59 protein-coding genes (1 of these 59 only partly in view) are annotated in these 55,320 nt (G+C 71.2%); 49 read left to right on the forward strand and 10 right to left on the reverse strand.

Annotation, left to right across the window (positions count from 1 at the left end; all coding sequences use genetic code 11):
* Together ABZ261_RS16820 and ABZ261_RS16825 are read left to right on the forward strand one after the other, a co-directional pair.
* On the forward strand, positions 1-365 hold a 365-nt coding region (locus ABZ261_RS16820; RefSeq protein ID WP_356859781.1), incomplete at its 5' end, for an FHA domain-containing protein.
* Entirely contained in the window at positions 365-3,400 is a 3,036-nt protein-coding gene (locus ABZ261_RS16825) for a protein kinase (RefSeq protein ID WP_356859783.1), read from the forward strand. The genes ABZ261_RS16820 and ABZ261_RS16825, both read left to right, overlap by 1 nt.
* A 6-nt stretch (positions 3,401-3,406) precedes the next feature.
* Here ABZ261_RS16825 and ABZ261_RS16830 read toward each other — a convergent pair whose 3' ends face one another.
* Entirely contained in the window at positions 3,407-4,726 is a 1,320-nt protein-coding gene (locus tag ABZ261_RS16830) for a serine/threonine-protein kinase (protein ID WP_356859785.1), read from the reverse strand.
* The gene (locus ABZ261_RS16835; protein WP_356859787.1) at positions 4,723-5,928 is read right to left on the reverse strand and encodes a hypothetical protein; all 1,206 of its coding nucleotides are present in this window, start codon (positions 5,926-5,928) and stop codon (positions 4,723-4,725) included. The genes ABZ261_RS16830 and ABZ261_RS16835 overlap by 4 nt, the downstream gene beginning before the upstream one ends.
* Positions 5,929-6,231: 303 nt before the next feature.
* Between ABZ261_RS16835 and rpsL the strand changes: the two genes are divergently transcribed.
* The 4 genes from rpsL (at position 6,232) to tuf (ending at position 10,606) form a co-directional block, all read left to right on the forward strand.
* On the forward strand, positions 6,232-6,603 hold the full coding sequence (gene rpsL / locus ABZ261_RS16840) for a 30S ribosomal protein S12 (protein ID WP_003948652.1): 372 nt from the start codon (positions 6,232-6,234) through the stop codon (positions 6,601-6,603).
* Positions 6,604-6,605: 2 nt separating this feature from the next.
* Positions 6,606-7,076 carry a 30S ribosomal protein S7 gene (rpsG, locus tag ABZ261_RS16845; protein WP_264924788.1) on the forward strand — a complete coding sequence of 157 codons (471 nt, stop codon included), beginning with the start codon at positions 6,606-6,608 and terminating at the stop codon, positions 7,074-7,076.
* Positions 7,077-7,115: 39 nt separating this feature from the next.
* Positions 7,116-9,242 carry an elongation factor G gene (gene fusA, locus ABZ261_RS16850; protein WP_356859789.1) on the forward strand — a complete coding sequence of 709 codons (2,127 nt, stop codon included), beginning with the start codon at positions 7,116-7,118 and terminating at the stop codon, positions 9,240-9,242.
* Between the two features lie 170 nt (positions 9,243-9,412).
* Entirely contained in the window at positions 9,413-10,606 is a 1,194-nt protein-coding gene (gene tuf / locus ABZ261_RS16855) for an elongation factor Tu (RefSeq protein ID WP_356859791.1), read from the forward strand.
* Between the two features lie 459 nt (positions 10,607-11,065).
* On the opposite strand, the gene ABZ261_RS16860 is transcribed toward tuf, so the two are convergent.
* Positions 11,066-12,358 (reverse strand): family 16 glycosylhydrolase, encoded by a 1,293-nt coding sequence (locus ABZ261_RS16860; protein WP_356859793.1) that lies wholly within the window; start codon positions 12,356-12,358, stop codon positions 11,066-11,068.
* Positions 12,359-13,340: 982 nt separating this feature from the next.
* Between ABZ261_RS16860 and rpsJ the strand changes: the two genes are divergently transcribed.
* The 31 genes from rpsJ (at position 13,341) to truA (ending at position 30,670) form a co-directional block, all read left to right on the forward strand.
* The gene (gene rpsJ, locus ABZ261_RS16865; RefSeq protein ID WP_003948644.1) at positions 13,341-13,649 is read left to right on the forward strand and encodes a 30S ribosomal protein S10; all 309 of its coding nucleotides are present in this window, start codon (positions 13,341-13,343) and stop codon (positions 13,647-13,649) included.
* An 18-nt stretch (positions 13,650-13,667) separates the two neighbouring features.
* Positions 13,668-14,312, forward strand: a complete 645-nt coding sequence (rplC, locus tag ABZ261_RS16870) for a 50S ribosomal protein L3 (protein WP_356859795.1) — start codon at positions 13,668-13,670, stop codon at positions 14,310-14,312.
* Between the two features lie 8 nt (positions 14,313-14,320).
* Positions 14,321-14,974, forward strand: coding sequence for a 50S ribosomal protein L4 (gene rplD, locus ABZ261_RS16875; protein ID WP_356859797.1), 654 nt, complete (start codon positions 14,321-14,323; stop codon positions 14,972-14,974).
* Entirely contained in the window at positions 14,974-15,393 is a 420-nt protein-coding gene (gene rplW / locus ABZ261_RS16880; RefSeq protein ID WP_356859799.1) for a 50S ribosomal protein L23, read from the forward strand. The genes rplD and rplW overlap by 1 nt, the downstream gene beginning before the upstream one ends.
* Positions 15,394-15,444: 51 nt before the next feature.
* Positions 15,445-16,281 (forward strand): 50S ribosomal protein L2, encoded by an 837-nt coding sequence (gene rplB / locus ABZ261_RS16885; RefSeq protein WP_030601203.1) that lies wholly within the window; start codon positions 15,445-15,447, stop codon positions 16,279-16,281.
* Positions 16,282-16,293: 12 nt separating this feature from the next.
* Complete coding sequence (gene rpsS, locus ABZ261_RS16890) at positions 16,294-16,575, forward strand: 30S ribosomal protein S19 (protein WP_006130777.1); 282 nt, start codon at positions 16,294-16,296, stop codon at positions 16,573-16,575.
* A 41-nt stretch (positions 16,576-16,616) separates the two neighbouring features.
* Complete coding sequence (rplV, locus tag ABZ261_RS16895) at positions 16,617-16,964, forward strand: 50S ribosomal protein L22 (RefSeq protein ID WP_028420772.1); 348 nt, start codon at positions 16,617-16,619, stop codon at positions 16,962-16,964.
* Positions 16,964-17,794, forward strand: a complete 831-nt coding sequence (gene rpsC / locus ABZ261_RS16900) for a 30S ribosomal protein S3 (protein WP_356859801.1) — start codon at positions 16,964-16,966, stop codon at positions 17,792-17,794. The genes rplV and rpsC overlap by 1 nt, the downstream gene beginning before the upstream one ends.
* Positions 17,795-17,797: 3 nt before the next feature.
* Positions 17,798-18,217 (forward strand): 50S ribosomal protein L16, encoded by a 420-nt coding sequence (gene rplP / locus ABZ261_RS16905; RefSeq protein WP_356859803.1) that lies wholly within the window; start codon positions 17,798-17,800, stop codon positions 18,215-18,217.
* Positions 18,217-18,441 (forward strand): 50S ribosomal protein L29, encoded by a 225-nt coding sequence (rpmC, locus tag ABZ261_RS16910; protein WP_007494763.1) that lies wholly within the window; start codon positions 18,217-18,219, stop codon positions 18,439-18,441. Before rplP ends, rpmC begins: the two co-directional genes overlap by 1 nt.
* Positions 18,441-18,725, forward strand: a complete 285-nt coding sequence (gene rpsQ / locus ABZ261_RS16915) for a 30S ribosomal protein S17 (RefSeq protein WP_039656223.1) — start codon at positions 18,441-18,443, stop codon at positions 18,723-18,725. The genes rpmC and rpsQ overlap by 1 nt, the downstream gene beginning before the upstream one ends.
* Positions 18,726-18,823: 98 nt before the next feature.
* A complete protein-coding gene (gene rplN, locus ABZ261_RS16920) occupies positions 18,824-19,192 on the forward strand; it encodes a 50S ribosomal protein L14 (protein WP_003998823.1) in 369 nt (122 codons plus the stop codon).
* Positions 19,193-19,194: 2 nt separating this feature from the next.
* Positions 19,195-19,518, forward strand: a complete 324-nt coding sequence (gene rplX / locus ABZ261_RS16925) for a 50S ribosomal protein L24 (protein ID WP_196460383.1) — start codon at positions 19,195-19,197, stop codon at positions 19,516-19,518.
* On the forward strand, positions 19,518-20,075 hold the full coding sequence (rplE, locus tag ABZ261_RS16930; protein ID WP_030345436.1) for a 50S ribosomal protein L5: 558 nt from the start codon (positions 19,518-19,520) through the stop codon (positions 20,073-20,075). Before rplX ends, rplE begins: the two co-directional genes overlap by 1 nt.
* A gap of 5 nt (positions 20,076-20,080) precedes the next feature.
* Positions 20,081-20,266 carry a type Z 30S ribosomal protein S14 gene (locus ABZ261_RS16935; RefSeq protein WP_003956452.1) on the forward strand — a complete coding sequence of 62 codons (186 nt, stop codon included), beginning with the start codon at positions 20,081-20,083 and terminating at the stop codon, positions 20,264-20,266.
* 213 nt (positions 20,267-20,479) lie between these two features.
* A complete protein-coding gene (gene rpsH, locus ABZ261_RS16940; protein ID WP_043503329.1) occupies positions 20,480-20,878 on the forward strand; it encodes a 30S ribosomal protein S8 in 399 nt (132 codons plus the stop codon).
* A 24-nt stretch (positions 20,879-20,902) separates the two neighbouring features.
* Positions 20,903-21,442, forward strand: a complete 540-nt coding sequence (gene rplF / locus ABZ261_RS16945) for a 50S ribosomal protein L6 (protein WP_356859805.1) — start codon at positions 20,903-20,905, stop codon at positions 21,440-21,442.
* Positions 21,443-21,445: 3 nt separating this feature from the next.
* Positions 21,446-21,829: a 50S ribosomal protein L18 gene (rplR, locus tag ABZ261_RS16950; protein WP_356859807.1), complete on the forward strand. Its 384-nt coding sequence runs from the start codon at positions 21,446-21,448 to the stop codon at positions 21,827-21,829.
* A 41-nt stretch (positions 21,830-21,870) separates the two neighbouring features.
* The gene (rpsE, locus tag ABZ261_RS16955) at positions 21,871-22,476 is read left to right on the forward strand and encodes a 30S ribosomal protein S5 (RefSeq protein ID WP_014674381.1); all 606 of its coding nucleotides are present in this window, start codon (positions 21,871-21,873) and stop codon (positions 22,474-22,476) included.
* 2 nt (positions 22,477-22,478) lie between these two features.
* A complete protein-coding gene (gene rpmD / locus ABZ261_RS16960; RefSeq protein WP_003998814.1) occupies positions 22,479-22,661 on the forward strand; it encodes a 50S ribosomal protein L30 in 183 nt (60 codons plus the stop codon).
* A 2-nt stretch (positions 22,662-22,663) separates the two neighbouring features.
* The gene (gene rplO / locus ABZ261_RS16965; protein WP_030601181.1) at positions 22,664-23,119 is read left to right on the forward strand and encodes a 50S ribosomal protein L15; all 456 of its coding nucleotides are present in this window, start codon (positions 22,664-22,666) and stop codon (positions 23,117-23,119) included.
* A 189-nt stretch (positions 23,120-23,308) separates the two neighbouring features.
* Complete coding sequence (gene secY / locus ABZ261_RS16970) at positions 23,309-24,622, forward strand: preprotein translocase subunit SecY (protein ID WP_356859809.1); 1,314 nt, start codon at positions 23,309-23,311, stop codon at positions 24,620-24,622.
* Positions 24,622-25,284 (forward strand): adenylate kinase, encoded by a 663-nt coding sequence (locus ABZ261_RS16975; protein ID WP_356859811.1) that lies wholly within the window; start codon positions 24,622-24,624, stop codon positions 25,282-25,284. The genes secY and ABZ261_RS16975 overlap by 1 nt, the downstream gene beginning before the upstream one ends.
* Before the next feature lie 130 nt (positions 25,285-25,414).
* A complete protein-coding gene (gene map, locus ABZ261_RS16980; protein ID WP_356859945.1) occupies positions 25,415-26,251 on the forward strand; it encodes a type I methionyl aminopeptidase in 837 nt (278 codons plus the stop codon).
* A 158-nt stretch (positions 26,252-26,409) separates the two neighbouring features.
* A complete protein-coding gene (gene infA / locus ABZ261_RS16985) occupies positions 26,410-26,631 on the forward strand; it encodes a translation initiation factor IF-1 (RefSeq protein WP_003948620.1) in 222 nt (73 codons plus the stop codon).
* 60 nt (positions 26,632-26,691) lie between these two features.
* A complete protein-coding gene (gene rpmJ, locus ABZ261_RS16990; protein WP_003998809.1) occupies positions 26,692-26,805 on the forward strand; it encodes a 50S ribosomal protein L36 in 114 nt (37 codons plus the stop codon).
* 196 nt (positions 26,806-27,001) lie between these two features.
* Positions 27,002-27,382: a 30S ribosomal protein S13 gene (gene rpsM / locus ABZ261_RS16995; RefSeq protein WP_030641206.1), complete on the forward strand. Its 381-nt coding sequence runs from the start codon at positions 27,002-27,004 to the stop codon at positions 27,380-27,382.
* Between the two features lie 65 nt (positions 27,383-27,447).
* A complete protein-coding gene (gene rpsK / locus ABZ261_RS17000) occupies positions 27,448-27,852 on the forward strand; it encodes a 30S ribosomal protein S11 (RefSeq protein ID WP_201832311.1) in 405 nt (134 codons plus the stop codon).
* A 149-nt stretch (positions 27,853-28,001) separates the two neighbouring features.
* Positions 28,002-29,024, forward strand: coding sequence for a DNA-directed RNA polymerase subunit alpha (locus ABZ261_RS17005; protein WP_356859813.1), 1,023 nt, complete (start codon positions 28,002-28,004; stop codon positions 29,022-29,024).
* Between the two features lie 140 nt (positions 29,025-29,164).
* Entirely contained in the window at positions 29,165-29,665 is a 501-nt protein-coding gene (rplQ, locus tag ABZ261_RS17010; RefSeq protein ID WP_356336815.1) for a 50S ribosomal protein L17, read from the forward strand.
* A 141-nt stretch (positions 29,666-29,806) separates the two neighbouring features.
* Positions 29,807-30,670 carry a tRNA pseudouridine(38-40) synthase TruA gene (truA, locus tag ABZ261_RS17015; RefSeq protein WP_356859815.1) on the forward strand — a complete coding sequence of 288 codons (864 nt, stop codon included), beginning with the start codon at positions 29,807-29,809 and terminating at the stop codon, positions 30,668-30,670.
* Between the two features lie 43 nt (positions 30,671-30,713).
* Here the strand turns inward: truA and ABZ261_RS17020 are convergent, their stop codons facing one another.
* On the reverse strand, positions 30,714-31,589 hold the full coding sequence (locus ABZ261_RS17020; RefSeq protein ID WP_356859817.1) for a hypothetical protein: 876 nt from the start codon (positions 31,587-31,589) through the stop codon (positions 30,714-30,716).
* A 320-nt stretch (positions 31,590-31,909) separates the two neighbouring features.
* Here ABZ261_RS17020 and rplM point away from each other — a divergent pair, with 320 nt between their 5' ends.
* The 3 genes from rplM to glmM all read left to right on the forward strand — a co-directional run bounded on the left by rplM (position 31,910) and on the right by glmM (position 34,484).
* The gene (gene rplM / locus ABZ261_RS17025) at positions 31,910-32,353 is read left to right on the forward strand and encodes a 50S ribosomal protein L13 (RefSeq protein ID WP_240118089.1); all 444 of its coding nucleotides are present in this window, start codon (positions 31,910-31,912) and stop codon (positions 32,351-32,353) included.
* A gap of 42 nt (positions 32,354-32,395) precedes the next feature.
* On the forward strand, positions 32,396-32,908 hold the full coding sequence (rpsI, locus tag ABZ261_RS17030) for a 30S ribosomal protein S9 (RefSeq protein WP_003998795.1): 513 nt from the start codon (positions 32,396-32,398) through the stop codon (positions 32,906-32,908).
* A gap of 217 nt (positions 32,909-33,125) precedes the next feature.
* Complete coding sequence (gene glmM, locus ABZ261_RS17035) at positions 33,126-34,484, forward strand: phosphoglucosamine mutase (RefSeq protein ID WP_356859819.1); 1,359 nt, start codon at positions 33,126-33,128, stop codon at positions 34,482-34,484.
* A 65-nt stretch (positions 34,485-34,549) separates the two neighbouring features.
* Here glmM and ABZ261_RS17040 read toward each other — a convergent pair whose 3' ends face one another.
* The 4 genes from ABZ261_RS17040 to ABZ261_RS17055 form a co-directional block, all read right to left on the reverse strand.
* A complete protein-coding gene (locus ABZ261_RS17040) occupies positions 34,550-35,485 on the reverse strand; it encodes a DUF389 domain-containing protein (RefSeq protein WP_356859821.1) in 936 nt (311 codons plus the stop codon).
* A gap of 16 nt (positions 35,486-35,501) precedes the next feature.
* Positions 35,502-36,470 carry a type I pantothenate kinase gene (gene coaA / locus ABZ261_RS17045; RefSeq protein WP_356859947.1) on the reverse strand — a complete coding sequence of 323 codons (969 nt, stop codon included), beginning with the start codon at positions 36,468-36,470 and terminating at the stop codon, positions 35,502-35,504.
* A 146-nt stretch (positions 36,471-36,616) separates the two neighbouring features.
* Positions 36,617-37,333, reverse strand: coding sequence for a hypothetical protein (locus ABZ261_RS17050; RefSeq protein WP_356859823.1), 717 nt, complete (start codon positions 37,331-37,333; stop codon positions 36,617-36,619).
* A gap of 2 nt (positions 37,334-37,335) precedes the next feature.
* Positions 37,336-42,270: a ricin-type beta-trefoil lectin domain protein gene (locus tag ABZ261_RS17055; RefSeq protein ID WP_356859949.1), complete on the reverse strand. Its 4,935-nt coding sequence runs from the start codon at positions 42,268-42,270 to the stop codon at positions 37,336-37,338.
* 649 nt (positions 42,271-42,919) lie between these two features.
* Between ABZ261_RS17055 and glmS the strand changes: the two genes are divergently transcribed.
* Positions 42,920-44,767 (forward strand): glutamine--fructose-6-phosphate transaminase (isomerizing), encoded by a 1,848-nt coding sequence (gene glmS, locus ABZ261_RS17060; protein WP_356859825.1) that lies wholly within the window; start codon positions 42,920-42,922, stop codon positions 44,765-44,767.
* A 48-nt stretch (positions 44,768-44,815) separates the two neighbouring features.
* Here glmS and ABZ261_RS17065 read toward each other — a convergent pair whose 3' ends face one another.
* Positions 44,816-45,598 (reverse strand): SDR family oxidoreductase, encoded by a 783-nt coding sequence (locus ABZ261_RS17065; RefSeq protein ID WP_356859827.1) that lies wholly within the window; start codon positions 45,596-45,598, stop codon positions 44,816-44,818.
* 54 nt (positions 45,599-45,652) lie between these two features.
* Here ABZ261_RS17065 and ABZ261_RS17070 point away from each other — a divergent pair, with 54 nt between their 5' ends.
* From ABZ261_RS17070 to tsaE, 6 genes are all read left to right on the forward strand, one after another.
* A complete protein-coding gene (locus ABZ261_RS17070; protein ID WP_356859828.1) occupies positions 45,653-46,024 on the forward strand; it encodes a holo-ACP synthase in 372 nt (123 codons plus the stop codon).
* Between the two features lie 54 nt (positions 46,025-46,078).
* Entirely contained in the window at positions 46,079-47,512 is a 1,434-nt protein-coding gene (locus tag ABZ261_RS17075) for an NAD(P)H-hydrate dehydratase (RefSeq protein WP_356859829.1), read from the forward strand.
* Between the two features lie 598 nt (positions 47,513-48,110).
* A complete protein-coding gene (locus ABZ261_RS17080) occupies positions 48,111-49,127 on the forward strand; it encodes a L,D-transpeptidase (protein ID WP_356859831.1) in 1,017 nt (338 codons plus the stop codon).
* A 58-nt stretch (positions 49,128-49,185) separates the two neighbouring features.
* Positions 49,186-50,355 (forward strand): alanine racemase, encoded by a 1,170-nt coding sequence (gene alr / locus ABZ261_RS17085; RefSeq protein WP_356859833.1) that lies wholly within the window; start codon positions 49,186-49,188, stop codon positions 50,353-50,355.
* Positions 50,356-50,482: 127 nt separating this feature from the next.
* Positions 50,483-51,742, forward strand: a complete 1,260-nt coding sequence (locus ABZ261_RS17090; RefSeq protein WP_356859835.1) for an alpha/beta hydrolase — start codon at positions 50,483-50,485, stop codon at positions 51,740-51,742.
* Positions 51,708-52,220 carry a tRNA (adenosine(37)-N6)-threonylcarbamoyltransferase complex ATPase subunit type 1 TsaE gene (gene tsaE, locus ABZ261_RS17095; RefSeq protein WP_356859837.1) on the forward strand — a complete coding sequence of 171 codons (513 nt, stop codon included), beginning with the start codon at positions 51,708-51,710 and terminating at the stop codon, positions 52,218-52,220. Before ABZ261_RS17090 ends, tsaE begins: the two co-directional genes overlap by 35 nt.
* Before the next feature lie 1,431 nt (positions 52,221-53,651).
* Here tsaE and ABZ261_RS17100 read toward each other — a convergent pair.
* Positions 53,652-54,203: a hypothetical protein gene (locus ABZ261_RS17100; protein WP_356859839.1), complete on the reverse strand. Its 552-nt coding sequence runs from the start codon at positions 54,201-54,203 to the stop codon at positions 53,652-53,654.
* Positions 54,204-54,315: 112 nt separating this feature from the next.
* On the opposite strand from ABZ261_RS17100, the gene tsaB reads away from it, so the two are divergent.
* Entirely contained in the window at positions 54,316-54,972 is a 657-nt protein-coding gene (gene tsaB / locus ABZ261_RS17105; RefSeq protein ID WP_356859841.1) for a tRNA (adenosine(37)-N6)-threonylcarbamoyltransferase complex dimerization subunit type 1 TsaB, read from the forward strand.
* Positions 54,969-55,320, forward strand: partial view of a ribosomal protein S18-alanine N-acetyltransferase gene (rimI, locus tag ABZ261_RS17110; protein WP_356859843.1) — the 5' portion only. The gene runs 179 nt beyond the window's last position; only the first 352 of its 531 coding nucleotides appear in the window; it begins with the start codon at positions 54,969-54,971; its stop codon lies off the right edge, out of view. Before tsaB ends, rimI begins: the two co-directional genes overlap by 4 nt.

The following is a 55,320-nucleotide window of genomic DNA, read 5'->3' on the forward strand; positions in this document are numbered from 1 at the left end:
CCGGGGCCCTCGGCCACGGGGCGGCGGAGACACCGACGGTGCGGGAGCGCCCGGTGCGCGGGCTGCGGCTGGAGTTCGGGGTGGGAGTGGTACGGGTGCCGGCCGGCGGCCGGATCCTGCTGGGGCGTCGCGCCGAGGGCCCCTCGCGGATCCTCGGCGGGCACGCCAACCTCTCCCGCAGCCATGCCACCGTCGGAGTGGACGAGGACGGCACGCCCTGGATCCGCGACGAGGGCTCCACCAACGGCACCTTCCTCGACGGCCGCCCGCTCACCCCCCACGTCACCACCGCTCTCCTGCCCGGGGTCCGGCTGCGGCTGGCGAAGGACATCGAGGCACGGGTCGTCCGGGACGGTGATCGCTGATGCGGTTACCGGACCCCCTCGGCACGTACGACGTGCTGGAGCAGATCGGCAGCGGCGGAGAAGCGGTCGTCTACCGCGCCCGGGACCGCGCGGGCCGCGAATGGGCGCTGAAGATCTACCACGAGCAGGGCGCGGCCGACCGCCTGGTCTGGAGCCGCCTCAAGCTCCTCACCCACCGCGCCCTCATGCAGATCAGCCACACCGGGCAGCTTCAGGACCTGCGCGACTACGAGGTCATGCCGTACTTCCGCGGCCGCAGCCTCCAGGGGCAGGGGCCCATGGCGCAGGACGAACTGCTCGCGGTGGTACGCGAACTCATCGGCGGCATCAACCAGTTGCACACCGCGGACATCGTGCACCGCGACCTGAAGCCGGCCAACATCCTCTACGACCCCGCCGCCCGGGCCGTGAAGATCTCCGACTTCGGCATCAGCCGGGCGCCCCGGCAGCAGACCCGCGTCGCCTACACCGTCGGATACGCGCCGCCGGAGGCGTACGACCCGCTGATCACGCCGGCCTGGGACTGGTGGTCGCTGGGGGCCATCGTCTACGAACTCGCCACCGGGGCCGTGCTGTTCGGCGGTCGCAGTGCCGCTCAGATCAAGGCGCTGGTGCGCGACGGCGAGATCACCCACCTCGACAAGCTGCCGCCGCGGTGGCGCACGCTATGCGCCGGGCTGCTGGTGGCCGACCCCGAGCGCCGGTGGGGGAGCGGAGAGGCCCTCGCCTGGCTGCACGGCGACGACGTGCCGGCCGCGGCGTCCGGCGCCGCCCAGCAGGCCACCGTCCGCGACCCCGGCCCGGCTCCGGCGAGGCCCGCGGCCGACGCCCAGCAGCCGGCGCCCGGCCCGGTCCAGCGGCCTGAGGCGAGCACGTTCGCGTACGACGGGGAGGAGTACCGGTCACCGCTCGGACTGGCCGCCGCACTGAGCCGGCGGCCCAGACGCGCGGCCGAGGAGTTCTTCGGACCGCCCGGCGACGCAGCCGCCCCCGGCACCGCCCCGGGCGCCGGCCCGGCCCGGCTGCGCGCACTGGCCGCCTGGACCGGCAGGCAGCTCCCCGCCCAGGTCGCCTCCACCGGCCAGGATCCGATCGTGCGGCTCAACCACCTGCTGCACTGGCTCGACCCCATGAGCCCGCCGGTCCTGGACGCCGGTCCGCTCCGGCCGGCCGCTCTGGTCCGGCTGTGCGTCCGGGCCGGCCAGACGGGGGCCGACGCCGCCGACCGCCGCGCGATGGCCGTCGTCGCAAGCGGTCAGCTGCTCAGGCAGTGGGCGCGCTGTCCCGGCTTCGAGGCGCTCAAGGGCGTCCACGCCGCGTGGCTGGCGGCCCGGACGGAGTGGGAGGGGGCCGTCGCGGCGCAGAGTCCGCACGTGAGGCGGCGGCTCGAACCCGCGCAGCCGGTCGTGGAAGCGCTGATGCTGCTGGCCCTCCTGCCCTACCCGGGGGCCGAGGACGCGGTGCGGCAACTGGCCCGGCCCGAGGCCGCTCCGCCCGGGGCGGCGGTGGACTGGTACGACGCCCTGGTGCGCCGGTTCGATGCGCGCGGCAGCCTGCTGGGCCTGGTGGCACGGGCGGTGTGCGGGCCCGTGGCGCTGGCGGCGGCGGACGGGGAAACGGCGGCCGAGAAGGCGAAGACACCGAAGACACCGTCCTCCGCCACCGCGCCGAAAGCACCGGAGAAGGCGCACACGCAGCCCGCGTCGCCGCCGGTCCTCGACTTCCACGGCCGGCACCGCACCGGCGCGGCCCTCGCCCAGGCGCTGCGGACGCACAAGGACGAGGCGATGAGCGTCTTCCTCGATGCGTCCGGCGCTCCGCGGGCGGGCGAGCTGGCCGCCTGGCTGCGCACGCTGAAGGAGAGTCCCGAGGGCCGCGTCGACGACCTGGGCACGCTGCTGGGGCAGCGGCTCACCGGCGGAGCCGGCACCGATGTGAAGCTGCTGTACCTGCTGCGCTGGCTCGCACCGGCGGGCGCCGCGCCGTACGGCGGCCGCAACGTCACGGTGCAGGGCGTGATCGACGCCTGCGGGGCCGTCCTCGGCAAGGCGTCCGGGACCAAGGCCCACACCTTCGTGCGGACGCTGGCCGCGCCCCTCGCCCTGGACGCCCTCTCCGGCTTCCGGGCCCTCGCGGCGCTGGGACCGGCGTGGGAGACGCTGGCGCGGTTCCAGCAGACCCTCTGGCGGAGCCTGGGGCGTCACGGGGTGTCCCCGGCCGAGCGCGCCGACCAGGTGCTCGCGGCGGGGCTGCTGCTCGGCCTGGGCACCGACCACGCCTGGCGGACGCTGAGCGAGGCGGCCGGGAAGGAGGACGCCAGGTCCGGGGCGAGGGGCGCGTGGTTCGCACCCGTCCTGGCGGAACTGGGCGGCCACGGTTCGAGACAGGGCGCAGCGGTGGAGGCGGCCCTGCTGCCGCTGGCACGACGGTACGGCGCCGCGCAGCCGGCGAAGTCCGCGGCCGGTGCCACGCCGTCCAAGGCGCAGGCGAGCAAGGCGCAGGCGACCAAATCCCAGGCGACCAAGTCCCAGACGCCCAAGGCCCAGTCCGCGACCGCCGCGCCGGCGAAGCCGCCCCAGGCGAAGGCCCAGCAGCCCAAGTCCCCACAGACCAAGCTCCCGCAGACGAAGGCCGCCCAGGGGAAGACGACGCAGGCCAAGTCCACCCAGGCCAAGACCACCCAGGCCAAGACCACGCAGGCCAAGGCCACGCAGCCGAAGCAGGGGAAGAGCGCTCAGGCGAAAGCCGCCAAGCCCGCACCCGCCCCCTCGAAGTCCCCGCAGCCTAAGTCCCCGCAGCCCAAGTCCCCGCAGCCGAAGGGGCCGCAGCCGAAGGCGAAGAAGGCCCAGTCCGGGCAGACCGCGCCGCACAAGGCGAAGAAGGCGTCCTCCGGAGCCGCACAGGGCAAGAAGGCGCAGTCCGCCGGGGCCGCGCAGCAGAAGACCGCGAACAGTGCCGTGCCGCCCGCTCAGCCAGCCGCCGGGTCCCGGCTGACCGAACTCATCAAGGCCTGGTGGAACGGCCGCACCCAGTGACGTCGGTCAGGGCGTGTCCGCGACCCGGTGCGCGGCCACCACCCGGGCGAGGGGATGCGTGCCGCCCAGGGCGGGGCGCAGATGCTGCTGGAGCCGGGCCAGGCGCTGCGCCGCCCGGATCCGCCGGCCCCGGCCCTCCAGCGCACGGACCCGCCCGTACAGGGCGGCGAAGAAGGCCGGGTGCTGCTGCGCACGGCCCCCCTCGGCGGTGATGTCGAGCGTGATCAGGCGGAACTCCTCGTCGGCCTCCTCCCAGCGGCCCCGTGCCAGCAGCCCCTCCGCCGCCTCCAGCCGCGGCCAGTAGACGGCGGTGAGGCCGTCGGGCACCCCCGTCGGCACGTTCCGCTCGTCCGGGCCGTCGTCCGGGCCGCCGTCCGGGCCGTAGTCCCGGCCGTAGTCCGCTCCCGGCGTGTCCTTCCCCGCCGGACTGACCGACGGCCCCGGTGCGGGCCGCTGGGCCGGCTGCCGGGACGGGCCGCGGGCCGGGAGCCGGGCGAGGTCGTCCAGCGCGGCGAGCACCTCCGGCAGGCGCGGGCGTGCCGCCGGCTCCCGCGCCGTCATGCGCCCCAGCAGGTCGCTCAGCGGGGAGGGGACGTCCGGCCGCCAGTGCGTCACCGGCGGCGGGGTCTCGTCGAGCACCCGCGTCCGGGCGCGTTCGGCGTCCTCGTCGGCGAACGGGGACCCGCCGGCGAGGACCGCGTACAGCGTCACCCCCAGCGAGAACACGTCGGAGCGGGCGTCCCCGGGCCGGCAGGCCGCCTGCTCCGGGGACATGTAGCCGGGTGAGCCCAGCACGCCCGCACCCCGTACGGTGAGCCGCGTCCGCCCGCGTGGCCGGGTGACCAGCCCGAAGTCACAGATCTTGATCAGTCCGGCGGCGCTCAGCAGCAGGTTGGACGGCTTCACGTCGCGGTGCGAGACGCCCGCCCGGTGCGCCGCGAGCAGCCCGGACGCCGTCTGCGCGCCCCAGGCCGCCACCTCGGCCGCCGTGGGCCGCACCGGCGCGGTCATGCGCTCGGCCAGCGACGATCCGGGCACGTGCTCCATCACCAGCAACGGCGTCCCGTCGTGCTCGCCCCGGTCGAACACCGTGACGATGTGGTCGTGGTGGAGGTCGGCGAGGATCTCCACCTCGCGGTCGAAGCGCCTGGCCATCATCCAGCGGCGGTCGGTCGGATCCCCGGGGTCCGTGTGGAGGACCTTCACCGCGACCAGCCGGCGCCGGCCCAGGCGGGTGTCCACGGCCCGGTGGACCGTCCCCTGCCCGCCGTGGCCGAGCTCCCGCTCGATCCGGTAGCGGCCGAGCACCAGCGTTCCCGGTCTCACCGCCTCCGCCTCCCGCGGCGCCGGGCGGGCCGGGACCGGGGCGGGAGCGGGGGCGCGGCCAGCATGGTCGGTTGCCGCGACTCGTCCGCCGCCCCCGGCCCGGGCCGGGGCGGCGGCTCGCCCTCGGCCCCCTCCTCGTAGAGGAACGACCGCCCGCTGAGCACGAGCTGCACCGTGTCGTGCAGCAGCACGACGTGCCGGTGACCGACGGCGCGGAACGTCTCGCGCGGCGCCCGCTCCGTCCGGCCGTCCGGCAGCCGGAGCCGGGTGCCGTTGACGCTGATGTCGCTGACCAGCAGCTTCCCGCCGCAGACGCGCAGCAGCACATGGTCGCGGCTGATCCAGACGCGGGCCGGTGACCGCTGCGGCAGCCACGGCGCCAGCGGTACGCCGGGTTCCCTGCGCGGGTGCCGCCCGACCGCCAGGTCCTGCCCCTCGGTGACCAGGAAGCGGTGGCGCACCGCCCCGTCCACGCGGAGCTTGAGCTGGAGCCGGCGGGGCCGGGGCCCCAGGTCGGTCAGCTCGCTCAGGTGCTCGGGGCACACCACCCGCCCGTTCCGGCCCTGCCGCCGGGGCAGCGTCCCGTGCCCCGCCGGCCCGAACGCGGCGCAGTCCGGCTCCGGGCAGCGCCATCGGCGCAGCAGCAGCCCCGTGCGCGGGCCGGCGCCGTCCCGGCGGTCGTACAGGCCGGCCGCCAGCAGGGCGCTCTCCTCCTCCTTGCGGGACATCTGCCATTCGTCCGGTTCCGGCATGATCCGGCGCCGCACCGAGACGGCGCCGCCGGGACCGGCGAACGGCTCCACGAAGCGGTCGCGGTTGCCGTACAGCCAGGGGTGGCGGCGGTGGAAGTCGAGGAAGCCGTCGTACGTGACCACCTGTGCCGTCGTCGCCTCGGCGGCCTCGATGATCCGGTGGTCGGCCACGTCCCAGACGGCCAGCAGCCCGGCCCGGTGCCAGCCGGCCAGCGTCCGCCGCTCCTCGCGGGTCAGCCGGCCGTCGGTGAGCAGTGACCGGTCGCACACCGCGTACACCTGCGTGGTGTCGTCCCCGGTGAAGGCGGCGAGCCCGTCGAGCAGCGCGAGGAACCGGCCGAGATCCGCGCCCCGGCTGCCGCCCAGCGACGGTTCGCGCACGACATTGGCGACATCCACCACGAAATCGGCCGAGGAGGCGTCCGGTGTGAGCCTGGGTCGGGAGGGCATGGCCGGAGGCTAGCGGGGCGGTGTCCGCGGCGCGGCGTGTTGCGCGGAACCGGTGCAGGCGGAGACGAACCCCTTTTATTTTGACCCAGCTCGACGCGATGGGTACGCTCAGACCTTGTGCCTGGGGTGTGCCCTGGCTCCTGTGCGTGCCTGTGAACCGCACGGCGAGCCGCGACCGGCCACCGTAATCTGCGCCCTTTTCGCCTTGCGGCGGGAGTCTGGCGGATTCGACACACCCGACCGCGTGGGTCGGCGACGTTCCAGGTTAGCTGTACCCATCGGCACACAGAAACCGGAGAAGTAGTGCCTACGATCCAGCAGCTGGTCCGCAAGGGCCGGCAGGACAAGGTCGAGAAGAACAAGACGCCCGCACTCGAGGGTTCGCCCCAGCGTCGCGGCGTCTGCACGCGTGTGTTCACGACCACCCCGAAGAAGCCGAACTCGGCCCTCCGCAAGGTCGCGCGTGTGCGTCTGACCAGCGGTATCGAGGTCACCGCTTACATTCCGGGTGAGGGACACAACCTGCAGGAGCACTCCATCGTGCTCGTGCGCGGCGGCCGTGTGAAGGACCTGCCGGGTGTTCGCTACAAGATCATCCGCGGCTCGCTCGACACCCAGGGTGTCAAGAACCGCAAGCAGGCTCGCAGCCGTTACGGCGCCAAGAAGGAGAAGTAAGAATGCCTCGTAAGGGCCCCGCCCCGAAGCGCCCGGTCATCATCGACCCGGTCTACGGTTCTCCTCTGGTGACCTCCCTGATCAACAAGGTGCTGCTGAACGGCAAGCGCTCCACCGCCGAGCGCATCGTCTACGGCGCCATGGAGGGCCTGCGGGAGAAGACCGGCAACGACCCGGTCATCACCCTCAAGCGCGCTCTCGAGAACATCAAGCCGACCATCGAGGTCAAGTCCCGCCGTGTCGGTGGCGCCACCTACCAGGTCCCGGTCGAGGTCAAGCCCGGCCGTGCCAACACCCTGGCGCTGCGCTGGCTCGTCGGCTACTCCCGCGCCCGTCGCGAGAAGACCATGACCGAGCGTCTGCTCAACGAGCTCCTCGACGCGTCCAACGGCCTCGGCGCCGCTGTGAAGAAGCGCGAGGACACGCACAAGATGGCCGAGTCCAACAAGGCCTTCGCGCACTACCGCTGGTAGTCGCTACCCCATCGAGAACCGAGAGAAGACGAAAGCCTTATGGCTACCACTTCGCTTGACCTGGCCAGGGTGCGCAACATCGGCATCATGGCCCACATCGACGCGGGCAAGACGACCACCACCGAGCGGATCCTGTTCTACACCGGTGTGTCCTACAAGATCGGTGAGGTCCACGACGGCGCTGCCACCATGGACTGGATGGAGCAGGAGCAGGAGCGTGGCATCACGATCACCTCTGCTGCCACCACCTGTCACTGGTCGCTGGAGAACGTCGACCACACCATCAACATCATCGACACGCCGGGTCACGTGGACTTCACCGTCGAGGTGGAGCGCTCCCTGCGCGTGCTCGACGGTGCTGTCACGGTGTTCGACGGCGTCGCCGGCGTCGAGCCCCAGTCCGAGACGGTGTGGCGTCAGGCGGACCGCTACGGCGTTCCGCGCATCTGCTTCGTCAACAAGCTCGACCGCACCGGTGCCGAGTTCCACCGCTGCGTCGACATGATCTCCGACCGTCTGGGCGCGCAGCCGCTGGTCATGCAGCTGCCGATCGGCGCCGAGGCCGACTTCAAGGGCGTTGTGGACCTGGTCCGCATGAAGGCCCTGGTCTGGTCCGCGGAGGCGACCAAGGGCGAGATGTACGACGTCGTCGACATCCCGGCCACGCACACCGAGGCCGCCGAGGAGTGGCGCGGCAAGCTGGTCGAGGCCGTCGCCGAGAACGACGAAGAGATCATGGAGCTGTACCTGGAGGGCGAGGAGCCCACCGAGGAGCAGCTGTACGCCGCGATCCGTCGTATCACCATCGCGTCCGGCAAGGGCACCGGCACCACCGTGACCCCGGTGTTCTGCGGCACCGCGTTCAAGAACAAGGGCGTCCAGCCCCTGCTCGACGCGGTCGTGCGCTACCTGCCGTCCCCGGTCGACATCGAGGCCATCGAGGGCCACGACGTCAAGGACCCGGAGACGGTCATCAAGCGCAAGCCGTCCGACGACGAGCCGCTCGCCGCGCTGGCGTTCAAGATCATGAGCGACCCGCACCTCGGCAAGCTCACCTTCGTCCGCGTGTACTCCGGCCGCCTGGAGTCCGGCACCTCGGTGCTCAACTCCGTCAAGGGCAAGAAGGAGCGCATCGGCAAGATCTACCGCATGCACGCCAACAAGCGTGAGGAGATCGAGTCGGTGGGCGCCGGCGACATCGTCGCCGTCATGGGCCTGAAGCAGACCACCACCGGTGAGACCCTGTGCGACGACAAGTCGCCGGTCATCCTGGAGTCCATGGACTTCCCGGCGCCGGTCATCCAGGTCGCCATCGAGCCCAAGTCGAAGGGCGACCAGGAGAAGCTGGGCGTCGCGATCCAGCGCCTGGCCGAGGAGGACCCGTCCTTCCAGGTCCACTCGGACGAGGAGACCGGCCAGACCATCATCGGCGGCATGGGCGAGCTGCACCTCGAGGTGCTGGTCGACCGTATGCGCCGTGAGTTCAAGGTCGAGGCCAACGTCGGCAAGCCGCAGGTCGCGTACCGCGAGACCATCCGCCAGAAGGTGGAGAAGGTCGAGTACACCCACAAGAAGCAGACGGGTGGTACGGGTCAGTTCGGTCGCGTCATCATCTCGATCGAGCCGATCGAGAGCGGCGACACCTCGTACGAGTTCGTGAACCAGGTGACCGGTGGTCGCATCCCGAAGGAGTACATCCCCTCGGTCGACGCCGGCTGCCAGGAGGCGATGCAGTTCGGTATCCTCGCCGGCTACGAGATGACCGGTGTCCGGGTCATCCTGCTCGACGGCGCCTACCACGAGGTCGACTCCTCCGAGCTCGCCTTCAAGATCGCCGGTTCGCAGGCCTTCAAGGAGGCCGCGCGCAAGGCGAAGCCCGTGCTGCTCGAGCCGATGATGGCCGTCGAGGTCACCACGCCCGAGGACTACATGGGCGACGTCATCGGCGACATCAACTCCCGCCGTGGCCAGATCCAGGCCATGGAGGAGCGGGCTGGTGCCCGCGTCGTGAAGGGCCTCGTGCCCCTGTCGGAGATGTTCGGCTACGTCGGCGACCTCCGCAGCAAGACGTCGGGTCGCGCAAGCTACTCGATGCAGTTCGACTCCTACGCCGAGGTTCCGCGGAACGTCGCCGAGGAGATCATCGCGAAGGCCAAGGGCGAGTGATACGCCGCGTTTAACACGCTGCGTTCACACGCCGTAGGCTTGACTCCGGAGCCTCGTGGGGCACACGGCCGCACACACGGCCGTCTGCCCCCGGTTCCGGGCTTTAACAGCAAAGATCACCTGGCGCCGATGAAGTAAGGCGTACAGAACCACTCCACAGGAGGACCCCAGTGGCGAAGGCGAAGTTCGAGCGGACTAAGCCGCACGTCAACATCGGCACCATCGGTCACATCGACCACGGTAAGACGACCCTCACGGCCGCCATTACCAAGGTGCTGCACGACGCGTACCCGGACCTGAACGAGGCCACCCCGTTCGACAACATCGACAAGGCTCCTGAGGAGCGTCAGCGCGGTATCACCATCTCCATCGCGCACGTCGAGTACCAGACCGAGGCGCGTCACTACGCCCACGTCGACTGCCCGGGTCACGCGGACTACATCAAGAACATGATCACCGGTGCCGCGCAGATGGACGGCGCGATCCTGGTGGTCGCCGCCACCGACGGCCCGATGCCGCAGACCAAGGAGCACGTGCTCCTGGCCCGCCAGGTCGGCGTTCCGTACATCGTCGTCGCCCTGAACAAGGCCGACATGGTGGACGACGAGGAGATCCTGGAGCTCGTCGAGCTCGAGGTCCGTGAGCTCCTCACCGAGTACGAGTTCCCGGGCGACGACGTTCCGGTCGTCAAGGTCTCCGCGCTCAAGGCCCTCGAGGGCGACGAGCAGTGGACCAAGTCGGTGCTCGAGCTCATGAACGCCGTCGACACCGCGATCCCGGAGCCGGAGCGCGACGTCGACAAGCCGTTCCTCATGCCGATCGAGGACGTCTTCACCATCACCGGTCGCGGTACGGTCGTCACCGGCCGTATCGAGCGCGGTGTCCTCAAGGTGAACGAGGAAGTCGAGATCATCGGCATCAAGGAAGAGAAGACCAAGACCACGGTTACGGGCATCGAGATGTTCCGTAAGCTGCTGGACGAGGGCCAGGCCGGTGAGAACGTCGGTCTGCTTCTCCGCGGTATCAAGCGCGAGGACGTCGAGCGCGGCCAGGTCATCATCAAGCCGGGCTCGGTCACCCCGCACACCGAGTTCGAGGCGCAGGCCTACATCCTGTCCAAGGACGAGGGTGGCCGCCACACGCCGTTCTTCAACAACTACCGTCCGCAGTTCTACTTCCGCACGACGGACGTGACCGGCGTGGTGACCCTCCCCGAGGGCACCGAGATGGTCATGCCGGGTGACAACACCGAGATGAAGGTGGAGCTCATCCAGCCCGTCGCCATGGAAGAGGGCCTGAAGTTCGCCATCCGCGAGGGTGGCCGCACCGTGGGCGCCGGCCAGGTCACCAAGATCGTCAAGTAAGCACCGCTTGCTTGAGGGTCGCCTGACCTCACAGGCCTGAGAGGGCCCGTACGACCTGAGTCGTACGGGCCCTCTCGCATGCCCGGAGGCCGCCGCGGGACGGCCTGCGCCGCGGCCCGCGCGGCCGGCCCGCCGACGCGTCCCCCGCGGGCCCTCCGTGCGTGCCCCGAAGCCCCTTGGCGCGTGCCCTCCGCTCGCGCCGGCCCCGGTGCCGGGCCGCCCTCGGAGCAGGGCGGGTGGGGCGGCGGGGGAGACCGGGGGCAGGGAGGCCGGGAGAGGCGAGGGGACCGGGGAGGCGAGGGGACCGGGGAGGCGGGGAGACCGGGGAGGCGGGGAGACCGGGGAGGCGGGGAGACCGGGGAGGCGGGGAGACCGGGGAGGCGGGGTGACGCGTGCGGAGACGACGACGCCCCCGGCTCGCGGGGAGCCGGGGGCGTCGGTGTGGGGGCCGTCAGGGGGTCAGCCGACCGTCCACTTCTGGTTGGCGGCGCCGGTGCACGTCCAGATCTGCAGCTGGGTGCCGTCGGCCGCGGAACCGCCCTTGGTGTCCAGGCACTTGTCCGCGCCGATGTTGGTCAGGTCGTGCGCGGCGGTGTAGGCCCACTGCTGGGCCTTCGAGCCGTTGCAGGTGTAGAGCTGCACCGCGGCGCCGTCCGCGGTGGAGCCGCCGCGCACGTCGAGGCACTTGCCGAGGGCGCGCACGGTGCCGTCGCTGCCGACGGTCCACTTCTGGGCGTCGACACCGGTGCAGTTGTGGAGCTGGATGGGCGTGCTGTCGGCCGACGAGCCGCCGGCGACGTCGACGCACATGCCGCCGATGCCCTTGATGGCGCCGCTGACCGGGGTGTTGCCGCCGCCGGAGCCGCCCGAGCCGCCGGAGGTCGAGACGCGGACGTAGTCCACGACCATCGTCTGCGGGAACTGCGTGTTCGCGTCCGGGCTGCCGGGCCAGTTGCCGCCGACGGCCAGGTTGAGGATCAGGAAGAACGGGTGGTCGTAGACCCACTTCTTGCCGCCCAGGTCGGCCGTGGTGCGGGTCTGGTAGGTCTGCCCGTCGACGGACCAGGTGATCTTCTCGGGGCTCCAGTCGACGGCGAAGACGTGGAAGTCGTCGGCGAAGGCCCGGCCGCCCGGGAGCGTGTAGGCCGCGCCGATGCCGCTGCCGCCGGAGTAGCCGGGGCCGTGGATGGTGCCGTGGACGACGCCGGGCTCGTAGCCGACGTTCTCCATGATGTCGATCTCGCCGCTGTTGGGCCAGCCGACGTTGCCCAGGTCGTTGCCGAGCATCCAGAACGCGGGCCACATGCCCTGCCCCCGCGGCACCTTGATACGGGACTCGAAGTGACCGTAGGCCTGCGTGAAGGTCCGGGCGGTGTTGAGGCGGGCGGAGGTGTACTGGCAGGAGCCGTACCAGCACTGCAGCCCGGAGTCGGTGTTCTTGCGGGCGGTGATGACGAGGTTGCCGTTGCCGTCGAGGGCGGCGTTGTCCCGGCTGTTCGTGTAGTACTGCAGTTCGTTGTTGCCGTTGCCGGAGCCGCCGGTCTCCACGGTCCACTTGGCCGCGTCGGGAGCGCTCCCGGCTGCGCCGTTGAACTCGTCGGACCAGGTCACGGCGTTTGCGGCGGCCGGCGCGGCGTCGGCCCGGTCGGCGGAGGAGCCGAGCGTGGTCAGGGCGAGCGCGGCGGTGACGGAGGCGCAGACCAGCGGGACGAGCCCGCCGAGCGTCCACCGGCGTGCGCGATGAGCAGCCATGGCTGAACACACCTTGTCTGTGGGGATGGTCGTGGGGGGTCGGCCGATCTCGTCGGCCGAGGGGGATGCTACGGACGGTTCACCGTGCAACCAACTGCCCGATTGATCCCTCAACTATCGCTGAGCTGCGCAGACTTGGGCGGGAGGCGCGGACGGCCGGATCGCTTAATGCGCGTTTAAGGCAGCGTTAAGCCGAACCGGACGATGTGACTCCGTGCGGGTCGTCCCCTCGGCGCCGAGGGTGCGTCCCCGCGTCCGGCCCGCCTGCGGGCCGCTTCCACCGCGAGGGCCGCGCGCGGGGCGGCGGGGGAGCGAGCGACGGCTTCGTCGCGCCGGCCGACGGGGACGCCGTCGCAGCCGCGCGGCATCTCCGCAGCGGGCGCCCCGCGGGCCGTGGCGAGGCGGGCCGGCCGGCAGCCGGGCGGTACGCCGGGGGAGGGGGCGTCGCGGCGGGCGGCGACCCGGACGGTACGCCGCGGGCCGGGGGAGGGTGGTTCCGGGCCGCCCCCCCGCCGGGCGTCCCGCTGCGGCGGCGGCTTGCCGGCGTCGGCCCCCGGGTCCGGCGTTTGACCTACGTCACTTCGGGGGTAATCTCTACGGCTCGATTGGCATCCGGCCTGCCCCATATGGCAGACTGTCCGAGTTGCTCGGTCGAGTGTTGATGCTGCGCGCCTCCCGCCGGGAGGACCGGAAGCGAGTCCCACAGTACTCGTCGCCCTAACTGCCTTCGGGCAGCACTGGGGCGGACGTACGGGAATCTTCCGGGAAGCGTGGGCGCGGCACCGGCCAGGCGCCCGGTGGGCCCGAGGCCCCCGGTCCGCGGTTCGGAAGGGCCGTCACAATCCCGCAGGGATGTTCGGACAAGGGACATCTGTGTCAGCGGGAGCGCGACACGCCCGACCGCGTGGGTCGGAGGTGAGAAGGCAGTGGAAGACGAACGCCGGGTTCCAGAGCGTAAGAGAGACAGGACTACTGAGTAGCCATGGCGGGACAGAAGATCCGCATCCGGCTCAAGGCCTACGACCACGAGGTCATCGACTCTTCGGCGAAGAAGATCGTCGAGACGGTGACCCGCACGGGTGCGTCGGTCGCGGGCCCGGTGCCGCTGCCCACTGAGAAGAACGTGTACTGCGTCATCAAGTCGCCGCACAAGTACAAGGACTCGCGCGAGCACTTCGAGATGCGCACGCACAAGCGCCTGATCGACATCCTCGACCCGACCCCCAAGACCGTTGACTCTCTGATGCGACTCGACCTCCCGGCCGGTGTCGACATCGAGATCAAGCTCTGAGGCCGGTGATCTGAAGAGATGGCTAAGCAGATCAAGGGCATCCTGGGCGAGAAGCTCGGTATGACGCAGGTGTGGGACGAGAACAACCGCGTTGTTCCCGTCACCGTCGTCAAGGCCGGGCCGAACGTCGTCACCCAGGTCCGTACGAACGACACCGACGGCTACGAGTCGGTCCAGATCGCCTTCGGCGAGATCGACCCGCGCAAGGTGAACAAGCCCCTCAAGGGCCACTTCGCCAAGGCCGACGTCACCCCGCGTCGTCACCTCGTCGAGATCCGCACCGCGGACGCCTCCGAGTACACGCTCGGCCAGGAGATCACCGCTGAGGTGTTCGAGGCCGGCCAGAAGGTCGACGTCACCGGCAAGAGCAAGGGCAAGGGCTTCGCCGGTGTCATGAAGCGCCACAACTTCGGTGGCCTCGGCGCCGGTCACGGCACCCAGCGCAAGCACCGCTCCCCCGGTTCCATCGGTGGCTGCGCCACCCCGGGCCGTGTGTTCAAGGGCCTCCGCATGGCGGGTCGTATGGGCAACGAGCGGGTCACCACCCAGAACCTGACCGTCCACGCCGTTGACGCGGAGAAGGGTCTGCTGCTCATCAAGGGCGCGGTTCCCGGTCCGAACGGCGGCCTCGTCCTGGTCCGCACCGCGGCCAAGGGGGCCTGAGGTAACCGATGAGCACTGTTGACATCCTTTCGCCGGCGGGCGAGAAGGCCGGTTCCGTCGAGCTCCCCGCGGAGATCTTCGACGCCAAGGTCAGCGTTCCGCTGATCCACCAGGTCGTCGTCGCGCAGCTGGCCGCTGCCCGCCAGGGCACGCACAAGACCAAGACCCGCGGTGAAGTCCGTGGTGGCGGCAAGAAGCCGTACCGCCAGAAGGGCACCGGTCGCGCCCGCCAGGGCTCGACCCGCGCGCCGCAGTTCGCCGGTGGTGGCGTCGTGCACGGTCCCGTGCCGCGCGACTACTCGCAGCGGACCCCGAAGAAGATGAAGGCCGCCGCCCTGCGCGGTGCCCTCACCGACCGGGCGCGCCACAACCGCATCCACGTCGTCTCCGGCGTGATCGAGGGCGAGACCCCGAGCACCAAGGCCGCCAAGAGCCTGTTCGGCAAGATCTCGGAGCGCAAGAACCTGCTCCTGGTCGCCGAGCGCTCCGACGAGGCCGCGTGGCTGTCCGCCCGCAACCTGCCCCAGGTCCACATCCTGGAGCCGGGCCAGCTGAACACGTACGACGTTCTCGTCTCGGACGACGTGGTCTTCACCAAGGCCGCTTTCGAGTCCTTCGTCGCCGGCCCGAAGGCCAACGACACCGAAGGGAGCGAGGTCTGATGGCCATCCGTCACCCCGCTATCGCCTCGAAGGCCGCCAAGGCCGCCAAGGCCGCGCGCGTCGCCAAGGCGCGCCGCCACGCCACCGAGGGCAAGAACACCGTCGAGACCCCGCTGAGCAAGTCGTACACGGACCCCCGTGACGTCCTGCTGAAGCCGGTCGTCTCCGAGAAGAGCTACGCGCTCCTCGACGAGAACAAGTACACGTTCATCGTCGACCCGCGTGCCAACAAGACCCAGATCAAGGAGGCCGTCCAGGCGGTCTTCGACGTCAAGGTCACCGGGGTCAACACGATCAACCGCGCCGGCAAGCGCAAGCGGACCCGTACGGGCTTCGGCCAGCGTGCCGCCACCAAGCGCGCGATCGTGACCCTCGCCGAGGGCGACCGTATCGACATCTTCGGCGGTCCGACCGCGTAAGCGGTCGGGATCGTCCAGATTTCGGAAATCACTTCCGAGGACTGAGAGACAATGGGTATCCGCAAGTACAAGCCGACGACTCCTGGCCGTCGTGGCGCCAGCGTCGCCGACTTCGTCGAGGTCACGCGGTCCACGCCGGAGAAGTCGCTGGTCCGTCCCCTGCACAGCAAGGGCGGCCGTAACAACGCCGGTCGTGTGACCGTTCGCCACCAGGGTGGCGGACACAAGCGCGCCTACCGTGTGATCGACTTCCGTCGTCACGACAAGGACGGCGTGCCGGCGAAGGTCGCGCACATCGAGTACGACCCCAACCGCACCGCGCGCATCGCGCTGCTGCACTACGCGGACGGCGAGAAGCGCTACATCCTCGCCCCGCGCAACCTGCAGCAGGGCGACACCGTGGAGAACGGTCCCGGGGCCGACATCAAGCCGGGCAACAACCTGGCCCTCCGCAACATCCCGGTCGGTACCACGATCCACGCGATCGAGCTCCGTCCCGGTGGCGGCGCCAAGTTCGCCCGCTCCGCCGGTGCCTCCGTGCAGCTGCTCGCGAAGGAGGGCGCCTACGCCCACCTGCGCATGCCGTCCGGCGAGATCCGCCTGGTCGACGTCCGCTGCCGCGCCACCGTCGGCGAGGTCGGCAACGCCGAGCAGAGCAACATCAACTGGGGCAAGGCGGGCCGCAAGCGGTGGCTGGGCGTTCGCCCGACCGTCCGTGGTGTGGTCATGAACCCGGTCGACCACCCGCACGGTGGTGGTGAGGGCCGGACCTCCGGTGGCCGCCACCCCGTGTCCCCGTGGGGCAAGAAGGAAGGCCGTACTCGTTCGCCCAAGAAGGCGTCGAACAAGTACATCGTCCGCCGCCGCAAGACGAACAAGAAGCGCTAAGGACGGGTTGAGATGCCTCGTAGCTTGAAGAAGGGGCCCTTCGTCGACGACCACCTGATGAAGAAGGTGGACGCCCAGAACGAAGCCGGCACCAAGAACGTCATCAAGACCTGGTCCCGTCGCTCGATGATCGTCCCGGCCATGCTCGGCCACACGATCGCGGTGCACAACGGCAAGACCCACATCCCGGTGTTCGTCACCGAGTCGATGGTCGGCCACAAGCTCGGCGAGTTCTCGCCGACCCGCACTTTCCGGGGCCACGTCAAGGAAGACCGGAAGTCGAAGCGCCGCTAAGCGGATCGCATTCAGACACGTAAGTAACTGAAGGGACAACCATGGAAGCCAGGGCCCAGGCGCGGTACATCCGCGTCACGCCCATGAAGGCCCGCCGCGTGGTGGACCTCATCCGTGGCATGGACGCCACGGAGGCCCAGGCCGTCCTGCGATTCGCTCCGCAGGCAGCCTCCGTGCCGGTCGGCAAGGTGCTCGACAGCGCCATCGCCAACGCCGCGCACAACTACGACCACACCGATGTCGACAGCCTCTACATCTCCGAGGCGTACGTCGACGAGGGCCCGACCCTGAAGCGGTTCCGTCCGCGCGCCCAGGGCCGTGCCTACCGGATCCGCAAGCGGACCAGCCACATCACCGTGGTCGTCAGCAGCAAGGAAGGAACCCGGTAATGGGCCAGAAGGTAAACCCGCACGGGTTCCGGCTCGGTGTCACGACCGACTTCAAGTCGCGTTGGTACGCCGACAAGCTGTACAAGGACTACGTCAAGGAAGACGTCGCCATCCGCCGGATGATGACGTCCGGCATGGAGCGCGCCGGCATCTCCAAGGTGGAGATCGAGCGCACCCGTGACCGCGTCCGCGTGGACATCCACACCGCTCGCCCGGGCATCGTCATCGGCCGCCGCGGCGCCGAGGCCGACCGCATCCGCGGTGACCTGGAGAAGCTGACCGGCAAGCAGGTCCAGCTCAACATCCTCGAGGTCAAGAACCCGGAGACGGACGCCCAGCTGGTGGCCCAGGCCGTCGCCGAGCAGCTGTCCTCCCGCGTCTCCTTCCGCCGGGCCATGCGCAAGAGCATGCAGTCCGCGATGAAGGCCGGCGCCAAGGGCATCAAGATCCAGTGCGGTGGCCGTCTCGGCGGCGCCGAGATGTCCCGCTCGGAGTTCTACCGCGAGGGCCGCGTGCCCCTGCACACGCTCCGCGCGAACGTGGACTACGGCTTCTTCGAGGCCAAGACGACCTTCGGCCGCATCGGCGTGAAGGTCTGGATCTACAAGGGCGACGTCAAGAACATCGCCGAGGTCCGCGCCGAGAACGCCGCCGCCCGTGCCGGCAACCGCCCGGCCCGCGGTGGCGCCGACCGCCCGGCCCGTGGCGGCCGCGGTGGCGAGCGGCGCGGCCGCAAGCCGCAGCAGTCCGCCGCGGCTGCCGAGGCCGGCACGGCCGAGGCGCCCGCGGCTGCCGCCGCCGAGCCCAGCGCTGCTGGAAAGGAGAGCTGACCCATGCTGATCCCCCGTAGGGTCAAGCACCGCAAGCAGCACCACCCGAAGCGCAACGGCATGGCCAAGGGTGGCACGCAGGTTGCGTTCGGCGAGTACGGCATCCAGGCGCTGACCCCGGCGTACGTCACGAACCGCCAGATCGAGGCGGCTCGTATCGCCATGACCCGTCACATCAAGCGTGGCGGCAAGGTCTGGATCAACATCTACCCGGACCGCCCCCTGACGAAGAAGCCGGCCGAGACCCGCATGGGTTCCGGTAAGGGTTCTCCGGAGTGGTGGGTGGCCAACGTCAAGCCCGGACGTGTGATGTTCGAGCTTTCGTACCCCAACGAGAAGATCGCCCGTGAGGCGCTGACGCGTGCGGCCCACAAGCTGCCGATGAAGTGCCGGATCGTCAAGCGCGAGGCAGGTGAAGCGTGATGTCGGCCGGTACCAAGGCGTCCGAGCTGCGCGAGCTGGGCAACGAGGAGCTTCTGGCGAAGCTCCGCGAGGCCAAGGAAGAGCTGTTCAACCTCCGCTTCCAGGCGGCGACCGGTCAGCTCGAGAACCACGGCCGTCTGAAGGCGGTCCGCAAGGACATCGCCCGGATCTACACCCTCATGCGTGAGCGTGAGCTCGGCATCGAGACGGTGGAGAACGCCTGATGAGCGAGAGCAACGTGACTGAGAACAAGGAAGCTCGCGGTTTCCGCAAGACCCGTGAGGGTCTGGTCGTCAGCGACAAGATGGACAAGACCGTCGTCGTCGCCGTCGAGGACCGCGTCAAGCACGCGCTGTACGGCAAGGTCATCCGCCGTACGAACAAGCTCAAGGCGCACGACGAGCAGAATGCCGCGGGTGTCGGCGACCGCGTCCTCCTGATGGAGACCCGGCCGCTGTCCGCGACGAAGCGCTGGCGCGTCGTCGAGATCCTCGAGAAGGCCAAGTAATTCCCGCGGGGCAAACCCCGCGGGCCAGTTCCGCCAGGCTCCACCGGGACTGAGCAATCAGTCCCGGTGGGGAACCGGCAGACGATCAGGAGATAGACGTGATCCAGCAGGAGTCGCGACTGCGTGTCGCCGACAACACTGGTGCGAAGGAGATCCTTTGCATCCGTGTGCTCGGTGGCTCCGGTCGCCGCTACGCGGGCATCGGTGACGTCATCGTCGCCACCGTCAAGGACGCGATCCCCGGTGGCAACGTGAAGAAGGGTGACGTCGTCAAGGCGGTCATCGTTCGCACCGTCAAGGAGCGCCGCCGTCCGGACGGCTCGTACATCCGCTTCGACGAGAACGCCGCCGTCATTCTGAAGAACGACGGCGACCCTCGCGGCACCCGTATCTTCGGCCCGGTCGGCCGTGAGCTGCGCGAGAAGAAGTTCATGAAGATCATCTCGCTCGCGCCGGAGGTGCTGTAAGCATGAAGATCAAGAAGGGCGACCTGGTCCAGGTCATCACCGGCAAGGACAAGGGCAAGCAGGGCAAGGTCATTGCCGCTTACCCGCGCGAGGAGCGCGTCCTGGTCGAGGGTGTCAACCGGGTCAAGAAGCACACGAAGGCCGGTCCGACCGCGCGCGGTTCCCAGGCCGGCGGCATCGTGACCACCGAGGCGCCGATCCACGTCTCCAACGTCCAGCTGGTCGTGGAGAAGGACGGCAAGAAGGTCGTCACGCGTGTCGGCTACCGCTTCGACGAAGAGGGCAACAAGATCCGCGTTGCCAAGCGGACGGGTGAGGACATCTGATGGCTACCACCACCACTCCGCGTCTGAAGCAGAAGTACCGCGAGGAGATCGCGGGCAAGCTGCGTGACGAGTTCAAGTACGAGAACGTCATGCAGGTTCCCGGCCTCGTCAAGATCGTGGTCAACATGGGCGTCGGCGACGCCGCCCGTGACTCGAAGCTGATCGAGGGCGCGATCCGCGACCTGACCACCATCACCGGTCAGAAGCCGGCCGTCACCAAGGCCCGCAAGTCCATCGCGCAGTTCAAGCTGCGCGAGGGCCAGCCGATCGGTGCCCACGTCACGCTCCGTGGCGACCGCATGTGGGAGTTCCTGGACCGCACCCTGTCGCTCGCGCTGCCGCGCATCCGCGACTTCCGCGGCCTGTCCCCGAAGCAGTTCGACGGCCGTGGCAACTACACCTTCGGTCTCACGGAGCAGGTCATGTTCCACGAGATCGACCAGGACAAGATCGACCGCGTCCGGGGTATGGACATCACCGTGGTGACCACGGCGACCAACGACGAAGAGGGCCGTGCCCTGCTCCGTCACCTCGGCTTCCCGTTCAAGGAGGCGTGAGCGAGATGGCGAAGAAGGCTCTCATCGCGAAGGCTGCTCGCAAGCCCAAGTTCGGCGTGCGCGCGTACACCCGTTGCCAGCGCTGCGGTCGTCCGCACTCCGTCTACCGCAAGTTCGGCCTCTGCCGCGTGTGCCTCCGTGAGATGGCTCACCGTGGCGAGCTGCCGGGCGTGACCAAGAGCTCCTGGTAATCCCTGCTTTCAGGGATTCTGGGACCTCTCGGTAAGCAACTGGGTCGGCAGGGCCCCCACCTCGTATGCCGTAGGCTTGTGGGGTTGGGCTCTGCCGCCCTGGATCGACTTACTACGCCGTAGGTCCCCGCACCGCACCCGTCCCGTCGAGAAGTACGGGGAGAGGGATGGCGCATATAGGAAACCCCGGCGAGAAAGGCCACAGGCCAATTCATGACCATGACTGATCCGATCGCAGACATGCTGACGCGTCTGCGGAACGCGAACTCGGCGTACCACGACTCGGTGTCGATGCCGCACTCCAAGATCAAGTCTCACATCGCGGAGATCCTCCAGCAGGAGGGCTTCATCACGGGCTGGAAGGTCGAGGACGCCGAGGTCGGCAAGAACCTCGTCCTGGAGCTGAAGTTCGGCCCCAACCGTGAGCGCTCCATCGCGGGCATCAAGCGGATCTCCAAGCCCGGTCTCCGGGTGTACGCGAAGTCCACCAACCTGCCGAAGGTGCTCGGCGGCCTCGGCGTGGCGATCATCTCCACGTCCCACGGTCTGCTCACCGACAAGCAGGCGCAGAAGAAGGGCGTGGGTGGGGAAGTCCTCGCCTACGTCTGGTAACGGAAGGGAACGGAGGAAACAGCTATGTCGCGTATCGGCAAGCTCCCCATCCCGGTTCCCGCCGGCGTGGACGTCACCATCGACGGCCGTACGGTCAAGGTCAAGGGCCCCAAGGGCGAACTGACCCACACCATCGTCGCGCCGATCGAGATCGCTAAGGGCGAGGACGGCACCCTCCAGGTGACGCGCCCGAACGACGAGCGGCAGAGCAAGGCCCTGCACGGCCTGTCCCGCACGCTGGTGGCGAACATGATCACCGGTGTGACCCAGGGATACGTCAAGAAGCTCGAGATCAGCGGTGTGGGTTACCGCGTGACCGCCAAGGGCTCGGACCTCGAGTTCGCCCTCGGTTACAGCCACCCGATCCTGGTCGAGGCCCCCGAGGGCATCTCCTTCAAGGTGGAGACCCCGACCCGTTTCTCGGTCGAGGGCATCGACAAGCAGAAGGTCGGCGAGGTTGCGGCCAACATCCGCAAGCTGCGCAAGCCCGACCCGTACAAGGCCAAGGGCGTCAAGTACGAGGGCGAAGTCATCCGCCGCAAGGTCGGAAAGGCGGGTAAGTAAGCCATGGCATACGGGCAGAAGATCCTCAAGGGCGACGCCTACAAGCGCGCCGCGATCAAGCGCCGTCACATCCGGATCCGCAAGAAGGTGTCCGGTACGGCGGAGCGTCCCCGTCTCGTCGTGACCCGCTCGAACCGTCACATCGTGGCGCAGGTGATCGACGACCTCAAGGGCCACACCCTGGCGTCGGCGTCCACCCTGGACGCGTCGATCCGCGGTGGCGAGGGCGACAAGTCCGCGCAGGCCAAGCAGGTCGGCGCCCTGGTCGCCGAGCGTGCCAAGGCCGCCGGTGTCGAGAAGGTCGTGTTCGACCGCGGCGGCAACCAGTACGCCGGGCGCATCGCCGCTCTGGCGGACGCCGCCCGCGAAGCCGGTCTGCAGTTCTGAGCCGGTTCCGTAGCTAGCGGAAACAGAGAGAGGTAATTCCAATGGCTGGACCCCAGCGCCGCGGCAGCGGTGCCGGTGGCGGCGAGCGGCGGGACCGGAAGGGCCGTGACGGCGGCGCTGCTGCCGCCGAGAAGACCGCGTACGTTGAGCGCGTCGTCGCGATCAACCGCGTCGCCAAGGTTGTGAAGGGTGGTCGTCGCTTCAGCTTCACCGCGCTGGTCGTGGTGGGCGACGGTGACGGCACCGTGGGTGTCGGATACGGCAAGGCCAAGGAGGTGCCGGCCGCCATCGCCAAGGGCGTCGAGGAGGCCAAGAAGCACTTCTTCAAGGTCCCCCGCATCCAGGGCACCATCCCGCACCCGATCCAGGGTGAGAAGGCTGCCGGCGTCGTGCTGCTCAAGCCCGCGTCGCCGGGTACCGGTGTGATCGCCGGTGGTCCGGTGCGCGCCGTGCTCGAGTGCGCCGGTATCCACGACGTGCTGTCGAAGTCGCTCGGCTCCGACAACGCCATCAACATCGTGCACGCGACCGTGGAGGCCCTGAAGGGTCTGCAGCGTCCCGAGGAGATCGCGGCCCGCCGCGGTCTGCCGCTCGAGGACGTCGCTCCCGCGGCTCTGCTGCGTGCGCGTGCCGGGGTGGGTGCGTAATCATGGCGCAGCTCAAGATCACGCAGGTCAAGTCCTACATCGGCAGCAAGCAGAACCACCGTGACACCCTGCGGTCGCTTGGTCTCAAGGGGATCAACACCGTGGTCGTCAAGGAGGACCGCCCCGAGTTCCGCGGAATGGTGCACACCGTCCGCCACCTCGTGACGGTCGAGGAGGTCGACTGATCATGGCGGAGAACAACCCGCTGAAGATCCACAACCTCCGTCCCGCCCCGGGCGCCAAGACCGCCAAGACCCGTGTCGGTCGTGGTGAGGCGTCGAAGGGTAAGACGGCCGGTCGTGGTACCAAGGGCACCAAGGCCCGCTACCAGGTTCCGGAGCGCTTCGAGGGCGGCCAGATGCCGCTGCACATGCGCCTCCCGAAGCTGAAGGGCTTCAAGAACCCGTTCAAGACCGAGTACCAGGTCGTGAACCTCGACAAGCTGGCCGCGCTCTACCCCGAGGGCGGCGAGGTCACCGTCGAGTCGCTGGTGGCCAAGGGCGCTGTTCGCAAGAACAGCCTCGTCAAGGTCCTCGGCCAGGGCGAGATCTCCGTGGCGCTGCAGGTGACGGTCGACGCCGTCTCCGGTTCCGCCAAGGAGAAGATCACCGCCGCCGGCGGTACGGTCACCGAGCTCGTCTGAGTCCTTCCGCAGGCGCCTCGATGACGTAAACGATCCCGACCGGGGATACCTCACGACGAGGTATCCCCGGTCGGTCGTTCCACGGGGGGCAGTGTCGCCGGTAAGGTGGCCTGCACTGTTCTTTTTCGTATTCGTCGAACCTCAGACCGTCACCCTTGACGCAGTTGCGCGGGGGTCGCAGGAGGCACCGTGCTCACCGCGTTCGCCCGGGCGTTCAGGACGCCCGACCTGCGCAAGAAGCTGCTCTTCACGCTGGGCATCATCGTGGTCTACCGGGTCGGTACCCACATCCCGATCCCCGGCGTCAACTACAAGGCCGTCCAGCAGTGTGTGACCGAGGCACAGGGCAACCAGGGCCTCTTCGGCCTCGTGAACATGTTCAGCGGCGGTGCGCTGCTGCAGATCACGGTCTTCGCGCTCGGCATCATGCCCTACATCACGGCCAGCATCATCCTTCAGCTGCTGACCGTGGTCATCCCGCGCCTGGAAGCCCTGAAGAAGGAGGGCCAGGCCGGCACGGCGAAGATCACGCAGTACACCCGCTACCTCACCGTGGCGCTCGCCATCCTGCAGGGCACCGGCCTGGTCGCCACCGCCCGCAGCGGCGCGCTGTTCAACGGCTGCTCCCAGGCCACCGGCATCGTCCCCGACCAGGCGATCTTCACGACGATCACCATGGTCATCTGCATGACCGCCGGCACGGCCGTCGTGATGTGGCTCGGTGAGCTGATCACCGACCGCGGCATCGGCAACGGCATGTCGATCCTGATGTTCATCTCGATCGCCGCGACCTTCCCCTCCGCGCTGTGGGCCATCAAGAAGCAGGGCACCCTGGCCGGCGGCTGGATCGAGTTCGGCACGGTCATCCTGGTGGGCCTGGTCATGGTCGCGCTCGTCGTCTTCGTCGAGCAGGCCCAGCGCCGCATCCCGGTGCAGTACGCGAAGCGCATGATCGGCCGTCGTTCCTACGGCGGCACGTCCACCTACATCCCGCTCAAGGTGAACCAGGCGGGTGTGATTCCCGTCATCTTCGCCTCGTCGCTGCTCTACATCCCGGCCTTGATCGCGCAGTTCGCCGGGGGCAAGTCGGGCTGGAAGACCTGGATCGAGCAGAACCTCACCAAGGGCGACCATCCGATCTACATCACTTCGTACTTCTTGCTCATCGTCTTCTTCGCGTTCTTCTACGTGGCGATCTCCTTCAACCCCGAGGAAGTCGCCGACAACATGAAGAAGTATGGTGGCTTCATCCCGGGCATCCGGGCTGGCCGACCGACCGCTGAGTACCTCAGCTACGTGCTCAACCGGATCACCTGGCCGGGTTCGCTGTATCTGGGTCTGATCGCTCTCGTACCGACAATGGCGTTGGTGGGCTTTGGGGCCAGCCAGAACTTCCCCTTCGGCGGGACCAGCATCCTCATCATCGTGGGTGTCGGCCTCGAGACGGTGAAGCAGATCGAGAGCCAGCTCCAGCAGCGCAATTACGAAGGGTTCCTCCGCTGATGCGTATCGTCCTCGTCGGGCCGCCGGGTGCCGGTAAGGGAACGCAAGCCGTCCGCCTGGCCGAGAAGCTGTCGATCCCGCACATCTCCACGGGCGACCTCTTCCGCGCCAACATCAGCCAGCAGACCGAGCTGGGCAAGCTCGCGAAGTCCTACATGGACGCCGGCAACCTCGTGCCCGACGAGGTCACCATCGCGATGGCCAAGGACCGCATGGAGCAGCCCGACGCCGCAGGCGGCTTCCTGCTGGACGGCTTCCCGCGCAACGTGTCGCAGGCCGAGGCGCTGGACCAGCTGCTCCAGTCCGAGGACATCACCCTGGACGCCGTGCTGGACCTGGAGGTCCCGGAGGACGAGGTCGTCAAGCGGATCGCCGGCCGGCGGGTCTGCCGGAACGAGTCGGCGCACGTCTTCCACGTGACGTACAGCCCGCCGAAGCAGGAGGGCGTGTGCGACGTCTGCGGCGGTGAGCTGTACCAGCGCGACGACGACTCCGAGGAGACGGTCCGCAAGCGGCTGGAGGTCTACCACACGCAGACCGAGCCGATCATCGACTACTACAAGGCGCAGGGCCTGGTCGTGACGATCTCCTCCCTGGGCCCCGTGGACGAGATCACCCGGCGCGCGCTGGAGGCCCTCAAGCGCGAGAAGGCCGAGAAGTAGAGGCCCGGCCCTTCCGGCCGCGGCGCCCTTCCCCCCGGACCCCGGTCCGCCGGGAACCTCCAGGGCGCCGCGGCCGTACTGTTGTACAGGTATCCCAGTCGACGTGAGTGACGGAGAGCGCAGGCCCCCCATGGTGCAGATCAAGACCCCCGAGCAGATCGCGAAGATGCGGGCGGCGGGCCTGGTCGTGGCGGCCATCCACGCGGCCACGCGCGAGGCGGCGGTGCCGGGCGCCACGACGAAGGACCTGGACGAGGTGGCCCGCAAGGTCCTCGCCGAGCACGGCGCGAAGTCGAACTTCCTCGGCTACGGCGGCTTCCCGGCGACGATCTGCACCTCGGTCAACGATGTCGTCGTCCACGGCATCCCCTCCGACGACGTGGTGCTCAAGGACGGCGACATCATCTCCGTGGACTGCGGCGCGGTCGTGGACGGCTGGCACGGCGACGCCGCCTACACGGCGTTCGTGGGCTCCGGACACGCCCCGGAGCTGATCGAGCTCTCCCGGGTGACGGAAGAGTCCATGTGGGCCGGCATCGCGGCGATGAAGCAGGGCAACCGCCTGGTCGACGTCTCCCGGGCGATCGAGACCTACATCCGCCGCCAGCCCAAGCCCGGCGGCGGCCGCTACGGCATCATCGAGGACTACGGCGGCCACGGCATCGGCACCGAGATGCACATGGACCCGCACCTGCTGAACTACGTCGACCGGCGCCGAGGCAAGGGCCCCCGGCTGGTCCCCGGCTTGTGCCTGGCCATCGAGCCGATGGTGTCCCTCGGCACCCCGCGCACCGAGGTCCTCGAGGACGACTGGACGGTCATCACCACGGACGGCACCTGGTCCTCCCACTGGGAGCACTCGGTCGCCCTGACCGAGCAGGGCCCCCTGGTGCTGACGGCCCCCGACGGCGGCCGGGCCAAGCTCGCGGAGTACGGCATCACGGCCGCTCCCGACCCGCTCGCTTAGGGATCACCCCCTTGGGGCAGACTTCCTCGATTCGCCTTTCCGGGTGCGCCGTCGTAGACTGACTCGTCGGCTCTCGTGCACCCGCATGTCCGCATGCGCCCGTGAGGGAACCAGGGGAAGCGCGGGCCGATCAAGGTAGTCGATTCGAAGGGCGAAGCGTGGCCAAGAAGCAAGGTGCCATCGAGATCGAGGGCACTGTCGTCGAGTCTCTTCCGAACGCCATGTTCAAGGTCGAGCTCCAGAACGGCCACCAGGTCCTGGCACACATCAGCGGCAAGATGCGTATGCACTACATCCGCATCCTCCCTGACGACCGGGTCGTGGTGGAGCTGTCTCCGTACGACCTGACGCGTGGCCGGATCGTCTACCGGTACAAGTAGATCTTGCCCGAGCCCCGGGCCCGCCCGGAGCGATGGCACTGACCCGGAGAACCTCACCCCATGAAGGTCAAGCCGAGCGTCAAGAAGATCTGCGACAAGTGCAGGGTGATCCGCCGTCACGGCCGGGTCATGGTCATCTGCGAGAACCCGCGCCACAAGCAGCGCCAGGGCTGACGCACGACCATCACCCTCTGCACCGCTATCGCAGAGATTCGCGCGACGCGAGCTGAAATGTTCATACGCAGGGCCCAAGCCGTCGCGAGCGGCTTGACACCCCCGGTTCGGAGGCCGGGGACCCGGTTCGTACCTAGTACGGCGGCCGGGAGCCGGTTCTGTGGAAGACCTCCGAAGATTCACCAGGAGCCATTGAATGGCACGCGTTTCCGGTGTCGACATCCCGCGCGACAAGCGCGTGGAGATCGCGCTCACCTACGTGTTCGGCATCGGCCGGACCCTCTCGAAGGAGACGCTGGCTGCGACCGGCGTCGACCCGAACACCCGCGTCCGCGACCTGACCGAAGAGCAGCTGGTCGCGATCCGCGAGTACGTCGACAACAACATCAAGACCGAGGGTGACCTCCGTCGCGAGATCCAGGCCGACATCCGCCGCAAGGTCGAGATCGGCACCTACCAGGGTCTCCGTCACCGTCGCGGTCTGCCCGTCCGCGGTCAGCGCACCAGCACCAACGCCCGCACCCGCAAGGGCCCGCGTCGCGCCATCGCCGGCAAGAAGAAGCCGGGCAAGAAGTAGTCCGCAGCGGACATCTGTCCACGGTCTTCGCTGTAGGACCGACCACCTCCCGTAGGAGTTAGTAGATGCCCCCCAAGGGACGTCAGGGCGCCGTCAAGAAGGTGCGCCGCAAGGAAAAGAAGAACGTCGCTCACGGCCACGCCTACATCAAGAGCACGTTCAACAACACGATCGTCTCCATCACGGACCCGTCGGGCAACGTGATCTCCTGGGCCTCCGCCGGCCACGTCGGCTTCAAGGGCTCCCGGAAGTCCACGCCGTTCGCCGCGCAGATGGCCGCCGAGTCGGCCGCCCGCCGCGCGCAGGAGCACGGCATGCGCCGTGTCGACGTGTTCGTCAAGGGCCCGGGCGCCGGTCGTGAGACCGCGATCCGTTCCCTGCAGGCCACGGGCCTCGAGGTCGGCTCCATCCAGGACGTCACCCCGACCCCGCACAACGGCTGCCGTCCGCCGAAGCGCCGCCGCGTCTGACGCCAGGCCGCTTCGATCGGCTCCGGGTTCCGGGCGGCACGGCTCCACAGGGTCGTGCCGCCCGTACCCTTGCAGTACCGCGCCTTCCCGGCGCGGCTTGGTCGGGCGTCATATAGCGGGCGCCCACGACTGAAGGATCTGATCCACACATGCTGATCGCTCAGCGTCCCTCGTTGACCGAAGAGGTCGTCGACGAGTTCCGCTCCCGGTTCGTGATCGAGCCGCTGGAGCCGGGCTTCGGCTACACCCTCGGCAACTCCCTCCGCCGTACCCTCCTGTCCTCGATCCCGGGTGCCGCCGTCACCTCCATCCGGATCGACGGCGTGCTGCACGAGTTCACCACCGTGCCGGGCGTCAAGGAGGACGTCACCGACCTGATCCTCAACATCAAGCAGCTGGTCGTCTCCTCGGAGCACGACGAGCCGGTCGTGATGTACCTGCGCAAGCAGGGCCCGGGTCTGGTCACCGCCGCCGACATCGCGCCCCCGGCCGGTGTCGAGGTGCACAACCCCGACCTGGTCCTCGCCACGCTCAACGGCAAGGGCAAGCTGGAGATGGAGCTGACCGTCGAGCGCGGTCGCGGTTACGTCTCCGCCGTGCAGAACAAGCAGGTGGGCCAGGAGATCGGCCGCATCCCGGTCGACTCCATCTACTCGCCGGTGCTGAAGGTCACGTACAAGGTCGAGGCCACGCGTGTCGAGCAGCGCACCGACTTCGACAAGCTGATCGTCGACGTCGAGACCAAGCAGGCGATGCGTCCGCGCGACGCCATGGCCTCCGCCGGCAAGACCCTGGTCGAGCTGTTCGGTCTCGCCCGCGAGCTGAACATCGACGCCGAGGGCATCGACATGGGTCCGTCCCCGACGGACGCCGCGCTGGCCGCCGACCTGGCGCTGCCGATCGAGGAGCTGGAGCTCACCGTTCGGTCGTACAACTGCCTCAAGCGCGAGGGCATCCACTCGGTGGGCGAGCTCGTGGCCCGCTCCGAGGCCGACCTGCTGGACATCCGCAACTTCGGTGCGAAGTCCATCGACGAGGTCAAGGCGAAGCTGGCCGGCATGGGCCTGGCCCTCAAGGACAGCCCGCCCGGATTCGACCCGACCGCCGCCGCCGACGCGTTCGGCGCCGACGACGACACGGACTCCGGTTTCGTCGAGACCGAGCAGTACTGAGTCGTTCCCGGGGGTGCGAGCCCCCGGGGCCCCCGCCCCTCTCCCCGCGGGAGGGGCTGGTTGTTGCCGGTGAGCAACCGCTCGCCGGGCCCTGACTCCGGTACCTGATACGGCCGGGGCAGATACCAAGGAGAAGAACCATGCCGAAGCCCACCAAGGGCGCCCGTCTGGGCGGCAGCGCCGCGCACGAGAAGCTGCTCCTCGCGAACCTCGCGAAGTCGCTGTTCGAGCACGGCCGCATCACCACCACCGAGGCGAAGGCCCGCCGCCTGCGCCCGTACGCCGAGCGTCTGATCACCAAGGCGAAGAAGGGCGACCTTCACAACCGCCGCCAGGTGCTCCAGGTCATCACGGACAAGAGCGTCGTCCACACGCTCTTCACCGAGATCGGCCCGCGGTACGAGAACCGCCCCGGTGGCTACACCCGCATCACCAAGATCGGTAACCGCCGTGGCGACAACGCGCCCATGGCCGTCATCGAGCTGGTCGAGGCGCTGACCGTGCAGCAGAAGGCCGTGGGTGAGGCCGAGGCCGCCACCAAGCGCGCGGTCAAGGAGGCCGACGAGGCCAAGGCCGAGGAGACCAAGGTCGAGGAGACCGAGGCCGCCGAGGCTCCGGCCGAGGAGTCGAAGGACGCGTAAGCGTGTCGCCGGGGACCGCCCGCCGGCCACCGCGGCACCGCCGTGGCCGGCCGCGCGGCTCCCCGCGCCCCTTCAAGGTCAGAGGCGGGCCCGTTCCTTTCAGGAGCGGGCCCGCTCTCGTGTCGCCGAGAGGATCTGTACGTGAGTGATGAAGCAGCGCCCGGGTTCGTACGCGTCCGCCTCGACCTCTCCTACGACGGCGCCGGCTTCCACGGCTGGGCCAAGCAGGCCGGCGGGAGGCGGACCGTGCAGGGGGAGATCGAGGACGCCCTGCGGACGGTGACGCGGTCGCAGGAGACGTACGAGCTGACCGTGGCCGGGCGGACCGACGCCGGCGTGCACGCGCGCGGGCAGGTGGCGCACGTCGATCTGCCCGCCGGGCTGTGGGCGGAGCACCGGGAGAAGCTGCTCAAGCGGCTCGCCGGGCGGCTGGCGAAGGACGTGCGGGTGTGGCGGCTGTCCGAGGCCCCGGCCGGGTTCGACGCCCGCTTCTCGGCGATCTGGCGGCGGTACGCGTACCGGGTGGCGGACCACCCCGGCGGTGTGGACCCCCTGCTGCGGGGCCATGTGCTGTGGCACGACCGGCCGCTCGACGTGGACGCCATGAACGAGGCCGCGCAGGCGCTGCTCGGCGAGCACGACTTCGCCGCCTACTGCAAGAAGCGGGAGGGGGCCACCACGATCCGCACCCTCCAGGAGCTGAGCCTGGCGCGCGGGGCCGACGGGGTCATCACCGCGACCGTGCGCGCGGACGCCTTCTGCCACAACATGGTGCGCTCGCTGATCGGCGCGCTGCTGTTCGTGGGCGACGGGCACCGCGGGCCCGAGTGGCCCGGGAAGGTGCTGGCCGCGGGCGTACGGGACTCCGCCGTGCACGTCGTGCGGCCGCACGGGCTGACCCTGGAGGAGGTCGGCTACCCGGCCGACGACCTGCTGGCGGCCCGGAGCAGACAGGCCCGGAACAGGCGGTCGCTCCCCGGCGCCGCGGGGTGCGCCGCCTGCTAGGCGTCAGCGCGTCCGCCGGCCATGGCGCCGGGCCGGCGCCGCGCTAGCGGTTCGCGGCGGCCGTCGCCTGGGCCTGGCCGCGGCGGTGGATCTGGTTGACGGTGAACTGGGCCAGGTCGTTGCCGGTGCGGAAGGCCTTGGTGTCCTTGTCGGTGACGTCCTTGCCGCTGGTGAAGCCCGAGATCGTGAAGTAGGCGTAGCGGCCGTAGGCGTTGCGGGTGGAGCGGCAGAACGCCCCGTCGCAGAACGGCTTGACGCCCTTGCCGAACAGCGAGCGCACGATGCTCCTGTCGTCGGTCTGCGCCTTGGCCTTGGCGGCCTTGGCCGCGTCGTCGAAGACGGCGACGCCGACGGTGACCGCGACGCCGCCGTTGGTGTAGGTGGCGCGCATCAGACGGGTGCAGCCGTTGGCGGTGAGGGCCTTGGGCAGGGTGCCCCCGGCGGCGGTGGCGCAGCTGCGGGTGTCGGCCGTGAGCCCCTTCTTGTACACCGTGCCGCCCACGGTCAGCTGCTTGCCCGGGAACAGGGTGTCCGGGCTGAGCGGGGCGGTGTCCTTCTCGGCGCTGGAGATGAAGTCCTCGGGGTCCAGCGGCGGCGGGGCGCTGGTCGGCGCGAAGGACGGCGTCGCGCCGCCGGATCCGGGCAGGGAGGCGCTCGCGGGCAGCTTGCCGGGGCCCGCCTGGGCGCCGCCGCCGTTCGCGGAGACCACGGCCATGGCGACCGCGGTGCCTATCCCGACCGTGGCGAGCACGCCGCCGGCTATGAACAGCAGCTTGCGGCGCTTGTTCCGCGTCTCCGACGCCTCGGCGAGCGCGGCCCAGTCCGGGGATCCGTCGTCGGCGGCGCCGTTCCACGGCTGCTGGGAATGCGGTTTCCAGGGATCCCACTGGTTCTGGGGTCCCCCCTGCCCGTGATTCATGGGGCGCATCTTAGACGGGGGGCGAGGGGTGCCGGACCGCCCGCGGCCGCATGCCGCGTTTGTCCGGGGCCCGGCGGCGGGGGACGGCCGCCGGCGCCGGCGGGGCTCGTTTTGACCCGTACGGGGGCCGCCCGGTAACCTACTTCTTCGTTGTGTATTGGCTTGCTCATTCTCACGGGACGGGCCCTTACACCGGTCCACCGGGCCGATGACCAGCGACCCCACGCACGCGGTTTGCGTCGCCGCCGTGGGTCAAGGCTGTCGTGATCGTTTCGGTGACCTTGTTTAGGACCATTCACTCGAAGCGAAGGCTACGAACCGTGCGTACGTACAGCCCCAAGCCCGGCGATGTGACGCGCCAGTGGCACGTCATCGACGCTCAGGACGTCGTCCTGGGTCGTCTCGCCACCACTGCAGCGACCCTTCTCCGGGGCAAGCACAAGCCGATCTACGCGCCGCACGTCGACGCTGGTGACTTCGTCATCATCATCAACGCCGACAAGGTGCACCTGTCCGGCAACAAGCGGACCCAGAAGATGGCGTACCGCCACTCCGGCTACCCGGGTGGTCTGCGCTCCGTCCGCTACGACGAGCTGCTCGAGAAGAACCCCGAGAAGGCCATCGAGAAGGCCGTCAAGGGCATGCTCCCCAAGAACTCCCTGGGCCGTCAGATGCTCTCGAAGCTGAAGGTCTACAAGGGTGACCAGCACCCGCACGCGGCCCAGCAGCCGGTGCCGTTCGAGATCACCCAGGTCGCGCAGTAAGTCCGGCCACCCCCTAAGACTGAAGAGAATCTGAGGAGAATCGTGGCCGAGACCACTGCCGAGCAGCCGCTCGAAGAGCTTGACATCGACAGCTACACCACCGAGTCCGAGGTCCCCGTCGAGGGCGAGTACACCTCGGAGTCCCTGGCCTCCCGCTTCGGCGAGCCCCAGCCGGCCGCCGGCCTGGGCCGCCGCAAGAACGCCATCGCCCGCGTCCGGATCGTTCCGGGCACCGGCAAGTGGAAGATCAACGGTCGCACCCTCGAGGACTACTTCCCGAACAAGGTGCACCAGCAGGAGGTCAACGAGCCCTTCAAGGTGCTCGAGCTGGAGGGCCGTTACGACGTCATCGCCCGCATCGCGGGTGGCGGTGTCTCCGGTCAGGCCGGTGCGCTCCGTCTCGGTGTCGCCCGTGCGCTGAACGAGGCCGACGTCGACAACAACCGCGGCCCGCTGAAGAAGGCCGGCTTCCTGCGCCGCGACGACCGCGCGGTCGAGCGGAAGAAGGCCGGTCTGAAGAAGGCCCGCAAGGCTCCGCAGTACAGCAAGCGCTAAGCTTCGCTGCCTGCTCGTACGTGGTACGGGCTTCGGCCCCGCGTACTCCGAACGCCCCGGCGGCACGCCACATGTGCCGTCGGGGCGTTCGTTTATCCCAGCCAAGGGCGTATAACGACACAAGACGCTCAAGGGCTTGTGTGATCGGATGCCGGGGCGCCTGCCACCCGAACGGCGCCCGCCCGTTTCCGACATCGACGCTTCCTCAGGAGGACAAGTGGGACGACTCTTCGGCACGGACGGCGTGCGCGGTGTCGCCAACGCGGATCTGACGGCCGAGATGGCGCTCGGCCTCTCCGTCGCCGCGGCGCACGTGCTGGCCGAGGCGGGCACCTTCGAGGGCCACAAGCCGACGGCGGTGGTCGGACGGGACCCGCGCGCGTCCGGGGAGTTCCTGGAGGCGGCGGTCGTGGCGGGCCTGGCCAGCGCCGGCGTGGACGTCCTGCGGGTCGGAGTCCTGCCCACCCCCGCGGTGGCGCACCTCACCGGCGCGCTCGGCGCCGACCTCGGTGTGATGCTGTCCGCCAGCCACAACGCCATGCCCGACAACGGCATCAAGTTTTTCGCCCGGGGCGGCCACAAACTCGCCGACGAGCTGGAGGACCGCATCGAGGCGGTGTACGACGCGCACCGGCACGGCGAGCCGTGGGAGCGGCCGACGGGTGCCGGGGTGGGGCGCGTCCGGTCGTACGAGGAGGGCTTCGAGCAGTACGTCGGCCATCTGCTGGCGGTGCTCCCGAACCGGCTCGACGGCCTGAAGATCGTCCTGGACGAAGCGCACGGCGCGGCCTCGGGGGTCTCGCCGGAGGCGTTCTCCCGGGCGGGCGCCGAGGTCGTCACGATCGGCGCCGAGCCGGACGGGCTCAACATCAACGACGGCTGCGGCTCGACCCACCTGGACCTGCTGAAGGCCGCGGTCGTCGAGCACGGCGCGGACCTCGGCATCGCGCACGACGGCGACGCCGACCGGTGCCTGGCCGTGGACCACACCGGTGAGGAGGTCGACGGCGACCAGATCCTCTCGGTGCTCGCGCTGGCGATGAAGGAGCGCTCCGCCCTGCGGGCCGACACGGTCGTCGCCACGGTGATGTCCAACCTCGGCTTCAAGCTGGCCATGGAGCGCGCGGGCATCCGGCTCGTGCAGACCGCCGTGGGCGACCGGTACGTGCTGGAGGAGCTGAAGGAGCACGGCTACGCCCTCGGCGGCGAGCAGTCCGGGCACGTGATCGTCCTCGACCACGCGACCACCGGGGACGGCACGCTGACGGGGCTGCTGCTGGCCGCGCGGGTCGCCGAGACCGGGCGGACGCTGCGGGAGCTGGCCTCGGTCATGGAGCGGCTGCCGCAGGTCCTGATCAATGTGCCCGACGTGGACAAGTCGCGGGTGAGGACGTCCGCCGACCTCGCCGCGGCCGTCGCGGAGGCCGAGCGGGAGCTGGGGGAGACCGGGCGGGTGCTGCTGCGGCCGTCCGGCACCGAGCCGCTGGTGCGGGTGATGGTCGAGGCCGCGGACATCGAGCAGGCCCGCTCGGTGGCCGGACGGCTGGCCGACGCGGTGAAGTCGGCGCTGGGCTAGGGGGTTTCCCGACCCGTCGTGCCCCGCGTGCCGAAGCGGCCCGCGCCCTGGTGGGCGCGGGCCGTTCAGCTGCCGGAGCGCGTGCGCTTGCGGGTCCAGAAGTACTTCTGGGCCAGCAGGGTGAACGTGCCGGCGAGGACGATGCCGAGCAGGTTCAGCAGGAGCTGCTGGGTGGACCCCCAGGTCTGGCCGGTGTCGCCGTAGCTCAGCGCCACGGCCGCGTTGGCGGCGGCCGGGACGGTGGTCACGGAGATGGCGACGCCGACCAGGGCGCCGGATTTGGCCGACGTCAGGGACAGCGTGCCGGCGGCCCCCGCGAGCACCGCCACGACGAACGAGAACCAGTCCGGGGCGTACACGAAGCCGGTGTTGGGGCGTGCGCCCTCCAGCTCGGCCTCGGAGAACAGGCCGACCGCGTCCATGAAGATGCTGAAGCCGACCGTCACCGCCATCGCCAGCGCGAAGCCCGCCAGCAGGGCGATCAGCGAGCGCAGCGCCAGGCGCGGGGAGCGCTGCACCAGTGCGGTGGCGACGCCGGCCAGGGGACCGAACTCGGGCCCCACGGCCATCGCCCCGACGATCAGGATCGCGTTGTCCAGGACGACGCCGCACGCGGCGATCATGGTGGCCAGGGTGATGAACGCGAGATAGGTGACCGAGAGCGTCGACTCCTCGTGCGTGGCGTCGGTCAGGTGCTCCCACAGCACGGCGTCCGCGGGCTCGCCGGGGGCGTCCCGCTCGGCCTTCTCGGCGCGCTCGGACAGGGAGAGCTCGATGGCGCCGACGGCGATGGAACCGGTGCGGTCCAGCCCCAACCGCTGCAGCTCGCCGATCAGTTCGTCCCCGGCCTCGCGTGCCACGTCGCACATGACCACGTCCCCGGCCGGGTCCCGGGCCGCGCCCGGCAGGACGACCAGGTGCGTGGTGCCGACGGCCCTCTCGATCACCCGGACCACGTCGTCGGTCGTGCCGGCCGGGGTGATCAGACGCAGATGCAGCATGGCGGCAGCGTAGACGTCACAGCTTGCGCAGCCGCAGCCGCTGCACCTTGTGGTCCGCGCCCTTGCGCACGACGAGCGTGGCCCGGCCGCGGGTCGGGGCGATGTTCTCGACCAGATTGGGCTTGTTGATCGTCCGCCAGAGCGTGCGGGCGTAGTCCAGGGCCTCCTCCTCGGAGACCTGCGTGTACTTGCGGAAGTACGAGTTCGGGTTCTGGAAGGCCGTCTGGCGCAGCTTCTTGAAGCGGTTGAGGTACCAGCGCTCGATGTCCTCGGCGCTCGCGTCGACGTACACGCTGAAGTCGAAGTAGTCGGCGAGACCGACCCGGGTGCGGCCGTCCTTGCCGGGCAGGGCGGGCTGGAGGACGTTCAGGCCCTCCACGATCAGGATGTCCGGGCGGCGGACGGTGAGCTTCTCGCCCGGCACGATGTCGTAGATCAGGTGCGAGTAGACCGGCGCGGTCACCTCGTCCTTGCCGGCCTTGATGTCGGCGACGAAGCGGGTGAGGGCCCGGCGGTCGTAGGACTCCGGGAACCCCTTCCGCGACATCAGGCCGCGGGCCTCCAGCTCCCGGGTGGGCAGCAGGAAGCCGTCCGTCGTCACCAGCTCCACCCGCGGATGCTCCGGCCAGCGGGAGAGCAGGGCCTGCAGCAGGCGGGCCACGGTGGACTTGCCCACGGCCACCGAGCCGGCGACCCCTATGACGAACGGGGTGCCGGACTGGGAGCCCTTCTCCCCGAGGAACGTGTTCAGCGCCCCCCTCAGGCCGTCCGTGGCGCCGACGTAGAGGTTGAGGAGCCGGGAGAGCGGGAGGTAGATGTCCCGCACCTCGTCCAGGTCGATCACGTCCCCGAGACCGCGGAGCTTCTCCACCTCCTCGGCGGTGAGCGGCAGCGGCGTCTTGTCGCGCAGCGCGCTCCACTCGGCGCGGGTGAGGTCGACGTAGGGAGTCGCCTCCGGCCTGTGCCGGTGGGCGCTCCGGGGCATCGGGGAGACCGGTGAGATCACAGTCCATTGTTAACGGAGGTTGAACGGGCCGGCGGGGTGGGGTGTGTCACGTGCCCGCCGGGCCCGGGGCGTGCCGCGGGGGCGGGCGGACCGCGTCGGTCCCCCCGCCCCCGCGCCGCGGAGCGTCAGCCGGTCCGGTCGACGAGTCCCTCGGGTACGACCCATCGCGGGTAGCCGAACCGCTCACCCAGGGCGACGAGACCCGGCCGGTCGGCCGGTACGCGGTACGCCTTCACGGCCCGGAGGAACAGCCGGTAGCCGAGGTCCGCGCACGACTCGGTGACCACCCGCTCCAGAGCGGGGACGAGACCGGTCACCGCAGTGCCGTACGCGGGATGCTCGACCGCGAGGCGCAGTCCTTCCGCCACCGGGTGGATCACTCGGAGGACGGCCCGCCGCAGTGCCTCGTCCACCACGGGCCGTGGTGGCGGGGGGACGAACGAGGGGTCGTCCTGGCGCACCCGGGCCAGCCATGTCTCCTCGATCTTCCGCAGCCAGGCGCCGGTGCTCATGCCGTGCTGCCGCGGATCGAAGATCCCGTGGGTGGCGGCGAGCCACACCGTGCGGATCGTCCCGTCCGTCAGCGGGGAACGCAGCAGCCGCTGGACGTCCTGGCCCAGTCGGGCGGCCTTCGAGCGGTCGAACTCGTCGACCGCCGCTCTCGTCATCTCGAGCCACACCGCGACGGGCCCGGCCTCGGGACGGGAGCGGGCGTACTGCCCGTAGAACTCGTCCAGCACCTCCCACCGCGAGGCCAGCCAGGTCAGCCCGAGGTCCGTCACGTAGACGTCCTCCAGGTGCCCGTCCCCGGCAGCGTTCTCGTGCGCAGTCCCGTCAGCCACCGTCACTTCTCCAGATAGGAGGTGTAGACGACCCACTTGCCGTGCGGATGCTGGGCGTTCTTCTTGCCGATGTACTTCAGCTGCACGACGACCCAGTCGGTCTCGACGGCGCTCTTCACCGCTCGAGAGCCGTCGCGTACCCATTTGTCGCCCAGCTGGACCCGCATGTCCCGTACTTCCCAGCGGATGGTCTTCAGATCGGTCCGCGGGTCGAAACGGCCTCCCTTGCCGTACTTCTGGGCCATCTTGGTCTCCCAGGCGCGCAGCTCGGTCACATGGTCCGCGTGGTGCTGCAGCCACTGCGTGATGGCCTTGTCCACGGCTTCGGCGGCGACGCTCTCGCTGGCCCAGCGCGTGGCGATGCCCTTGGTGTTCTGCGGGTCCAGCGCCTTCGCCGCCATCTCGCTGTCCGACTTCTTCACATGCTCGGCGATGGTGTGAGCGCCTTCGACGTCCTCGTCGAGGAGGATGTTCACACAGTTGTGGACCAGGACGCTCTGCGGGCGGGCGCCTGCGGTGCCGACGTAGAACGTGTGCACGCCGTCGACCGTCAGGTCGTACACCTCGCGGGGCGGCAGACCGGCTCGGTCCTTCACGGCCGTCACGGACCGGAACGTGCCGTCCGGCGTGCGCAGGCGGTCGCCGGTGCGCAGCGCGGAGACCTGTGTCCAGCCGCGGTGCCGCACGAAGAAGCGGTGGCCCGCCGTGCTGGACAGCACCCCGCCGGCCACCGTGATGTCCACCAGCCGCCGGGTGTCGTGCCGCATGGTGTCGGTCACCCGCCGTGCGGACGGCCGCCCGGTCTGCGGGTCCGTGGCGCGGACCAGGTCGCCGAGGCGGACGTCGCGGATCGCCTTGCGGGATCCGTCCGCCATGAGGACCGGGGTGCCGCCGGGGAAGCTGTTGCGTGTGCACGCGGTCGTCAGCTCCTCGTAGAGCTCGACCTCCCTCTCGATCGCGGCGACCGCCGCCGTGTCCACGCCTTCGAGGGCCTTCAGCGCCTTGAACGCGTCCCGGACGCCGACGCCGGTGACGAACGCGGCGTCCACGGCGCGCAGCGCTTCCGCGATGGGCCGGATGATCGTGCCGGCGAACAGGGAGACGACGTCCACGGCCGCCCAGGCGCATCCGCCCAGGCTGCCGCCCTCACCGCCGGGGACGACCTTCTGGGCGCACTTGATCCAGCTTCCGAACAGGATGTCGATCGGGTCGACGTTCTCCTGGAACTCGGCGATGGTGATGGTGTGCGAGACCGTCTGGGACAGTTCCTTGGTCTTGACCTCGCCGAGGTAGGCCGTCGCACCGGTCGGGCACATGAACTTCTGCGGGTCCAGGTCCTCCGCGGTGCACAGGTAGAGGTCGAGGACGGCCTTGAACCGGATCTTCGAGGTGATCGTGCAGTCGCCCTTGTAGGCGAGTTTGCTGAGCCAGCTGTCGCAGCTCTTGGACTTGCCGACGACCTCCGGGTCGCCGGTCTTCTCGATGTGGTCGACGACGTAGAAGACGTTGCCGATCGAGCCGTTCTCGTCGGCGACGGTGCCGGTGCCGATCTGTCCGGCCTTCTCCGCCTTCTCGGCCCTGTCGGCTGCCTCCTGGGCCTGTGTGGCGTACGTGTCGGCTTCCTCGGCCGCCTTCTCGGCCTCGGTCGCGGCGGCGTCGGCGCGGGTGGCGGCCGCGCGGGCGTCCTTGGCGTCCTGTTCGGCCCGGGCGGCGGCGGAGCGGGCGGCTTCGGCGTCGAGTTCGGCGGCGTCGGCGGAGTCGCGGGCGTCCTCGGCGTAGCCCTCGGCGTTGCCGGCGGCCTTGTCGGCCGCTGCAGCGTCCTCGGTGGCCTGCTGGTCGTACTCGATGGTGCGGGCCAGGGAGGCCTGCGCCGCTGAGGCGGCCTCGGCGGCGTCGGCCGCGTAGCCGAGGGCCTCCTTGGACCAGGTGCGGGCGTCGGCCGCGTACTTGGCCGCGTTCGCCGCGTGCGTGTAGGCCTCCTTGGCGTCGCCCTTGGCCTGGTCGGCGAGGTTCTTCGCGGCGTCCGCCTCGGCGGCGGCGTTCTTGGCGTGCGCGTCCGCGACGGCCTTCTGCTGCTCCGCGATCGACTTCGACGCCTGCCCGGTCAGCACCACCAGACCGGCGGCGGAGTCGGTGTCGGCATAGCGGGAGCCGAGCTGGACCGCGTCGTTGGCGGGGTCGGCGACCTCCTTGGCCGCCTTCCCGGCGTCCACGGCCGCCTGCGCGGTGACGTGGGCGTAGCCGGCGGCCTTCGCCGCGGCCGCGACCGCGTTGCCGGCCTCCTTGTCCGCCGCGTCGGCCTGCGCCTTGGAGTCCTTGGCGTGTTTCTCGGCCTCGTCGGCGAGCTTCACCGCGGCCCTGGCCTCGGCGGCGGCGTCCTGGGAGGCCTTGATGGCGTCCGCCGCGGCGCTGGTCGCGGTCCTGACCGCCGCGTCGGCCTTCAATTTGTCGGCCTGCGCGGCGTCCGCGTCCGAGCGGGCGCGCTTCGCCGCCGCCTCGGCGCGGGTGGCCGCGGCGTCCGCGTCGGCCGCCGCCTCGGTCGCGGCGTCGGCCTGCGAGCGCGCTCGGGTGGCGGCCGCCTCGGCGTCGTCGGCCGCCTTGTCCGCGGCGTCCGCCGCGGCGCGCGCGTCCTCGGCCGCCTCGCCGGACTCCAGCTTGTCGGCGTAGGCCATCTTGGCGTAGGCCTTGGCGCGGGCCGCCTCCGCCTTCTGTTCGGCCTCCCAGGCGTCGTCGCGCATGGCCTTGGCGTGGTCGCGTGCCTCGACGGCGTCGTCGCGCTTGCTCCCGGCGGTCTTCTCGGCCGCCTCCGCCTTGTCCTTGGCGTCCTTCGCCTTCGTCGCCTCGGACTCGGCGTTCTTGCGGTGCTGGGCGGCCTCGGCCCGCTTGGCCGCGGCCTTCTCCTTCTCCGCCTTGGCGGTCTTCTCCTCGGCCTCAGCGGCGAGCCGCTTGGCGTGCGCGTCGGCGGCGGCCGCCTTGGCGTCGCCCTCGGCCTTCAGCGCGTCGGCGAGCTTGGCCTGCGCGGTCTCCTTGTCCTTCTTGGCGTTGTCGCGGTGGACCTTGGCCGCGTCGGCCGCCGCCTTGGCCTGCCACTCGGCCGTCTCGGCGGCCTTCTTGCGGAACTCCGCCTTGGACTGCGCGGCCTGGGCGAGGGCGCGCTGGGCGATGGCCGCGCTGTCCCCGGCGGAGGCGCGGGTGGCGGCTTCGGCCGTCTCACCGGCCTTCACCAGTGCCGCGAGAGCCGCCGCTACACCCTTGGTGACCTGCGCCTTCTGCTGACCGACCAGAAGACCCCGGCCGCGTGGCGCACCGGCCGCGTCGGCGATGTCGTAGGCGGCCTGGACGGCCGTGTCCGAGGTGGTCGCGGCCTTCTGCGCGGCGGCCGACTGCGCCTTGACCACGGCCAGCTGCTTCGCCGCCCCGGCCTGGGCGGCGGCGACGCCGGCCTTGGCCTTGTCGAACTGCGCCTTGTCCGGGTAACCCGGCTGGTCGTCACCGGTGTGACCGTCGGGCACGATCCGCAGCTTCTGCGCGTCGGATCCGTTGCACGTGGAGAGCAGGGCGTCCTTGCCGTTGTCGAACGCCGCCAGGTTCAGGCACTTGCCCGTGGCGGCGTTGCGCAGCCCGCCCGCGGCGCGGACGTCGAACGTCCACTGCTGGGCCCGGGCGCTGCCGCAGTCCCGGATCTGGATCTTCGTTCCGTTGGCGTCGGCGCCGTTCAGCACCTCCAGGCACTTGCCGGAGTTGACGTTCCGCAGGGTGTGGCCGCCTTCGTAGGAGGCCCACAGCTGCCACTTCTGGGCGCTGCTGTCGTTGCAGGTGTAGATCTGGACGGGGGTGCCGTTCGTCTTGCCGGCTCCCTGGACGTCCAGGCACTTGCCCTTGGCCGCCTCCACCCGGATCTCCAGCGGGGCGTCGCCGATCCAGCCGATGCCTCCGGCGCTCCAGTAGTCCTGCCAGCGCGTCAGGTGATCGGCGGCCCAGGAGTGCCCAAGCATCTCGCCCAGGGCCTTCGCGCCCTTGGACAGGGCGTCGACGGCGGTCTTGTTCGCGTCGACGATCTGGTTGCGCTGGGAGGCCTGGGAGGCGATCTCCTTCTGCCACTCGTCGGCCGCGGCGGCGGTGATGCCGTCCAGCACGCCGTCCGGGTCCAGCGGGTCACGCCAGCCGCACGCCGCGAACCGGGTCTTCACGTCCTCGACCGCGATGCGGTACTCCGGTGTGCCGGGCTGCGGAGCGCTGCGCGGGAAGCCCCCGGAGGCGAGGAAGACGCGGGCGTCGTCGGCGCCCGCGTTCCTGCCGGGGCCGCCGTGCATCCACTCGAACGCGCTGCGCTCGGCGAGCGCCCGGTTCCACTCCTGCTGGGTGGTGCCGGCCGGGTCGGGGTCCTTGCCGTAGAGCGGGGCGCCCACGTCGTCGACGGCCTTCAGGGTCCTGTCGTCGGCCTTCGGAGTGGCGTCGTCGTAGAAGTCGTCGTCGTCCTTCCAGAACCGGTCGGCGATCCAAGGGGTCAGACCGGTCTGCTCGTAGAACCCCTTGCGGCCGTCGTCACCCGTGCCGGGCGGCCAGTGGAAGTCCGTGTCGGTGAATCCGCCGGGGGTGGCCAGCCCGTCGAGGGGCTTCTTCCACCCGTTCTGCAGCGCGGAGAGGGCGCCGAGTTCCCTGTCCGCCGCGTCCCTGTCCTTCTGGTACGCGGCGGCGAGCGGCGTCTGCTCCCAGTTCTTCCTGTCCGCCAGGACGTGGAGCTTGTCCGGCGGCTGGTTGAGGCCGCCCTGCGCGGTCGCGGCCATCGACGGCCCGCCCAGGCGCAGCACGTCGGCCATCAGGCACTGGTCCTGCCGCAGTTGTTCGGCGGCGGTGTCCTCGTACCAGGGGTAGGAGTCGGCGACCGGCTCGGCGGACAGCCGGACGGAACCGGGCTGCACGGCGATCCCGGCCATGACGGCCAGCGCGGCGACGGAGGTGACCGCGGAGGTCAGCCGTCCCGATCGCCGTCCTCCGGGCGGGTGGAACCAAGGTCTGTGGCGCACGGGGACATCCCTTTCTTCGTGCGTCGAGAGGGTGCGGCCCGGGAGACGGCCGAAGAACACGGAGAAGCGGTGGTTCCGGTGAACGCCTCAAGAACGCCCGGTCCAGCGGGCGTCGACACCTGTGGACAGCCGGTACGACGGCATGACGATGAGCTCCCTCCCCCGTGAGCGACGCTGTTCCCCCGGTCGCTCGGTGGCGCGCGTGACGACGGAGAGGTCGGGCTCCGTCCGCGCGCGGCGACACCTTAGGCACGTACCCGTACGCTCGGACAAGTGTTCACATCGGTGGTCCGCGCCACTGGCGTGAACTCGTCGCGCCTCGCCGGGGGACCGCGCCGGCCGGCGGCGCTCACCGAGCCTGCTCAGCGCGACGTCGCCGTGCGCGGCCGTGAAAGGCGAGCAGGGCGGCGCCTGCTGCGGCCCCGGAGGTTGACCGATTGTCGACCTCGGTCCTCGTCCGGGCACAGGGCGTCGGAGACCTTCGTACCCCGGTGGGAATTTCCGATTCCGGGCAGGCGGCGGGGCCTTTCGGCGGGCTTCCGGCCCTAGGCTGCCGTTCATGTGCGGAATCGTGGGATACGTAGGGTCGCGGTCGGCGCTCGAGATCGTGATGGCCGGGCTGAAGCGGCTGGAGTACCGGGGGTACGACTCGGCGGGCGTCGCCGTGCCGGCGGACGGCGGGCTGGCCGCCGCGAAGAAGGCCGGAAAGCTCGTCAACCTGGAGAAGGAGCTGGCCGACCGTCCGCTGCCGACGGGCTCGACCGGCATCGGGCACACGCGCTGGGCCACCCACGGCGGCCCCACGGACGCCAACGCGCACCCCCACCTGGACAACGCGGGCCGGGTCGCGGTGGTCCACAACGGCATCATCGAGAACTTCGCCGTGCTGCGCGCCGAACTGGCCGAGCGGGGCCACCGGCTGAACTCCGAGACGGACACGGAGGTGGTCGCCCACCTGCTGGCCGAGGAGTTCTCGGCGACCGCCGACCTCGCGGAGGCGATGCGCCTGGTGTGCGGGCGGCTGGAGGGCGCGTTCACGCTGGTCGCGGTGCACGCCGACGACCCGGACGTGGTGGTCGGCGCCCGCCGGAACTCGCCGCTCGTGGTGGGCGTGGGGCAGGGCGAGGCGTTCCTGGCCTCCGACGTCGCCGCGTTCATCGAGCACACGCGCTCGGCGATCGAGCTGGGCCAGGACCAGGTGGTGGAGCTGCGCCGCGACGGCGTGACGGTGACCGGCTTCGACGGCCGCCCGGCCGACGTCCGCTCGTACCACGTGGACTGGGACGCCTCGGCGGCCGAGAAGGCCGGGTACGACTACTTCATGCTCAAGGAGATCGCCGAGCAGCCCAAGGCGGTCGCCGACACCCTGCTCGGCCGGATCGACCCGTCCGGTTCGCTGACCCTGGACGAGGTGCGGATCAGCCCCTCCGAACTGCGGGAGATCGACAAGGTCGTCATCGTCGCCTGCGGCACGGCCTTCCACGCCGGTCTGATCGCCAAGTACGCCATCGAGCACTGGACGCGGATCCCGTGCGAGGTGGAGCTGGCGAGCGAGTTCCGCTACCGGGACCCGATCCTGGACGGCCGGTCCCTGGTGATCGCCATCTCCCAGTCCGGGGAGACCATGGACACCCTGATGGCGCTCCGGCACGCCCGCGAGCAGGGCTCCAAGGTGCTGGCGATCTGCAACACCAACGGCTCGACGATCCCCCGCGAGTCGGACGCGGTGCTGTACACCCACGCGGGACCGGAGGTCGCCGTCGCCTCGACCAAGGCGTTCCTCACCCAGCTGGTCGCCTGCTACCTGGTCGCCCTGTACCTCGGCCAGGTGCGCGGCACGAAGTGGGGCGACGAGATCCAGGCCGTGATCAAAGACCTGTCCCGGATCTCGGTGGAGGTCGAGCGGGTCCTCGGGACCATGGAGCCGGTACGGGCGCTGGCGCGGACGCTGGCGACGAAGAACACGGTGCTCTTCCTGGGCCGGCACGTCGGCTACCCGGTGGCCCTCGAGGGCGCGCTCAAGCTCAAGGAGCTGGCCTACATGCACGCCGAGGGCTTCGCGGCGGGCGAGCTCAAGCACGGGCCGATCGCCCTGATCGAGGAGGACCTGCCCGTCGTGGTGATCGTGCCCTCACCCCGCGGCCGGTCCGTGCTCCACGACAAGATCGTGTCCAACATCCAGGAGATCAGGGCGCGCGGGGCGCGGACCATCGTGATCGCGGAGGAGGGCGACGAGGCCGTGGTCCCGTACGCCGACCACCTCATCCGCGTCCCGGCCACCCCCACCCTGCTCCAGCCGCTGGTGGCCACGGTCCCGCTCCAGGTCTTCGCCTGCGAGCTGGCGACCGCGCGCGGCAACGAGGTGGACCAGCCGCGCAACCTCGCCAAGTCGGTCACGGTGGAGTGAGGGACGCGGCGCAGGGGCGGGCGCGCCTTTCGCGGGGGAGCCGCCCGCTCAGTGCACGGAGAAGCCGCCGTCCACGTGGATCGACTGGCCCGTGACATAGGCGGAGGCGCCGCTCGCCAGGAACACCGCCGCCCCCGCGAAGTCCTCGGCGAGGCCGTTGCGGCCCACCATGGTGCGCGCGGCCAGCGCCGCGACCCTCCCGGGGTCGGACGACAGACGCGCGTTCAGCGGGGTCGGCACGAAGCCCGGCACCAGGGTGTTGCAGGTGACGCCGTACGGCGACCAGGCCTCGGCCTGCGAACGGGCCAGCGACTCCAGCGCGCCCTTGGAGACGCCGTACGCGCCGCTGCGCGCGAACGCCCGGTGCGCCTGCTGGGAGCTGATGTGGATGATCCGGCCGAAACCCCGCCCGGCCATGGCGGGCCCGAACCGCCGGCCCAGCAGGAAGGGCGCCTCCAGGTTCACGGCCATGGTGGCGTCCCACACGCCCTCGTCCAGCTCGTCCATCGGCGGACGCGGATTGACGCCCGCGCAGTTGACGAGGATGTCGGGTTCGCCGAAGACGCCGGCGGCCTCCTCGGCCGCCGTGCGCACCCCCGAACGGGTGCTCAGATCCCCGCTCACCCAGGCCGCCCGGCACCCGTCGTCCAGCAACTCCTCGACCGTCGCGGCCAGTTCCCGCTGCCGCCGGGCCACGACGACGACGCGCGCTCCGGCCCGCGCCAGCGCCCCCGCGACGGCCCGCCCGATGCCCGAACTGCCTCCGGTCACCACGGCGGCACGGCCGTCCAGGGAGAAGAGGCCGCTGAGGTAGGCGCGCGAGGAGGACATGCCCGAAGCGTAGGCGACACGGCGTCACCGGACACGGGTCGTAGGGTGCTCGGCATGAGCATCATCGGGGTGGGCATCGACGTGGCCGAGATCGACCGGTTCCGGGTGTCCCTGGAACGGACGCCCGGGCTGGCCGACCGGTTGTTCGTGGAGCGGGAAATGCTGCTGCCGAGCGGGGAGCGGCGGGGCGTCGCGTCGCTGGCGGCCCGGTTCGCCGCCAAGGAGGCGCTGGCGAAGGCGCTGGGGGCGCCGCCCGGGCTGCACTGGACCGACGCCGAGGTGTACGTGGAGGACAGCGGGCAGCCGCGCCTGCGGGTCCGCGGGACCGTCGCCGCGCGGGCCGCGGAGCTGGGCGTGCGGGCCTGGCACGTGTCGCTCAGTCACGACGCGGGCGTCGCCTCGGCCGTGGTGGTCGCCGAGGGGTGACCGGTCCCGCGGCCCGGGTGCGTACGCCCGCCGCTTCGGGGGAGACTCGACGGCATGCGTACTGCGTACAGCGTGGAGACGGTGAGGACGGCCGAACGGGCGCTGATGGCGCGGCTGCCGGAGGGCGCGCTGATGCAGCGGGCCGCCGCCGGGCTGGCCGCCGCCTGCGCCGAACTGCTCGGACGGGTGTACGGCAGCCGGGTGGTGCTGCTCGTCGGCAGCGGCGACAACGGCGGGGACGCCCTGTACGCGGGAGCGCGGCTGGCCCGCCGGGGCGCCGGGGTGACGGCGGTGCCGCTGTCGCCCGGCCGGGTCCACGGCGGGGGCCTCGCCGCCCTGCGGCGGGCCGGCGGCTCGGTCGCCTCCCCCGACGCCGCCGGTGACCTCATCGGGCGGGCCGACCTGGTCGTGGACGGGATCGTCGGCATCGGCGGAAAGGGCGGACTGCGGCCGGACGCCGAGCGGCTCGCCGGTACGGTCGCGCGGTCCGGGGCGGCCGTGGTGGCCGTGGACCTGCCGAGCGGGGTCGACGCGGACACCGGGGAGGTGCGGGGCGCCGCGCTCCGGGCGGACCTGACCGTCACGTTCGGCGCGTACAAGCCGGGACTGCTGGTGGATCCGGCGCGGGAGTACGCCGGGGTCGTGCGCCTCGTCGACATCGGGCTGGCGCCGCCGGGCGGCTCCGCTGTCCTGGAGGCGCTGCAACACGCCGACGTGGCACGCCTGTTGCCGGCGCCGGCCGCGGAGAGCGACAAGTACCGGCGGGGGGTCGTCGGCATCGCCGCCGGGTCGGCGCGGTACCCGGGGGCCGCCGTGCTCGCCGTGTCCGGGGCGCTGCGGGGCGGCGCCGGGGCCGTGCGGTACGTCGGGCCCGCCGGCGAGGCCGTCCTCGCGCGCTTCCCGGAGACCCTGGTCTCCGACGCCGGGCCGGCGCAGGCCGGGCGGGTGCAGGCCTGGGTGGTCGGGCCGGGCGCGGGCGACGACGCGGCGACCGTGGCGGAGGTGCTGGCGGTCGACGTGCCGGTGCTGCTGGACGCGGACGGGCTGCGGCTGGCCGGGCGGGACGCGGTGCGGGGGCGTACGGCGCCGACGCTGATGACACCCCACGCGGGGGAGGCCGCCGCGCTGCTGGGGGTGCGGCGGGAGGAGGTCGAAGCGGCCCGGCTGTCGGCGGTGCGCGAGCTGGCGGCGGCGTACCGGGCGACGGTGCTGCTGAAGGGATCGACGACGCTGGTCGCCGACTGCGAGGGCGGCGCGGTGCGGGTGAACGCCACGGGCACGCCGTGGCTGGCCACCGCCGGGAGCGGGGACGTCCTGTCGGGGCTCGCCGGGTCGCTGCTGGCGGCGGGGCTGGGAGCGGTGGACGCGGGCAGCGTCGGGGCGTACCTGCACGGTCTCGCGGGCCGCTTCGCGTCCGCCGGCGCACCGGCGGGAGCGCACGACATCGCCGCCCGCATCCCGCAGGCCTGGAGAGACACCCACCCCTGACCCCCCGCCGGCCGGCCGGCCCCCCCCACAGCGCCCCCGGCCCCGCAGCCCGAACCCGGGCCAGGGGCGCGGGGAACCGCGCGCCCAGCCACAGGGCCCCGGCCCCGCAGCCGAGGGCATGCCGAACCCCGGTCAGGGGCGCGGGGAACTGCGCGCCCAGCCACCACGGACCTGCACCCGGCCACCGCCAGCCGGCCGCCCTCACAGCGCCCCCGGCCCCGCAGCCGAGGGCATGCCCAACCCTGCCAGGGGCGCGGGGAACTGCGCGCCCAGCCACCACGACCCCGCACCCGATCACCGGCAGCCGGCCGCCCTCACAGCGCCCCCGGGCCGCAGCCGGGGGTGCGCCGAACCCCGGTCAGGGGCGCGGGGAACTGCGCGCCCAGCCACCACGGACCCGCACCCGGCCACCGCCAGCCGGCCAGGCCGGACCACCCGACCGAGGGCATGCCCAACCCTGCCAGGGGCGCGGGGAACTGCGCGCCCAGCCACCACGGAGCCGCACCCGGCCGATGGACGGCCGCCCCCCTCCACCCCCCGGGTGACCCAGCCCGCGCGCCACCCCCACCCCACACCCCCACCGCGTTTGGCTGATCGCATGATCAGCACACGTACCGCGCACCGGACCCTCGCCGCGCTGCTCACCGCCGCGACCGTCCTGCCCGCGGCCGGCGCCACCGCACCCGCGGCCCTCGCCGCCCCCCGCCCGGCCGCGCCGAACCCCCCTGCCCCTCGCCCGGCCGCGCCGAAACCCGCGCCGAAACCCCCCGCGCCGAAACCCCCCGCGTCGAAACCCGCGCCGAAACCCCCCGCGTCGAAACCCCCCGCGCCCGTACCCCTCTCCGACCTCGTCCCCGGCGTTCCCCCCGGTCCCACGCAGCCCTGGCAGATCGACACGCCGGACCAGGCGCTGCCGCCGAGGGTGTACACGCCGAGCGCGGAGGAGGACGCCGTCGAGCCCAGGGACGCGCCGCCGGGGACGTACGACCCCATCGAGTACGTGCCGTTGGGCGACGCCGTCGCCAAGGTGGCGTGCAGCAAGCAGACCGGGCCCTACCAGCGGCAGATCGAGCGGTGGCTGAAGCTGAAGGCCGACGGGAGGCAGTCGGCCTCCGACTGCAGGGCCATCCGCGCGTTCCAGGTCACGCACGGCATCAAGCCGTCCATCGGGTTCGCCGGCCCCGTCACCTGGTCCACCATGATGCTGCTCTCGGCCCGGAAGAACCCGAACGCCGCCGGGAAGTGCCCGGTGCGGTCGTACCGGGTCGCCTGCGTCGATCTGAGCCGGCAGCTCACCTGGGTGCAGAAGGGCGGCAAGGTGCTGTTCGGGCCGGCGCCCATGCGCAGCGGGGGCAAGGGCCACGTCACGCGGAGGGGCTGGCACTCCGTGTACTGGAAGCACAAGAACCACTGGTCGACGCTGTACAACCAGCCCATGCCGTACGCCCAGTTCTTCGACGGCGGCCAGGCCTTCCACGCCGTGTACGGCAGCATCCACACCACCGTCGGCTCCATGGGCTGCGTCAACCTGAAGCTCGCCGACGCCCGCACGCTGTGGGGCGTCCTGAAGAAGGGCGACAAGGTGTACGTGTGGGGGCGGCGGCCGGGTACCTGACGGAGCGCGGGGGCGGCCCCGGGGGGCCGCCGGCGGCCTCTGAGAGACTGAGGGCGCCATGAGTGAGACTGCAGCTGTGCCGAGCGCCCCCCTGCGCGCCCGCGCCGAGATCGATCTGGGCGCCCTGCGCGCCAACGTGCGGGCCCTGCGCGCCCGGGCGCGGGGCGCCGCCGTGATGGCGGTCGTCAAGTCCGACGCGTACGGCCACGGGGCGGTGCCGTGCGCCCGCGCCGCCCTCGCGGCGGGCGCCTCCTGGCTGGGCACGGCCACCCCCGAGGAGGCCCTCGCGCTGCGCGCGGCGGGGCTGCCGGGCCGCATCCTGTGCTGGCTGTGGGTGCCGGGCGGGCCCTGGCGGCAGGCGATCGAGGCCGACATCGACGTGTCGGTGAGCGGCATGTGGGCGCTGCGGGAGGTCACCGCCGCCGCCCGGGAGGCCGGGCGGACGGCGCGCGTGCAGCTGAAGGCCGACACCGGGCTCGGCCGGGGCGGCTGCCAGCCCGGCGAGGACTGGGCCGGCCTGGTCGCGGCGGCCCTGCGCGCCGAGGCCGAGGGGCTGATCCGGGTCACCGGGCTGTGGTCGCACCTGGCGTGCGCCGACGAGCCCGGGCACCCGTCCGTCGCCGCCCAGCTCGCCCGGTTCCGGGAGATGACGGCGTTCGCCGAGCGGCAGGGCGTACGGCCGGAGGTGCGGCACCTCGCCAACTCGCCGGCCACCCTCACCCTGCCCGAGACCCACTTCGACCTGGTCCGCACGGGCATCGCCGTGTACGGCGTCTCGCCCAGCCCGGAGCTGGGCGCCCCGGCCGACTTCGGGCTGCGCCCGGTGATGACGCTCAGCGCCTCGCTGGCCCTGGTCAAGCGCGTCCCCGGCGGACACGGCGTCAGCTACGGCCACCACTACGTCACGCCCGGCGAGACCACCCTCGGCCTGGTGCCGGTCGGCTACGCGGACGGCATCCCGCGGCACGCCTCGGGCAGCGGCCCGGTGCTGGTCGACGGCAAGTGGCGGACGGTCGCCGGGCGCGTCGCCATGGACCAGTTCGTGGTGGACCTGGCCGGCGACGAGCCCCCGGTGGGCGCGGAGGCCGTGCTGTTCGGCCCCGGCGACCGGGGCGAGCCGACCGCCGAGGACTGGGCGCAGGCCTGCGGCACCATCGCCTACGAGATCGTCACGCGCATCGGGACGCGCGTTCCTCGCGTCTATGTGAACGGGGAAGAAGCCGGGTAACCCGTCCGGGGACGGCAACGGGACACCGGGAGCATCCCGCCACGGCCACACCGGTCACGCCGGCCACACCCTGCACCGAACGTCCGTCCACGCGGGCGAACTGCAGTACGACGAGGAGGAGCGGTACGTGAGCGACAGCAGTGCGGAGGCCGTGGCGGACGCCGTCGTCTCGGCGGCCGCCGCCTCCGCCGCGGGGGCGGCCGGGAGCTGGCGCCGGGCCACCGGCCTCGCCGGCGCCGCGCTGGGCGTCCTCGCCGCGGGCGCGGCGGCCGGCGTCGCCATCGAGCGGATGACGGTGGGACGCGAGATGCGCCGCCGGGCCCGGCTGGCACTGGACTCGGCGGGCCCGTACGGCACGCTGCGCGGCACGCCCGGCAAGGCGTACGCCGACGACGGCACCGAGCTGTACTTCGAGGTCGACGAGACCGAGGCCGACCCGCACCAGACCCTGTCCCCGCGCCGGCGCCGGCTCTTCGGCCGCAAGGCGCCCGCCCCGGTGACCGTCGTCTTCTGCCACGGCTACTGCCTCAGCCAGGACTCCTGGCACTTCCAGCGCGCGGCCCTGCGCGGGGTCGTGCGGACCGTGCACTGGGACCAGCGCAGCCACGGGCGGTCCGGGCGGGGCGTGGCCCAGACCCGGGACCGGACGCCCGTCACCATCGACCAGCTCGGCCGCGACCTGAAGGCCGTGCTCGACGCCGCCGTGCCCGACGGGCCGGTCGTGCTGGTCGGCCACTCGATGGGCGGCATGACCGTGATGGCGCTCGCCGCCCAGTACCCCGAGCTGATCCGGGACCGGGTCGTCGCCACCGCCTTCGTGGGGACCTCGCCGGGGCGGCTCGGCGAGGTCAACTTCGGGCTTCCGCTGGCCGGCGTGAACGCGGTGCGCCGGATCCTCCCGGGCGTGCTGAAGGCCCTCGGACAGCAGGCGGAACTGGTGGAGAAGGGACGCCGGGCCACCGCCGACCTGTTCGCCGGGATCATCAAGCGGTACTCGTTCGCGGGGCGGGACGTCGACCCGGCGGTGGAGCGGTTCGCCGAGCGGATGATCGAGTCGACGCCGATCGACGTGGTCGCCGAGTTCTACCCGGCCTTCGCCGACCACGACAAGACCGAGGCGCTCGCCTGCTTCCGGGACATGCCGGTGCTGGTGCTGGCCGGGGTGCGGGACCTGGTCACCCCCAGCGAGCACAGCGAGGCCATAGCCGACCTGCTCCCGGACGCCGAGCTGGTGCTCGTGCCGGACGCCGGGCACCTGGTGATGCTGGAACACGCGGAGGTGGTGACCGACCGCCTCGCCGACCTGCTCACCCGCGCGGGCGCGGTGCCCGCAGGGGCTACCGTAAGTGGCTATGGAACGACCAGCAGCACCGCCCCGCCCCACTGAGACCCGGCTGACCGTCACCTCCCCGGAGCAGATGCGGGAGCTGGGACGCAGGCTCGCCGAGCTGCTGCGCGCCGGCGACCTGGTGATGCTCACCGGGGAGCTCGGCGCGGGCAAGACCACGCTGACGCGCGGGCTCGGCGAGGGCCTCGGCGTGCGCGGCGCGGTCACCTCGCCGACCTTCGTGATCGCCCGGGTGCACCCGTCCCTCGGCGACGGCCCGCCCCTGGTGCACGTCGACGCCTACCGGCTCTCCGGCGGCCTGGACGAGATGGAGGACCTGGACCTCGACGTCTCGCTGCCCGACTCGGTGATCGTCGTGGAGTGGGGCGAGGGCAAGGTCGAGGAGCTGACCGAGGACCGGCTCCACGTCGTCATCCACCGTGCGGTCGGCGACACCACCGACGAGGTCCGGCACGTTACGGTGACCGGGCTGGGGGAGCGGTGGGCCGACGCCGGCCTGGAGACGCTCGCCGGCTGAGCCGCAGCGCTTCCCGACAGGCCGTCGGCACACTGTTGCGCGCGGTGTTCCGGGCGTGGTGACATGGTGTCCCGCCCGGAGTCAGGCCTGCTCGCCTCGCCGCCCCCGCACCGCAGGAGGCGCCCATGACCGCAGCCCGGCCCGCAGCCCGGTCCGCCGGCCGGCCCAGGCCCGCCGTGCCCGCTGCCGTGTCCCTGCGCGACCTGCTGGCGTCGTGCGCGGCGGCGGCCGTGATCTCCAGGCCACCGTGGGAAGCGGCCCCGAAGCCCCCCGCCCCGGCCCCGCCCGGGCAGCCTGACCACGCTGGCACGGGCAGAGCGCGGCTCGGGCGGGATGTCTGCCGAGACGCGTGAAGGTGACGAAGGACGTCCGCGCCTCCCGGTCCGGCGTGCGGACCCGACCCTTCACGGTGGTCCGGGCAGAGCGCTCGGAAGGCGCATGACCCGGCACGCCGCCGGTACGCGGCGGACGTCCGCGCGGCCCCTGGTCCCCGAGCGGACCGGGCCCTTCAGTCCGGCTGAAGCGGCTGCGCCGTTCCCGGCCCTCGGGCCAGGGCGGCGCCCCCTCGCAGTGATCCGGACGCAGCGCCTCGGCGAGGCGTGATCATCGGCACGGTGGTGCCGGCCGAGCGCCGATGTCGTCGCGGCGGTTCGGGCGCAGCGCCCGGTGCTTTGGGATTTCCGGCGCGGGTTTGGTGGCGGGGCGTCTGCGTGGCTTCGGGTTCTGGCTCGGGGCGGCGATCACCGGCACGGTGGTGTCGGTCGAGCGCCGGTGCCGTCGCGGTGGTTCGGGCGCAGCGCCCGGTGTCTTGGGGTCATCGGCGCGGGTGTGGCGGCGGGCGTCTGCGTGGGTTCTGGGCTTCCCACTCGGGGCGGGAGTGCCCCGCGGGGCGGCGATCACCGGCACGGTGGTGCCGGCCGAGCGCCGGTGCCGTCGCGGTGGTTCGGGCGCCGCGCCCGGCGTCTTCGGGTCATCGGCGCGGGTAAGGCGGCCGGGGGTCTGCGTGGGTTCTCGGCCTCCGGCTCGGGGGCGGGAGTGCCCCGCGGGGCGGCGATCACCGGCACGGTGGTGTCAGCGAGCGCCGATGCCGGCGCGGTGGTTCGGGCGCAGCGCCCGGTGCTTTGGGATCCCCGGCGCGGGTTTGGTGGCGGGGCGTCTGCGTGGCTTCGGGTTCTGGCTCGGGGCGGCGATCACCGGCACGGTGGTGCCGGCCGAGCGTCGGTGCCGTCGCGGTGGTTCGGGCGCGGCGCCCGGTGTCTTGGGGTCATCGGCGCGGGTGTGGCGGGCGGGCGTCTGCGTGGGTTCTCGGCCTCCGGCTCGGGGCGGCGATCACCGCACCGGGTGTGCGTGGCGGGCGCCGCGGTTCTCGTCGAACGGCCCGGGAGCCACGGTCACCCGCCGGGGCGCCCGGGCGCGCTCCTCACCGCTCCGCTAGCGGATCACGATGACGCGCACGCCGATCGTCGCGAAGTTCCACATCGCGTCCCCGTCCTCACGGGTCTCCCGGATGCCGCCGGTCCTGACGTTCGGGTCGGCCGTCGTGGCCGTGGCGTCGCCCACCGCCGCGCTGAACCCGATCGCCACCCCGTCCACGCTGGTGAAGCGCACCACGTGCTCGATGGGGAGGCCGTCGGTCCCGGTGACCGCGTTGGAGCGGGAGGTGACCCAGTAGGTGCCCGGCGGAGGGTCGACGCTGCCCGGGCGCACCGGGAAGGTGCGCAGCACCTGGTTGCGCCCGCCGACCAGCCAGACCCGGTCGTCGTCCACCGAGTACACGACGCGTTCACCCGTACCGGAGCCGGCCGGCAGGGCGGTGGGGTCGTGCCGGTCCCGCGGCGCCTTCGGCAGGGCCCCGGCGCTGGCCGCGGGCCTGCCGCCCAGGCTGGCCGGGACGGTCGCCTGGGCCCGGTAGGCGAGGAAGCCCACCGTTGCGACGGCCGCGGCGGTGAGGCCGGCCACGATTGCCGAGCTGGTCCCTGCCACCTGCGCCCACCTCTGTTTCGCACCATATGTCGCATTCTCACCGACCGTAGCAGTCGGTGACCGTCCGCACCGGACGGCCGTGCGCGAGCCGCGAGCGCCGTAGGCTGTTCGCGTGCTCTTGCTCGCTCTGGATACCGCAACACCCGCCGTCACCGTCGCCCTGCACGACGGCACGGACGTCGTCGCCTCGTCGAGCCAGGTGGACGCGCGCCGGCACGGAGAGCTGCTGCTGCCGGCCGTCGACCGCGTCCTGGCCGAGGCCGGGCTGAAGCTGGAGGCGGTCACCGGGATCGTCGTCGGCATCGGCCCCGGCCCCTACACCGGCCTGCGCGTCGGCCTGACGACGGCCGACGCCTTCGGCCTCGCGCTGGGCGTCCCGGTGCACGGCGTGTGCACACTGGACGGCCTCGCCCACGCCGCCGACGTCGACGAGGGCCCCTTCGTCGTGGCGACCGACGCCCGGCGCAAGGAGGTCTACTGGGCCACGTACGCCGACTCCCGCACCCGCCTCACCGACCCGGCCGTCGACCGCCCCGCCGACATCGCCGAGCGGGTCGCGGGGCTCCCGGCGGTCGGCGCGGGCGCGCTGCTCTACCCGGACACGTTCCCGGTCGCCCGCGGGCCCGAGCACGTGTCCGCCGCCGCCCTCGCCTCGCTCGCCGTCGAGAAACTCGCCGCGGGCGAGGAACTCCCGGCGCCCCGGCCGCTGTACCTGCGCCGGCCGGACGCCCAGGTCCCCAAGAACTACAAGGTGGTCACCCCGAAGTGACACAGCCGGCACCCCCCCGACTGCGCGAGATGCGCTGGTGGGACATCGACCCGGTCCTGGAGCTGGAGAAGGACCTGTTCCCCGAGGACGCCTGGTCCCGGGGCATGTTCTGGTCCGAGCTGGCCCATGCCCGGGGGCCCGAGGCGACCCGGCGCTACCTCGTCGCCGAGACCGGCGGCCGGATCGTGGGCTACGCGGGCCTCGCCTCCTCCGGCGAGCTGGCCGACGTCCAGACGATCGCCGTGGCCCGCGACCACCAGGGCACCGGCCTCGGCGCCCGCCTGCTCACCGAGCTGCTGCGCGCCGCGACCGCGTTCGAGTGCCAGGAGGTGATGCTCGAGTGCCGGG

It is taken from the genome of Streptomyces sp. NPDC006193, from assembly GCF_040613915.1.
Classification (GTDB): domain Bacteria; phylum Actinomycetota; class Actinomycetes; order Streptomycetales; family Streptomycetaceae; genus Streptomyces.

Bases quoted from the DNA above. Each gene is read 5' to 3' on its own strand.
- ABZ261_RS16825 (WP_356859783.1), top strand. From the start codon at position 365: ATGCGGTTACCGGACCCCCTCGGCACGTACGACGTGCTGGAGCAGATC.
- ABZ261_RS16835 (WP_356859787.1), bottom strand. From the start codon at position 5,928: ATGCCCTCCCGACCCAGGCTCACACCGGACGCCTCCTCGGCCGATTTC.
- rpsG (WP_264924788.1), top strand. From the start codon at position 6,606: ATGCCTCGTAAGGGCCCCGCCCCGAAGCGCCCGGTCATCATCGACCCG.
- fusA (WP_356859789.1), top strand. From the start codon at position 7,116: ATGGCTACCACTTCGCTTGACCTGGCCAGGGTGCGCAACATCGGCATC.
- ABZ261_RS16860 (WP_356859793.1), bottom strand. From the start codon at position 12,358: ATGGCTGCTCATCGCGCACGCCGGTGGACGCTCGGCGGGCTCGTCCCG.
- rpsJ (WP_003948644.1), top strand. From the start codon at position 13,341: ATGGCGGGACAGAAGATCCGCATCCGGCTCAAGGCCTACGACCACGAG.
- rplC (WP_356859795.1), top strand. From the start codon at position 13,668: ATGGCTAAGCAGATCAAGGGCATCCTGGGCGAGAAGCTCGGTATGACG.
- rplD (WP_356859797.1), top strand. From the start codon at position 14,321: ATGAGCACTGTTGACATCCTTTCGCCGGCGGGCGAGAAGGCCGGTTCC.
- rplW (WP_356859799.1), top strand. From the start codon at position 14,974: ATGGCCATCCGTCACCCCGCTATCGCCTCGAAGGCCGCCAAGGCCGCC.
- rplB (WP_030601203.1), top strand. From the start codon at position 15,445: ATGGGTATCCGCAAGTACAAGCCGACGACTCCTGGCCGTCGTGGCGCC.
- rpsS (WP_006130777.1), top strand. From the start codon at position 16,294: ATGCCTCGTAGCTTGAAGAAGGGGCCCTTCGTCGACGACCACCTGATG.
- rplV (WP_028420772.1), top strand. From the start codon at position 16,617: ATGGAAGCCAGGGCCCAGGCGCGGTACATCCGCGTCACGCCCATGAAG.
- rpsC (WP_356859801.1), top strand. From the start codon at position 16,964: ATGGGCCAGAAGGTAAACCCGCACGGGTTCCGGCTCGGTGTCACGACC.
- rplP (WP_356859803.1), top strand. From the start codon at position 17,798: ATGCTGATCCCCCGTAGGGTCAAGCACCGCAAGCAGCACCACCCGAAG.
- rpmC (WP_007494763.1), top strand. From the start codon at position 18,217: ATGTCGGCCGGTACCAAGGCGTCCGAGCTGCGCGAGCTGGGCAACGAG.
- rpsQ (WP_039656223.1), top strand. From the start codon at position 18,441: ATGAGCGAGAGCAACGTGACTGAGAACAAGGAAGCTCGCGGTTTCCGC.
- rplX (WP_196460383.1), top strand. From the start codon at position 19,195: ATGAAGATCAAGAAGGGCGACCTGGTCCAGGTCATCACCGGCAAGGAC.
- rplE (WP_030345436.1), top strand. From the start codon at position 19,518: ATGGCTACCACCACCACTCCGCGTCTGAAGCAGAAGTACCGCGAGGAG.
- ABZ261_RS16935 (WP_003956452.1), top strand. From the start codon at position 20,081: ATGGCGAAGAAGGCTCTCATCGCGAAGGCTGCTCGCAAGCCCAAGTTC.
- rpsH (WP_043503329.1), top strand. From the start codon at position 20,480: ATGACCATGACTGATCCGATCGCAGACATGCTGACGCGTCTGCGGAAC.
- rplF (WP_356859805.1), top strand. From the start codon at position 20,903: ATGTCGCGTATCGGCAAGCTCCCCATCCCGGTTCCCGCCGGCGTGGAC.
- rplR (WP_356859807.1), top strand. From the start codon at position 21,446: ATGGCATACGGGCAGAAGATCCTCAAGGGCGACGCCTACAAGCGCGCC.
- rpsE (WP_014674381.1), top strand. From the start codon at position 21,871: ATGGCTGGACCCCAGCGCCGCGGCAGCGGTGCCGGTGGCGGCGAGCGG.
- rpmD (WP_003998814.1), top strand. From the start codon at position 22,479: ATGGCGCAGCTCAAGATCACGCAGGTCAAGTCCTACATCGGCAGCAAG.
- rplO (WP_030601181.1), top strand. From the start codon at position 22,664: ATGGCGGAGAACAACCCGCTGAAGATCCACAACCTCCGTCCCGCCCCG.
- ABZ261_RS16975 (WP_356859811.1), top strand. From the start codon at position 24,622: ATGCGTATCGTCCTCGTCGGGCCGCCGGGTGCCGGTAAGGGAACGCAA.
- map (WP_356859945.1), top strand. From the start codon at position 25,415: ATGGTGCAGATCAAGACCCCCGAGCAGATCGCGAAGATGCGGGCGGCG.
- rpmJ (WP_003998809.1), top strand. From the start codon at position 26,692: ATGAAGGTCAAGCCGAGCGTCAAGAAGATCTGCGACAAGTGCAGGGTG.
- rpsM (WP_030641206.1), top strand. From the start codon at position 27,002: ATGGCACGCGTTTCCGGTGTCGACATCCCGCGCGACAAGCGCGTGGAG.
- rpsK (WP_201832311.1), top strand. From the start codon at position 27,448: ATGCCCCCCAAGGGACGTCAGGGCGCCGTCAAGAAGGTGCGCCGCAAG.
- ABZ261_RS17005 (WP_356859813.1), top strand. From the start codon at position 28,002: ATGCTGATCGCTCAGCGTCCCTCGTTGACCGAAGAGGTCGTCGACGAG.
- rplQ (WP_356336815.1), top strand. From the start codon at position 29,165: ATGCCGAAGCCCACCAAGGGCGCCCGTCTGGGCGGCAGCGCCGCGCAC.
- ABZ261_RS17020 (WP_356859817.1), bottom strand. From the start codon at position 31,589: ATGAATCACGGGCAGGGGGGACCCCAGAACCAGTGGGATCCCTGGAAA.
- ABZ261_RS17040 (WP_356859821.1), bottom strand. From the start codon at position 35,485: ATGCTGCATCTGCGTCTGATCACCCCGGCCGGCACGACCGACGACGTG.
- coaA (WP_356859947.1), bottom strand. From the start codon at position 36,470: ATGCCCCGGAGCGCCCACCGGCACAGGCCGGAGGCGACTCCCTACGTC.
- ABZ261_RS17055 (WP_356859949.1), bottom strand. From the start codon at position 42,270: ATGGCCGGGATCGCCGTGCAGCCCGGTTCCGTCCGGCTGTCCGCCGAG.
- glmS (WP_356859825.1), top strand. From the start codon at position 42,920: ATGTGCGGAATCGTGGGATACGTAGGGTCGCGGTCGGCGCTCGAGATC.
- ABZ261_RS17065 (WP_356859827.1), bottom strand. From the start codon at position 45,598: ATGTCCTCCTCGCGCGCCTACCTCAGCGGCCTCTTCTCCCTGGACGGC.
- ABZ261_RS17070 (WP_356859828.1), top strand. From the start codon at position 45,653: ATGAGCATCATCGGGGTGGGCATCGACGTGGCCGAGATCGACCGGTTC.
- ABZ261_RS17075 (WP_356859829.1), top strand. From the start codon at position 46,079: ATGCGTACTGCGTACAGCGTGGAGACGGTGAGGACGGCCGAACGGGCG.
- ABZ261_RS17080 (WP_356859831.1), top strand. From the start codon at position 48,111: ATGATCAGCACACGTACCGCGCACCGGACCCTCGCCGCGCTGCTCACC.
- alr (WP_356859833.1), top strand. From the start codon at position 49,186: ATGAGTGAGACTGCAGCTGTGCCGAGCGCCCCCCTGCGCGCCCGCGCC.
- tsaE (WP_356859837.1), top strand. From the start codon at position 51,708: ATGGAACGACCAGCAGCACCGCCCCGCCCCACTGAGACCCGGCTGACC.